The sequence below is a fragment of the Kitasatospora sp. NPDC049285 genome (assembly GCF_040678815.1).
In the GTDB taxonomy this organism is placed as follows: Bacteria; Actinomycetota; Actinomycetes; order Streptomycetales; family Streptomycetaceae; genus Kitasatospora.
The window spans coordinates 1-52,241 of record NZ_JBFAQR010000053.1 but is presented as its reverse complement, the minus strand read 5'-3'; the positions used below and the strand labels follow the sequence as shown (position 1 = coordinate 52,241).

Sequence of the window (52,241 nt, the reverse complement as noted above, 5' to 3'; positions counted from 1 at the left end):
GCGAGGACCCTGATCAACTCGATTCCGTCCGCCGAACGCAGTGACTCCATGAGGCGGAGTAGGTCAGACTGGGACAAGGCCATCGCGCACCTCTCACTCAACGAGCCTTCCTACTCGGAGAGTTACGCGATGGATCCTTCATGACCAGGGGTTACGCCAAGATCCCTGCTACACCACTCCACGGGACGCCATCGGTTCCCACCCGGGGCCTTCGTCGTTCCCGCGGCCCGGTCAGCCGAGTTCGGTGCGGTTGATCCAGGGCACGTCGCGTTCGTCGAGGAACCACTCGGCGGGGGTGAGCGGGCGGCTCCGGTTGAAGCTGCCGGTCGCCGGATCGTGCTTGATGAGGGCGGGATCGGCGCGCTGGTCGAGGAGTTGGGCGGTCACGGCGGCGGCCAGGTCGGGCGGCGACGAAGACGGTGGCGGGCCGGCCGCCGGACGTGCTCGCCGGGCACCACGTCGTTGACCAGCGCGCCGGAGAGCGGCCCGCCGGGGATCCGGCGGACGTGCAGCTCCAGGGTGTGGTCGGGGCGCGGCGCGCAGGCGATCGAGTACGGCCGCCAGACCTGGGCGTGCCGGTCGGAGCAGGCGGTCAGGTACTGGCCGGCGGTGAACGGGTACGGCCGGTCGGGCCGCAGGGTGAGCACCGCGAGGTCGGGGGCGGCCCGGCGGCGCTCCAGCACCTCGGCGTTCCACCAGCGCGGGGTGTCGGCGGGGACGGCCGCGGCGGCGTCGATCATCGCCTGGGAGATGACGGTGTACGCCTCCACCCAGGCCTTCTCGATCTCGGGTGACCAGTGGTGGCCGGAGAAGTGCTTGAGTGCGGCGATCAGGCTGGCGCCCACGGCGGGGTAGTGCTCGGGGTGAACAGGTGGGCGTAGAAGAACCTGGTCAGTTGATCGGCGGGGCGCTCGACGACGGCGAAGCTGTCGCGGACGACCGCGGGGTCGAAGGCCACCAGGGCAGCTCAGCCCGCGGCGGCTTCGGTCAGCGACCCGCTCATGACCTCGGTGATGACGCCGTAGAGGGCGGTCCAGGCGGCTTCGACCTCCGGGGTCCAGCTGTCGCCCGCGTAGTGCGCCAGGGTGGCGAGCAGGCTGCCGCCGACGGCCGGGAAGTGGTCGGGCAGTGCGCCGTACCCGGCGTGCCGGCGGCCCAGGCCCTGCAGCACGGCGACCACGGCGTCGGTGTCGTCGAGCGTGGTGACCAGGGTGCGGAGGGCGGCCCACAGCCGGTCCTGCTGCTCGTCGAGGTGGTCGGCGAAGAGCGGCCGGACAGCCGGATGGTGTTCGAACAGATGCCGGTAGAAGTAGGCGGTGACCTCGGTGCCGTGGGGCTCAACGGCGGCGAAGCCGGCCTTGACGAGAGCGGAATCAATCGTCACGCCCGCCGACTCTACTGATAAACGCACTAATTCGAACATGGCAGTCTGATGAACGGTCAAGAACCGTCAGGAGCTGCCCGGTTGATGCGTGTTTGAGTGAGTTGGCGGTGCATCGGGAGGGTATCCGGATACTGCCGGCGGAGTGGCCACCAATCGGGTGGTTCGGACGGAATGGCCAGGTGTCGCGGTATGACCGAAACCCGATCGTGATTCCCTTTTGTCGGATCGTCATGAATGCCAGGAATGACATCCCGACCGCGACGTGGCGGACGACACCGAGAGGAGAGCCGGATGTGCCGACAGTTCCCCCGCGGCAGCGCCGTACTGATCGCCACCGGCCTGCTGGTGGGCCTGAACACCCCGCTCGCGGGCGGGCAGCAGACCCCGGACGGCTGGTCCGCCGAGCGGCGCGCCGTGCTGCCCTCCGGGCTGGGCATCCAGCTGGACTTCGCCGCCGCACCCGGGGTCACCGCCACGACCGCGCCCGGGAAGCTCGCCGAACGCGCGGGCGGGGGCAGCGCCTACACGGACGGCATCCGCCCCGGCGACCCGGCGGAGACCTTCCTGGTCGCCGAGCGCCGCCCCGGCACCGACGGCTCCTGGCACACCCTCGGCACCCTCCAGCTCACCTTCACCCGCCCGGTGCGCAACCCCCGACTGCACGTCAGCGGCCTGGCGGGGCTGGCCACCGGCAAGGACGGCAGCACCGGCACCGCGACCCGACTGACCGTCACCGGCGGCAGCCCGTCCGCCCCCACCCTGGTCGGCCGCACCGGCTGGAACGGCTGGACGGTCGGCGCCGGCGAGCTCGCCCCCGTCGGCGACGGCACCCAGGACGGCTCCGCCGACGGCACCGGCACGCTGGAACTGGCCGGTACCTTCACCACCGTCTCCTTCCGGGTCGAGCAGCGCTCCACCGCCCGGAGCGGCTCGACCACCGCCCCCGCCGCACTGCGCCAGGCGTACACCGTCACCCTCGACGAGGGCCTGGGCACCGCACCGCAGGGCTACGGCAACGCCTCCCACCTGGTCTCCGACCTGTTCCTCGGCCAGGACGCCGTGCCCGCCGCCACCCGCAACCGGCCCGGCCTGACCCAGAGCGTCAGCCGGCCGCTGCTGCCCGGACCGCCCCCCGCCCCGGCGCCGCCCCCGCCGGACGCCGGACCGGTCGGCCCCAGCGTGGAACTCGACGGCGGGCAGAGCCGGCGCAGCCCCTGGTCCAACCCCGCCCCACCGCAGCTCCAGCCCGGCCGCACCGAGTACCAGGGCGCCGACCCCTCGCTGCGCTTCCCGACCGAAGCCGCCGTCGGCCGCTACTACCACCTGGACGTGCCGGTCAGCCCCGGCTCCGGTGCGGCCGTGCTGGCCGGCTGGATCGACTTCGACCACAACGGCCGCTTCGACGCGGCGGAACGGGTGCAGACCGACGTGCCCGCCGGCGCGAGCACCGCCGCGTTGGAGTGGCAGGTGCCGTCCGGCGCGGCCGGCGGCGAGACCTGGGCCCGGCTGCGGCTCGCCCGCGGCGGCGCCCAACTCGTCGGCTCCGGCGGCTTCGCCGACTCCGGACAGGTCGTCGACCAGAAGGTCTCCTTCTCGGTCGGCGCCGCCCAGCCGGAGATCTCGCTGCCGGTCCCCGGCACCGTCACCGCCGACAACCGGCCCGAGTTCCGGGGCGAGGGCGCCGTCCCCGGGGCGAGCGTCGCCGTCCGGGAGGGCGACGCCACCCTGTGCACCGCCCGGGCCGGCAACGACGGCACCTGGGCCTGCCGCCCCGACCACCCGCTCGGCGAGGGCGCGCACACCCTGGTCCCGGTGGAGACCACCCGCAGCGGCATGGTGCTGCGCGGCGATCCGATCCGACTGACCGTCAAGACCGCGCCGCCCACCGCCCCGCAGCTCACCCTGCCCGCGTACACCAACGACCCCGGGCTCCTGGTCACCGGCCTCGGCGAGCCCGGCTCCACCGTCACGGTCACCGTCACCTCGAGCACCCCCGGACGCGCTCCCGGCGAACTCTGCTCCACCGCGGTGGCCGCCGACGGCAGCTGGTCCTGCCTCCCCGTCGAGAACCTCCCCGACGGCCGCTACCAGCTCACCCCGATCGCGGTCGACGGCGCCGGCAACCGGGTGGACGGCAAGCCCGCCGGCCTCACCATCGACACCACCGCGCCCGACAAACCCACCCTCACCGCCCCCGCATCGGGCGAACTCCTGCACTCCGCGCGTCCCCGGCTCGCCGGCCGCGCCGAACCCGGCTCCACCGTCACCGTCACCGTCACCGCCGCCGCCAAGAACGACGCCGCCCGGTTCACGCTGTGCAGCGCGCTCACCGCCGCCGACGGCACCTGGAGCTGCACCGCCACCCGCGACCTCCCGCCCGGCGACCTCACGCTCCTCCCCACCGCCACCGACCCCGCCGGCAACGGCACCCCGGGCGACCCCGTCCCCGTCCGCGTCGCGGCTGCGCCGGGCACCCCGGCACCGACCGCGTCGCCGTCGCCGTCTGCGTCGGCGTCTGGGTCTGCGTCGGGGTCGAGTTCGGCTGCTGCCTCGCCGAGTGCGGTCGGGACGCCGAGCGGGTCGGCCTCGGCGAGCGCCGGTGGGGCGCTTCCGGGTACGCCGTCGGCTTCAGCTTCGGCCTCGGCCTCGGCTGCCGACGTGGCGTCAAGTAGCCCGTCCGCCACAGCGGTCTCGCCCATGCCCTCGGACTCGGCCCTGCCGTCCGGCTCGCCGTCGGGTGCTCCGGCGCCGTCGCCGTCCGGCTCGACGCTGCCGGTGTTCGACCCGCCGGTGCCGCTGCCACCGGGGCTCTTCCCGATCGTGGTGCCGCCGGTGTTCGGCCCGACTCCGGGTCAGAGCAGTGCTGCCGCAAGCCCGTCGGGCTCCGCCGCACCGTCGGCCCAGACCGCCCCGAGTGCCTCGGCCGCCGCACCGGCGGTACCGATCGCACCTCCGGGCGGGCCGGGTGCCAGCGCTCCGGCAGACGGTTCGCCGACCGGGAGCCCGAGCACGGCCGGTCAGGGCACCGGCGGGTCGGCGGGCGGCGCCGGTGTGGGTAGCTCCGGCGCGGGTGCCTCGCCGTCCGGAGGCCCGAGCACGGCCGGTCCGGGTGTCGGAGTGTCGGCAGGCGGCTCGGCCACGGGTGCTTCGCCATCCGGGAGTTCGAGCGCGGGCGCTGCCGCGTCGGGGGCCCCCGTGCCCGGCTCCTCGGCATCGGAGGCGTCCACGATGGCGGCTGCCTCCGCGCTCGCCGCCGGCAGGGCTCCGTCCGCTGGCGCTCCCTCCGCCGCCGGTCAGGTGCCGGTCGTGGGTGCGGCCTCGGCGTCGCCCGGTGCGCCCCGCTCCGCGCTCCCGTCAACGTCACCGTCAACGTCGCTGTCACCGGTCGCCGCCGGGTCTGTGGCCGCCTCTGCCTCGGCTTCTGTCGTTCCGTCAGGCCCGGGATCGCCGGTCGCCGCCGGGAAGATGCCGTCCGAGCCGAAGACCACCGCGACGGCGATGCCCGCCGATCCGGACCGGCAGTACCGGGATGCGGAGGCGGCGGACGAGGCGCGGTCGCGCACCCCGGCAGCGCCGCCGCCGGACACGGCGGTGGCGGCCCACCGGGAGGCGGCCACCGGCTGGCGGGGGGTGGCCTGCGGGGTGCTGCTGATGCTGGCGGCGATGGGGCTGTTGACCCGCCGGGTGTTCGGCCGGGGGAGTGGTACCCGGCGTCGCTGACGGGGCGTCGGATGAGCTCCGCGGCACCCTCGGCCCGCTCGTTCCCGCAGGTGGGAGTGGGCGGGCCGCGCCGTCGAGGTGGTAGTCGACGCATCGACACATCGCTGACCAAATGTCGCATTTGATGACTTATCAACCTAACCTGAGCGTGGCACTGCCCGTCAGATCCGGGCCGCCCGTTGCGCGCCACTCTGACCCTTAGGACCCGTGCATGGACGTCACCCGCGACTCGTCGTCGCGACCCAACTCCTGGCCTCCCGCCGCACCCGAGCTCCCCGCCGGTGCGACCCAACTGACCAAGGCGGTGGCGAAGGCGGTCACCAAGCCGCTGATCAGGACCGCCGCCCAGGCCGAGGACGAACTGGAAGCCGCCACGCAGCAGCTCCCCGTCACCTCGGCCGACAACGCCGTCCCCGACCTGGCACGCGCCGACCTGGCCCTCCCCGAGGCGGCCGTCCCCGCGAAGGCCTTCGCCGAGAAGCCGATCCCCGAGCCGGGGGTGAGCGGCGGCCTGCGCGCGGTCGGCCGGCGGGCGGAGCGCGGCGCCGGGGAGTCGGCGCATCCGACGGCGGGCGAGGCCGCCGCGCACCGGCGCCCGCCGCGGGCCGACCAGTCGCTGCGCGAGCGGCGCGCGTTCGCCCTACCCGGGTGGCTGCCGCTGCTGGTGCTGCTGCTCGGCGCGACCGGCGTGGTGCTGGTGCTGACCCGCGCGGGCGTCATCCCGAACCTGGCCGCCCTGCCGGACGTGCGCAGCGACACCGTCCGGGCGAGCGGGCAGATGGAGGTCACCGACCGGGTGATCACGGCGGTCAGCGCGATCGGCGCGGTGATGCTGGTGGCGCTGGCGGGCCTGCTGACCAACCCCGGCGGCGAGACCCGGGTGCTGACCCGCTGGGGCCGCTACCGGGGCACCGTCCGGCGGACCGGCCTGCTGTGGGTGAACCCGCTGCTGCGCCGTCGCCGGGTGGACGTGCGGCTGCGGCACTGGCGCAGCGAGCCGGTGCACGTCACCGACCGGGCCGGCACCCCGCTGGTGGTGCGGCTGCTGATCGTGTGGCGGGTGAAGGACACCGCGCGGGCCACCCTGGGGATCGCCGAGCACGAAACGTATCTGCGCGAGCAGGTGCAGGCCGTTCTCACCCGGACCGCCTCCGTTCTGCCCTGCGACTCCGACTCCGCGCCCGGCCCGGCCCTGCGCGACGGCCAGTGGTTCGCCGAGGAGCTGACCCGGGCGCTGGCCGCGGAGACCGCGCCGACCGGTATCGAGGTGTACTCGGTGCAGCCGCTGGCGCTGGACTACGCGCCGGAGGTCTCCGAGTCGATGCGCCGCCGCCGGCTCGCCGACCTGGACGCCGGTCTGCGGACCGTGCTGGTGGACGACGCGGTGGAGGCCGCCGCGCTCGCGGTGCGCCGCCTGGAGCGGGCCACCGCCCACGAGTTGGACGACAGCGCGCGCAGCGCCCTGATGGAGCAGCTGCTGGTCGCGTTCGTCGCCCCGGCCGGGGTCACCGCCTCGGTGCCCGCCCCGGCCGCCCGGCCGCACCGCAAGGAAGGGAAACCCGCGTGACGACCGCGCTCGCCTCGATATCCACCGACCCCGCCGACCTGCCGGACTGGTCCGACGCCCCGCTGCCGGCCTTCGCCGAGTCCGACGGCGCGTCAGCCTGCCGGTGCGCGTACTGCGCCCGTCCGGTGCGCCGGACCGCCGGGTCCGGCGCGACCGAACGGGCGGGCCGAATAGACCGCCTCGTCCGGTCGACCTGCCTGGCCACGACGGTGCTGGCGGGTGCGGGCATCGCCGGGCTCGGCCTCGGGGCGGGCACCGCGCACGCGATGCCCGCGCCGAGCGGCCCCGGCTGGGACGGCTCGGTGTACTGGTTCAAGAACGCCGCCGGGGAATGGCGCTACACCAAGTGGTACGACGTCTACCTCTCCCGCACCGGCCAGTCCGCCGCCCAGTCGAAGTCCGCGCCGCAGCCCGCCGCGCCGTCCTCCTCGTCCGGCGGGATCCGCCAGGGCTGGGACGGTTCGGTGTACTGGTTCAAGAACGCGGCCGGCGAGTGGCGCTACACCAGCCACTACGACGTCTACCTCCAGCGCACCGGCGACACGGGCGGCCGGACCCGGGCCCCCGCGGCGTCCAGCGGGTACGAGGCCGCGGTCTCCTACGCGCTGGCGCAGGTCGGCAAGCCGTACGTGTGGGGCGGCAACGGCCCGGACGGCTTCGACTGCTCGGGCCTGGTCCAGCAGGCGTACCGCCGGGCCGGGATCTCCACCCCGCGGGTCGCCGACGACCAGTACCGGGCCACCACCCCGATCAGCTCGGGGCAGCTCCAGCGCGGTGACCTGGTCTTCTGGTCGAACAACGGCCGGGCTTCCGGCATCCACCACGTCGCGATCTACCTCGGCGACGGGACGTACGTGGAGGCCCCGCGCCCCGGCAAGAACGTCCGGATCTCCCGCCTGAACAGCGGCTACTACCCGGACTTCTTCGGCCGCCCCTGACGGGCGGAGCCGACGGCGCCCTCCCGCTCGTGCGGGAGGGCGCCGTTTTGCGTTCCCGACGGAGCGTCAGGCGGACGCCTCGCTGAGCAGCTTCAGCTCCGACTCGGTCAGCACCAGACCGGCCGCGGCCAGCAGCGGCGGCAGCTGCTCGACGGTGCGGGCGCTGGCCAGCGGCGCGGCGACGGTCGGCTGCGCGGCCAGCCAGGCCAGCGCCACGGTGGCCACCTCGACGCCGTGCGCCAGCGCCACGGTGTCCAGCGCGGCGAGCACCCGCAGGCCGCGCGGATCGTCCAGGTGGCGGCCCGCGCCCTGCGCCCGGACGCTGTCCACCACCGCGCCCGGCCGGTACTTGCCGGTCAGGAAGCCGGAGGCGAGCGCGAAGTACGGGACGGCGGACAGCCCGTGCTCGGCCGCCACGTCCGCGAGCGCGCCCTCGTAGGTGTCGCGGGAGACCAGGTTGTAGTGCGGCTGCACCGCCACGTACCGGGCCAGGCCCTCGCGGGCGGCGAAGGCGAGCGAGGCGGCGAGCCGCTCCGGGCCGATGTTGGAGGCGGCGACCTCCCGCACCTTGCCCTCGCGGACCAGCTCGTCCAGCGCCGTGACGATCTCCTCGACGGGCGTGTCGAGGTCGTCCCGGTGGGTGTAGAAGAGGTCGATCCGCTCCACGCCGAGGCGGCGCAGCGACTGCTCGGCGCCGCGCTTGAGGGTCGCGGCCTTCAGGTCGTCCAGGCCGGCCAGCATGCCGACCTTGGTGGCGATCACCACCTGCTCGCGGTTGCCGCGGCTGCGCAGCCACTCGCCGATCACCGTCTCCGACTCGCCGCCGGAGTTGCCCGGCGCCCACGCGGAGTAGACGTCGGCGGTGTCGATGAAGTTGCCGCCGGCCGCGGTGTACGCGTCCAGCACGGCGAAGGACCGGTCCCGGTCGGCCGTCCAGCCGAACACGTTGCCGCCGAGGGCGAGCGGGGAGACCGCGAGGTCGGAGGGGCCGAGGGTCACCCGTGGGGCGTCACTGGTCGTCATGAGACGCCACAACCCGTTCGGGTCCGGCTTGATTCCGCCCGGGCGTGGCGTTCATCCCGCCGTCACCCGAGGTGAGGGCTCGGTGCAGACCCGGACGCGGACCGGGTCCGGGGTGTCGGCGGGCACCCCGGGTTGGCTAGAGTCCCGTCCATGGCTGACAACGACTACGACCCCGCCGGCTCGACCCAGATGTTCCGGGCGTTCGTCGACGAGGCCCCGGCCGCGCAGGCCCCGGGCACCGTCACCACCTACGGCAACTCGTCCCCGAACCGCACCCCGGTGATCGTCATCGGCGCCCTGGTCGCCCTGGCGGTCGTGGCCGCCGTGATCTGGCTGGCCGTCAAGTAACACCCGGCCCGCGCGGGACCGCCGGCCCACCCGGGCGGTCCCGCACCGTGGCGTGCCTACACTGGCCGGGACCGACCGCTCCCCGCGAGGAGGCCCCGTGACCGCGCCCTCCACCGAGACCGCCCGCAGTCTCGGCCTGGCCGCCGCCGCCAACGCCCGCGACCTCGGCGGCTACCGCACCGCCGACGGCCGCACCGTCCGCCCCGGCGCGCTGCTGCGCACCGAGGCGCTCAGCCGGCTCGGCGACCGCGACCGGGAGCTGCTCGGCGGCCTCGGCCTGCGGCACGTGGTCGACCTGCGCAGCCTCGACGAGGTCCGCCACCACGGCCCCGACCTGATACCCGGCCTCCCGGTCGCCGTGCTGCCCGTCGACGCCAACGCCGCCCTCACCGTCCCGGCCCTGGACGGGTTCGGGCCGACGCTGCATCACCTGCCGGTGTTCGCGGCGGACTTCGATCTGTACGTCACCCTGCGACGTGCCCTGGCGGGCGGCGACGAGCGGGCCAAGCAGGAGGCGCTCGGGGGTGGCCGGGCCACCGCGATGATGACCGCGATGTACCGCTGGTTCGTCACCGACGCCGGCGCCCGCAGCCGGTTCGCCGCGGTCCTGCGGCTGATCGCCGACGCGGACGGCGGCCCCGTCCTGTTCCACTGCACCGCCGGCAAGGACCGCACCGGCTGGACCGCCGCGCTCCTGCTCACCGCCCTCGGCGTCCCCCGCGAGGCCGTCCTGGCGGACTACCTCCTCACCAACGACCGCGCCGCGCACCTGATCGCCCGCACGGAGGCGGTCCTGCGACCGCTGGCCCGCGCGGAGGCCGCCTACCTCGACGCCGCCTTCGAGGAGCTCACGGCCGGTTGGCCCACCTTCGAGCACTTCTGGCACGACGGCCTGGGGCTCGACGAAGGCACCCTGTCCAAGCTCAGGGCCACTTGCACCATCTAGGGGCCCGGGGAACGGCGGGGGTTCGCGGCGGTCGGGTTCCGGGGCGCGGCGAGGCCCGGGCGCATGGAGGCCTCCCGGACGGACAGCCGTTCTAGCCCTCCGCGGTCAGGCCCTCCCTCAGTTGGGCCAGGGTCTTGGTCAGGAGCCGGGAGACGTGCATCTGGGAGATGCCGATCTCCTCGCCGATCTGGGACTGGGTCAGGTTGCCGAAGAAGCGGAGCATGATGATCCGGCGCTCGCGGGGCGGGAGCTTGGCGAGCAGGGGCTTGAGGGACTCGCGGTACTCGACGCCTTCGAGGGCGAGGTCCTCGTAGCCGAGGCGTTCGGCGAGCGGGCCGTCGCCGCCGTCGTCCTCGCTGGGGGTGGAGTCGAGGGAGCTCGCGGTGTAGGCGTTGCCGACCGCGAGGCCCTCGACCACGTCGTCCTCGGAGACGCCGAGGTAGACGGCGAGTTCGGGGACGGTGGGGGAGCGGTCGAGCCGCTGGGAGAGCTCGTCGCCGGCCTTGGTGAGGGCGAGGCGGAGTTCCTGCAGGCGGCGCGGGACCCGGACCGACCAGCTGGTGTCGCGGAAGAAGCGCTTGATCTCGCCGACCACGGTGGGCATGGCGAAGGTCGGGAACTCGACGCCGCGCTCGGGGTCGAAGCGGTCGATCGCCTTGATCAGGCCGATCGTGCCGACCTGGACGATGTCCTCCATCGGCTCGTTGCGGCTGCGGAAGCGCGCGGAGGCGTACCGGACCAGCGGCAGGTTGAGCTCGATCAGGGTGTCGCGGACGTAGGCGTGCTCCGCGCTGCCGGCGTCGAGCGCGGCGAGTCTGCGGAACAGGGCGCGGGAGAGCGTCCGTGTGTCCAGGGCCCGGTCCGGGACCTCGACGGGTCCGGCCTGGGCCGGGATTTGTACGACGACGGCCTCGACGACCGCACTGCCCGGTTCTGCGGACACGCGCCCACCCCCTCGTGACTGTCCGTCCAACGGTCACCACCGCACGGTGGTTCCCGACTGGCGCTGTCTGAAAGGTCAATACCGGCACACCGGCCCCGGCAAACCCGAACGTCGCGAGTCGTCACGAGGCGGTAACGCGCCGCGACGCGGGCCGGGGTCACTCCTCCCAGGAGTTGCCGGTGCGCAGCCGGGTGAGGATGCGGGAGAGCAGCCGGGAGACGTGCATCTGGGACATGCCGAGCTCGGTGGAGATCTGCGACTGCGTCAGGTTGGCGAAGAACCGGAGCATGATGATCCGCCGCTCCCGCTCGGGGAGCTGGACCAGCAGGTGGCGGACCATGTCGCGGTGCTCGACGTCGGTGAGGGCGGAGTCCTCGTAGCCGAGCCGGTCGAGCAGGGCGAGGCCGCCCTCGTGCTCCTGGGCGGCCTCCAGGGAGGCGGCGTTGTAGGCGCGGCCGGCGTCCAGGCAGGCCCGGACGTCCTCCTCGGGGATGCGCAGGTTGGCGGCGATCTCGGGGACCTTGGGGACCCGGCCGTGAGTGACCGTCAGCTCCTCCATGGCGCCGCTGACCTGGACCCAGAGCTCCTGCAGGCGGCGCGGGACGTGCATGGTGCGGACGTTGTCGCGGAAGTAGCGCTTGATCTCGCCGAGGATGGTGGGCAGCGCGTAGGTGGGGAACTGGACGCCGCGGGTGGGGTCGAAGCGGTCGATGGCGTTGATCAGGCCGATGGTGCCGACCTGGACGATGTCCTCCATCGGTTCGCTGCGGCTGCGGAAGCGGGTCGCGGCGTAGCGCACCAGCGGGATGTTGATCTCGATCAGCGCGGAGCGGACCCGGGCCCGTTCCGGGGCGTCGGGCGGGAGTTCGGCGAGCCGCTCGAAGAGCACCCGGGTCAGGGTGCGGACGTCCATCGCGCCCCGCCCGCCGGAGCGGCGCGCGGCCAGCTCGGCGGGGTCCGGCACGTCCTCGAGCCGGTCCTCCGGCGCACTGTCCTGCGTCCGCACGGACACGTCACCCCTCCCTCGTCGAATCACCTCGCCAAAATTTCCGGCAAAACCGGTCATAGCATCACAAGTCGCTCCACTACCGGGCAAGCACCGGGCGGAGGCGTGTTGACGGGGCGTCCAGCATTCGGCGCAGTGCGTGACGACCCCCGGCCTCGCGCGGAGGCCGGGGGTCGTCGGGGTCGTGCGTGTGCGATGTGTGCTCAGACCTCGATGTCCGCGATCACCCAGGTGGCGAACTCGCGCCACTGCCCGGCGGCGGCCTGGTGCGCCGGGTGGCCCAGGTACGCGGCCAGCGCGTCGCGGTCCTCGACCAGGCTGTTGATCGCGAAGTCGTAGGCGATGTCACGGTCGGTGGTGTTCCAGCCGCACTCCCACTCGCGCAGCTCGGGGATCAGCGCGCCGAGCCCGGCGAACGCCTCCGCGCCGGCGACCGCCCGCGGGTCGTCCTGGGCGACGCCGGAGTTGAGCTTGAACAGGACCAGGTGCCGGATCACGATGCCGCTCCTCGCGGGTGAGGGAGGCACGTCCCGTCGGGAGGGCGCCCCCGAAGGACGAACCCCGCCACGGTACTAGCGGACCAGTCCGGTCATGAAAGCGCCGACCGCCTTCGCCGCGTCCGAGATCCCGATGAAGCCCTGCTGCACCAGCTCGGCCGCGCGGACCGGCGAGGTGATGATCGTGTAGATGACGAAGATGACCAGGACCCACATGGCCACCTTCTTCGCCTGAGCCATCGAACGGGCCGCCTCCCTGATGTGGGCCGCCGCCTTCTCCCCGAGCGGCCCTGCCACCCGGCAGCTTATCCACCGGACGGCGCAAGGGGTGAGGGCCTTGTTCACCCGGCGGGACGAAGGTCCCCCGCCCACAGGGCTTTCTCCGGATGTGGCCACCCCCCTGGCGCGGCAGGATGGTTGATGTACCGAGGATCTGGCAGGAATCTCCGGTACGGCGATCCGGAGGTCCCCGCTGTGGGACCGGGCGCCGCGGCTTCCCCCCGAACGCGGCACCGGTTGTGGGACCTCCGATCGGGGCAGCAGCTCGTCCCCCGGAGCTGCTGCCCCCACCACGGACCGCGAGGTTCGAGACGGCCCCGCACTCCCCGGCGACGGTGGTAACCGCCCGGGAGTGCGGGGCCGTTCGCCGTTCCCCGGCCGCCCGACCGCTCAGTGCGGCAGCGCCGGCGGCTCCCCGGCGGGCCGGACCAGGTCCAGCAGCCGCTCCGCCTCGGCCGCCGCGAGCGGGACCCGCTCCGCCCCGGCCCGCGCCGCCAGCAGCACCGCCGTCGCCGCGTCCGGCCGCCCGAACGCCAGCCCGCGCAGCGCCGCCACCCGCACCTCCGGACTCTCGTCCTCCACCGACCGCCAGCGCAGCAGCTCCACCACCGCGTCCCGCTCCGGCGCCCCGACCAGCCCGCGCAGCGCCACCCGGCGCGGCAGCGGGTCCGGATCGGCGGTGGCCCGCTCGCGCAGCAGCGCCCAGGCACCGGGACCGGCACCCCGCCGGCGCGACAGCGCGTGCAGCGCGATCGCCCGGATCGGCGCCGAACGGTCGCCCACCGCGCGCTCCCGCAGCAGCTCCCACACCGCCGGATCCTCCGACCGGTGCGCCAGCAGCGCCCGCAGCACCGCCAACCGCACGTCCGCCTCGCGCAGCCCCGCCGCCCGCTCCAGCAGCAGCGCGGCGGCCCGCGGCTCCCCGTCGAAGCACCGCACCACCGCGCTGAGCGCGAGGTCGCGGGTGTACGCGTCGGGGTCGGCGACGGCCCGGTCCAGGAACAGCGAACGGGCCGCCGCGCCCGGGTCCTGACGGTTCGACAGGGCGGTGAGCACCGCGCCGCGCACCACCGGGTCGGGGGAGTGCTCGGCCTGCTCGCGGACGAACGCGTCCAGCTCCGGATCGGCGCCGAAGTGCGCCGCCAGCTCGCGGGTGGCCAGCGCCCGGCCGGGCCCGTCCCCGGCGGCCCGCTCGAACAGGAACAGCGCCACCCGCGGATCGCCCGCCCAGCCCTGGCTGAGCAGCGCCAGCGCGAACGCCCGCACGTCCGGCACCCGGTCCGCCGCGGCGAAGCCCTGCAGGTGCTCGGCGACCTGCGGGTCGCCCGCCCAGCGCCGGGCCAGCACCGACAGCGTCCGGCGGCGCACGATCGGGTCGGGGTCCGCGGCGACCTGGCGGCACAGGTACGCCGCCACCTGCGCGTCGCCCGCCCAGCCGTGGGCCAGCCCGCCGAGCGCCGCCGCCCGCACCTGCGGGTCCTTGTCCGACTCGGCCAGCTCGCGCAGGAACGGCGCGTTGCGCGGGTCCTCGGCGGGCTGCAGGCAGATCGCCCCCAGCGCCATCACCCGCACCGTGTGGTCCGGGTCGGCGCGCACCCGCTCGCGCAGGAACTCCGCCAACTCGGTGCCGATCCGGCCGTTCACGGTGAGCGCCAACACCGCCAACCCGCGGATCTCCGCCTGCGGCTCGGCCGCCGCGATCTCCCGCAACAGCTCCTGGGCCGGCGCCTCGTCCGTCCAGCCCTTGCCGAGCGCCAGCATCTCGCTCAGCCGGTTCCGGCCGCGCACCGCGGCGACCCGCTCGTGCAGGAACGCCGCGCTCTCCGCGTCGCCCGCCCAGCCCTCGGCGAGCGCGTCGATCGCGGCCTCCCGGGTCAGCTGGTCCGGGTCCTGCTCGATCCGCAGCCGGACGAACGCCGCGGTGTCCGGGTCGCCCGCCCAGCCCTCCGCCAGCGCGCCGAACGCGGCCGCCCGCAGCGCCACCGACCAGCCGTGCTCGGCCCAGGCACGCAGCACCAGCGGGCCGCGCGGATCGTTCAGCTGCAGCGCGCAGGCCAGCCGCGCAGCGAGCGAGCCGACCTCCGCCAGGGTCGGCGACTCCAACTGCGCGTGGTGCCCGTACACCAGGTACCAGCGCAGGAACCGCTCCCGGCCCACCCAGTGCGGGCCGAGTCCCGCCAGCACCGGCCGCAGCCCGTCCAGCGCCTCCACCGTGTCGCCCAGCAGGTAGGTCGAGCCCTCCGCCGCGTACGACTCGAACAGTGCCACCAGGGCGTCCACCACCGCGATGCTCTGCGCCGCCACCAGGCCGAGCTTGCGCACCTCGCCGAGGCAGCGCACCGCCAGCACCAGCCAGTCCGGCGCCTCGCCGAGCGCGCTGGGCAGCGCCGGGGCGGCGGCCAGCAGCCGGGAGACCGCCTCGCCGACGAAGCGCTCGTCCAGCTCCCCGGCCAGCAGGAGCAGCACCTCGCGCCAGGCCGGGTCCCGCCAGCGCCGGGCGAACACCCCGTCCAGCAGCTGGGCCTCCGTCAGCGAGCGCTCCCGGTTGAACCGGTAGGCGATGTCCGCGGCCGCCAGGTACTCCAGGAACGCCCGGTGCACGAAGCCGTACACCTCGCCGCCGAACCGGCTGAGGATGAAGTTGCGCTCCCGGAACTGCTGCAGCATCGCCCGGGCCACCGGCGCGGCCCGGTCCGCGGGCAGCTCGTAGCGCTCGCGCAGGTACTGCTCGAAGGAGGCCAGCAGCTCCGCGCCCGGGATGTGGTTGGCCGCGATGCCGTCACCGCCCTCCTGCATCCGCCGGGCCACCAGCCGCAGCAGCTCCAGCCGGTCCTCCGAGGCGAGGTACGGCATCCCGCCGTCCACCCGGCGGTCCTGCAGGTACTTCGACGGGTCCCAGTGCTCCACCAGCACCGCCACCGCGTGCTCGTACACGGTGCGCCGGTCCCGCGGCAGCTCCCGGCGGCGGCCGATGATCGCCAGGATGGTCAGGATCAGCGGGTTGCCCGCCAGCTCCCGCACCGGCGCCGACGCCTGGATCGCCGCCATCGCCCGGCGGCGCAGCCGGGCCGCCTCCGCGGGGTCGTTCGGGCAGGCGTTGCCGTACCAGCGGGCCGCGAACTCCTCGATCTGGCCGAGGTCCAGGTCCTCCAGCATGTAGTGGCCGAAGCCCGCCCCGTCCAGCGGCTCCCGCCGGTAGCCGATCACCCGCGAGGTCACCACCACCCGCAGCTGCGGGTAGCGGGCCGCGAACGCGGCGATCCGGCGGCTCGCGGTCTCCCGTACCTGCGGGTCGAACAGCTCGTCCAGGCCGTCGAAGAGCACCAGGGTGCGGGCCGCGTCCTCCTCCAGCTGACGGTGCAGCAGCTCCGCGGGCAGGCCCAGGCCCTCGGTGTCGTACAGGTGGACCAGGAAGTCCTCGAAGGTGCGACCGCGCCACTCCGCGTCCGCGTACCGGCGCAGCTCCACGATCAGCGGCAGCCGCCCGGCCAGCGCCGCGACCTCCTCCGGGACGGGCGCCCCCGGGCGGATCAGCGGCTCGGTGAGCGCCAGGCACAGGAACCGCGCCAGCGTCGACTTCCCCGAACCCGGGTCGCCCAGCAGCACCGCCCGGTGCCCGTCCGGGCCGGCCAGCAGCGGCAGCACCGGCACCGCGGGCCGCCGCCGGTACGCCTCCTGCACCCGGCGCACCGTCTCCCGCTCCACGCCGGGCGGCAGCTCCTGGCGGTCCAGCTCGCCCTCCGCGGCGAGCCGCCGCAGCAGCTCCCGGGGCAGCTCCACCGGCGGCGGGTCGGCCCGCACCAGCTGCGGCACGAACACCTCGCGCAGGTGCACCGCCGGGTGCTCGTCCTGCTCCGACAGCGGGGTCAGCACCTCCAGGTCGAGCCGCTGGTAGCGCTCGCGCAGGCGCAGCGCGTAGCCGCGGCGGGCCTGCTCCGGGTCGCCGGGCGGCGCCGCGGGCGGGCCGACGGTGATCTGCACGCGCTCCGCGTGCGCGATCTGCGTGACGTCGCCGCCGACCTGCGCGTGGTCCGCCGACTGCGTGGTCCGGCCGGCCTCCTCGGCGCCGAACAGCCGCCGCCACAGGCCCCCGCTCACGGCTGCTCGCCGAAGCGCACCGAGCCGTCCACGCCGTCCACCAGGTCGACGTCCCCGCCCGCGCGCACCCCGCGCACCGACTGCCCGTCACCACCGCCCTCGGCGGGCGGTACCGCCGCCTCCGGGACCGGGCCGCCCGCCGAGGGGCGGACGATCACCACGTCGCCCTTCACGTCCCGCACCAGGCGCACCGAGCCGCCCGCCGCCGTCCCGTCCGCGGACTGGCCGCCGCCGCGACCGCGCACGCCGCCGGTGACCGTCAGCGCCAGTCCCGCGACCCCCGCGAACAGCCCGAGCACGCCCGCCCACTGGTTGGCCCGCTCCAGCCCCTCGCTCCACAGGAACACCGCCAGCCCCGCCATCGAGACCACGGCCCCGCCCCACACCGCCACCCGCCAGCGCACACTCCCCATGCCCGCATCATCCCTCAACTGCCGCCCCGGCAATCCAGTTTGACGCCCCGTAGACCCCCACCCGCCGACCCCGTCGCCCGGAAACGCCGAAGGGCCCCGACTGATGCTCAGTCAGGGCCCTTCGATCGAGAGCGGTAGCGGTGGGATTCGAACCCACGGTGGAGTTGCCCCCACACACGCTTTCGAGGCGTGCTCCTTTGGCCGCTCGGACACGCTACCGAGGGGAACTCTACCGGATGGGCCTGGGCGGGACGAAATCCGTATCGGGGGGAGTTCGGGGCGCGGGGGTCAGCGCTGGGTGTCGAAGAAGGCGCGCAGCTGGGCGGTGCAGTCGTCGGCGAGTACGCCGGGGACCACCTCGGGGCGGTGGTTGAGGCGGTTGTCGCGGATGACGTCGAACAGCGACCCGGCCGCGCCGGCCTTCGGGTCGAGGGCGCCGTAGACGACGCGGTCCAGCCGGGAGAGGACGATCGCGCCGGCGCACATCGTGCACGGCTCCAGGGTGACCACCAGCGTGCAGCCGCTGAGGCGCCACTCCCCGACGGCGCGGGCGGCCTCGCGGATCGCCACCACCTCGGCGTGCCCGGTGGGGTCGCCCACCGCCTCGCGGACGTTGCGGCCCCGGCCGAGCAGCTCGCCGTCGGGACCCAGGACGAGCGCCCCGACCGGGACGTCACCGGTGGCGGTGGCCAGCGCGGCCTCCTCGATGGCGAGGCGCATCTGGCGGGTCCACCGGTCGCGGACCGGATCGGGGCGCTCGGGGGCGGGCAGCGGGGCGATCCGCGGCCGTTCGTCGACGATGAGGGGCGAGCTGGGGACGGGCTGCATGGACCCAGTGTCGGACACCGGGCCCGCCGCTACCGAACGGCCTCCAGGACTTCGCTGCAGCCCAGCGCCTCGGCGATCTCGCCCAGCGCGTCGCCCGGCGCCGCGCCCTCGCCGGCCAGGTCCAGCAGGTCCGCGGCGGCCATGCCGAACTCGGTCAGCAGCTCGGAGTCCCCGATCGGCCCGACCGGGGCGCCGCCCCGACCGCCCGCGGGCTCGTCGTCGTCCTCGTCCTCGGCCTCGGCGGCCGCCTCGTCGTCCTCGTCGAGCTCGGCGACCAGCCCGTCCAGGTCGTCGAAGTCGGCCTCCCCGTCCTGTTCGATCAGCTCGTCGGTGAGCACCGAGCCGTACGAACTGCGCGCCGCCGCCGCCGCGTCGGAGACGAAGATCCGCGGGTCGTCCTCACCGTCGATGCGCAGGACGGCGAACCAGGCGTCCTCCTGCTCGATGAAGACCAGCACGGTGTCGTCGTCGTCCGCCGCCTCGCGGGCCAGGTCGGTCAGGTCGGCCAGGGTCTCTACGTCGTCGAGTTCGGTCTCGCTCACGTTCCACCCGGCACCGGTGCGAGCAAGCACTGCAGCGAAGTACGCCACCAGGGACACTCCCAAGATTGGTCTCGGCTGTCGGCGATCTCGGGCGGGTGCGGTCCGGCCGCCCCCGCGCCAGCAGGCGGTCCGCTGTTCGGACCGCCCCCACGGCATCGTGACAGAAAGCCCGCCGCTGCGGGGGGTGTTCGGCAGCGCGTCTTCGCAGGTCGTGTCGGAATGGCCGGGTTGCGGCCGCCGCGCGCGTCGATCACGGCGCTCAAACCCGTTCGGGTGGGGGCGTTCGGGGGCTCACGGGGCGCAACTGCGGTGGGGGCGCGGGGCGTCCGGAGGCCGCGGCGCGCGGTCGGGGACGGCCCGCGGCGCGCGGTCGGGGACGGCGGCCGGGAGCGGGAGGATCAGATCCGGAAGGTGCGCATCCGCAGGGCCTCGCGCAGCCGGCGCTCCTTGGTCCGTCGTGGCTGCACCCGGGCGCGCAGCTCTCTGGCCTCGGCGAGCTCCCGCAGGAAGACGGCCCGGCGCTTGCGCCGTTCCGCGGCAGTCTCGGCGGCTGTCTGGGGCGTCGGACGGGCCTCGTCTGTCGAGCCGGACCCGCCCGCGCCGGCGGTGGTCGCCCGCGTCGGGTTGCTCTTCATAGGTTCCGACTTTCCCAGATGCGTCCGTCCAATACCACAGGAAAGCGCGCTCTTCGGTCATTCCTCCCGCCCGCCGAGCTGGCCGCGGCGGGTCGCGGCGCGACCGTGCGGAGTCGTACGCACGTGCCGACGGCCGTTATCGTCGTTCCCATGCGTCTCCACGTCGTCGACCACCCGCTGGTCGCCCACAAGCTGTCCACCCTGCGCGACGAGCGCACGGACTCGCCGACCTTCCGTCGGCTCACCGACGAGCTGGTCACCCTGCTCGCGTACGAGGCGACCAGGGACGTCCGCACCGAGACCGTCGAGATCACCACCCCGGTCGCCGTCACCATGGGCACCCGGCTCTCCTACCCGCGCCCGCTGGTCGTCCCGATCCTGCGGGCCGGCCTCGGCATGCTCGACGGCATGACCCGGCTGCTGCCCACCGCCGAGGTCGGCTTCCTCGGCATGGTCCGCAACGAGGAGACCCTCGAGGCCTCCACGTACGCGACCCGGATGCCGGACGACCTGTCCGGCCGGCAGGTCTACGTGCTCGACCCGATGCTCGCCACCGGCGGCACCCTGGTCGCCGCGATCCGGATGCTGCTGGAGCGCGGTGCCACCGACGTCACGGCGGTCGTGCTGCTGGCCGCGCCGGAGGGCGTCGCGCTGATGGAGCGCGAGCTCGCCGGCCAGCCGGTGACCGTGGTGACGGCGGCCCTCGACCAGCGCCTCAACGAGCACGGCTACATCGTCCCGGGCCTCGGCGACGCGGGCGACCGGCTGTACGGCACGGCCGGCTGACCGCGGGTGAACGAAGAACCGCCCGCGGAGAGGATTCCTCTCCGCGGGCGGTTCCTGCTGTCCGCGCCGGGACACCAGGGTCGGACGGGCCGGACGGCTCAGCAGTGGCCGGGCTCCGGGGTGGGCGACGGCTTGGTGAGTTCGGCGAGGGCGGCGGCGGCCTGGGTGGGGTCGGCGAGCGCGCTGAAGGTGTCGCCGATCACCAGGTCGACGCTGGCGTCGGCGCGGGTGTCCTCGGTGGAGGTGGCCGTGGCGACCTGGGAGACCAGCAGGGTGGCGGCGCCGAGTCCGCCGGGACCGCTGATCACCTGGGCGGTACCGGGGACCTTCTTGTCCAGCGCGGTGGGCGCGTTGCCGACCTTGCCGACGGTGAAGCCGCGCTTCTTGAGCTCGTCGGCGGTGTGGGCGGCCAGGCCCGCCTTGCCGGTGGCGTTGTAGACGTTCACGGTGACCGCCTGCGGCTGCGGGACGGCCGTGTTGCTGGCGGCCGGCGCCGGGGCGCCGGGCGAGGCCGGGGCGCTCGCGGCGGGCGAACCTGAGCCCGCCGGCGTCGGCGCGGCGAGCGGCTTGCCGGAGTTGCTGGGAGTGGCGCAGGCCTGCGCGGAGGCGTGCCTGCCGTGACCGGTGAAGACGTCGTACAGCTGGACGCCGCCGACCGAGACCAGGGCGAGGGTCAGGACGCCGCCGAGGCCGAGGGCGACCTTCCGGCCGCGGCGCGGCGGGCGCCCCAGCCGGGGATAGGCGTTTCCGGTGACCCGGTACTGCTTCCCCTTCAATCCCCGGGGAGTCAACATGCTCATGGTCTGTCTCCCCCTAGGTGCCAGGGTGGGGTGCCGGTGACCGCGGTGCGGCGCGAGCTGCGTGAACCGTCGTAGTCAGCAGATTAATCCGACAACGGCCCCGAAGGTACTGGATGATCATCATCCGGAGTACGACGGCACTCGAAAGGACGTACCGACACGGTCCGCCGGTTGCCGCCGGGCGGGTGACGGACCCTCAGTCCATCTCCAGCACGCGGGCGTGCAGCACCTGCCGTTGCTGGAGCGCGGCCCGCACCGCGCGGTGCAGTCCGTCCTCCAGGTACAGGTCGCCGTGCCACTTCACCACGTGGGCGAAGAGGTCGCCGTAGAACGTGGAGTCCTCGGCGAGGAGGGTCTCCAGGTCCAACTGGCCCTTGGTGGTCACCAACTGGTCGAGCCGCACCGGACGCGGCGCGACGTCCGCCCACTGGCGGGTGCTGGTCCGTCCGTGGTCGGGGTACGGCCGCCCGTTGCCGATGCGCTTGAAGATCACACGGAAAGCCTACCGTTTGGGGCGCGGCGGGCGCAGCAAGCCGGACAAGCGGTGCGTTGACCGGGCAAGCCGGGAGCTGGGCGTTTTGATGGGAAGAGCAGCCTTTTCCACCGATCCGTCCGGGGAGATCCGAGGACATGACCGCCGACACCAACTCCGCCGGGGCCGAATCCGCGACCGCCGCCGCCCCCGCCGGGGCCGCCGCCGAACTGCCCGCGCCGGTCGCCGAGATCGCCGCGGGCTACGCCTTCGACGGACCGGCACTGCGGCTCGGCGCGGTGCTGCAGGGCGCGACCGCCTACCGCGACGCCCAGGTGCGCATCCCGCTCGGGGTGCTCAACCGGCACGGGCTGGTCGCCGGGGCGACCGGCACCGGCAAGACCAAGACGCTGCAGCTGATCGCCGAACAACTCTCCGCGGCGGGCGTCCCGGTCTTCCTCGCCGACGTCAAGGGCGACGTCTCCGGGATCTCCGCCCCCGGTGAGGGCGGTGCGAAGCTCACCGCGCGGGCCGCCGAGGTCGGGCAGGAGTGGACCGCCGCGGGCTGCCCGGCCGAGTTCTACGCACTCGGCGGCCTCGGCACCGGCACCCCGATCCGAGCCACCGTCACCAGCTTCGGACCGCTGCTGCTGGCCAAGGTGCTGGAGCTGAACGAGACCCAGGAGGCCTCGCTCTCGCTGGTCTTCTCCTACGCCGACCGCAACGGCCTGGAGCTCTACGACCTCAAGGACCTCGGCGCGGTGATCGGCTTCCTCACCTCGCCCGAGGGCAAGGACGAGCTGAAGGGCATCGGCGGACTCTCCGCCGCCACCGCCGGGGTGATCCTGCGTTCCCTGACGGTGCTGGAGAACCAGGGCGCGGGCGCGTTCTTCGGCGAGCCGGAGTTCGACACCGCCGACCTGCTGCGCACCGCCGACGACGGGCGCGGGGTGGTGTCGGTGCTGGAGCTGCCCGCCGTGCAGGACCGGCCGCGGCTGTTCTCCACCTTCCTGATGTGGCTGCTGGCCGACCTCTACCAGCAGCTGCCGGAGGTCGGGGACCTCGACCGGCCGAAGCTGGTGTTCTTCTTCGACGAGGCGCACCTGCTGTTCAAGGGCGCCTCGAAGGCCTTCCTGGAGGCGATCACCCAGACCGTGCGGCTGATCCGCTCCAAGGGCGTCGGCATCTTCTTCGTCACCCAGACCCCGAAGGACGTCCCCGCCGACGTGCTGGCCCAGCTCGGCAACCGGGTGCAGCACGCGCTGCGGGCGTTCACCCCGGACGACGCGAAGGCGCTGAAGGCGACGGTGTCGACCTTCCCGAAGTCCTCGTACGACCTGGCCGAGGTGCTCACCGGGCTGGGGACCGGCGAGGCGGTGGTGACGGTGCTCTCCGAGAAGGGGGCGCCGACCCCGGTCGCGGCCACCCGGCTGCGGGCGCCGCAGTCGCTGATGGGTCCGGTGCCGGAGGGGGAGCTGGCGGCGGCGGTGGCCCGGTCGCCGCTGAACGGGAAGTACCGGGACGCGGTCGACCGGGAGTCGGCGTACGAGAAGCTCGCCGCGCGGGAGGCGCCCGCGGCGGAGCAGCCGGCCGGGCGGGAGCCGGAGCCGGTGCGGCGGGAGGAGGCGGAGCGGGACGAGGACGGGCTGCTGGGGTCGCTGCTGAACAGCTCCGCGCTGAAGTCCTTCGCCCGCTCGGCGGGGACGCAGCTGGGACGGGAGATCAGCCGGAGCCTGTTCGGGACGGCGAAGCGGCGGCGGTAGCCGGCGGTCAGCCCAGCGCCTTGCCGATGCGGTCCAGCGAGCTGAGGCGCATCAGGCCGTAGTTGTAGAACTCGACCTCGGGGACGCCGAGTTCGCGCAGGGTGGCGATCTTGGCGGCGAGGTTGGCGGGGCCGTCGCAGTCGGAGGCCATCGGGCGGAGGATGACGGCCATCGACTCGGGGCGGACGCCGTGCAGGGCGAACGCGGCGACCTTCTCGCGGACCGCTTCGGGGGTCTTCGCGTAGCCGAGGGTCTCGATCTGGTGGGCGGCGCCGGCCAGGGCGGGGAGGTCGATGCCGGAGAGCCAGCCGGTGCCGGGGCCGCCGCCGTCCATGAAGGTCAGGCGCATGCCGTGGGCGGCGGCGGTGGCGGCGAGTTCGGCGGTGAGGGTGGTGACGGTGCGGGCGGAGACGTCGACGTAGGCGGCGAGGGCGCCGTTGGCGATCCGGTCGAGCGGGGTGGCGGCGAGCGCGGCGTCCTCGTCGGCGAGACGCGCGCGCAGTTCGGTGCGGACGGCGTGGCGGACGTCCTCGGCGGGGACGCCGGCGGCGGTGGCGGCGGCCGTGCAGTGCGGGCAGAAGCAGAGCGAGAGGAGGGCCTCGGTGACCGGGCCGAGCTCCTCGAAGTAGCGCTCGTGGTGGTAGCCGTGGCGCAGGCCGTGGAAGTGCAGGGACTCGGCCCGGATCGCGTCGACGCCGTAGCGGGCGAGTTCCTCGACCAGGCCGTGGCAGTACTCCCGGACCTCGGGGTTGGCGGGGCACAGCTCGGTGAGGTGGCGGTCGCCGAAGGCGTTGGCCGGGGCGCAGTCGGGGTGGGCGAAGCCGAGCCGGTCGTTGTGGCAGAAGACCGTCCAGGCGTGCAGCTTGAGGCCGCGTCGGCGGGTCTCCTCGGCGGCCTCGGCGAACGGGTCGTGGCGGCCGATCGCGCTGGAGGGCAGCGGGGCGAGCCGGCGGCCGGCCCAGCGGGCCGGGTCGGGCCGGAAGTAGGCGGCGCCGGGTTCGAGGTAGCGGATCACCCGGTGCGGGTTGTGCGGGAAGACGTCCCTGGCCTCGTGGTAGACCGAGGCCAGCGTGACGCCGCCGACGCCGGCCCGGTCGGTAAGGTTGCCGAAGAAGGTGTCGGCCCCTTCGTCGAGCAGGTCGGTGGCGAAGGCGAGGACGGACGACTCCACGGGGCGACTCCGGAGCAGGAAGTACGGGGAGTGACCACGCTAACCGCGGCCTCCTGTATTGGTCTATACCTGGTTGGGTGAGGGGAGCGGGCGCGATGGCGGTCTACCGGGGGTTCGACCAGCGGGAACTGGACCGCGAGTACTCGCCGAGCAGCCGGGTGGACGACTTCGGCGCCGAGCTGGCCGCGTACGCGCGGGGCAGCGAGCGGGCGTACGCGGAGCTGGCCGGGCGCCGCGAGCTGCGGTACGGGACGGCCGAGCCGGAGCTGATCGACTTCTTCCCGGCCGGGCCGGGCGCGCCGCTGCACGTGTTCGTGCACGGCGGCTACTGGCAGGAGCTGGGCAAGGAGGACTCGGTCTTCCCGGCGCCGGACTTCGTCCGACGGGGCATCGCGTACGCGGCGGTCGGGTACGGGCTGGCGCCGCGCTGGTCGCTGGAGGAGATCGTCGGGCAGGTGGTCGCGGCGGTGCGCTGGCTGGTGGAGCACGCCGGGGAGCTCGGGGTGGACGCCTCGCGGATCGTGCTGAGCGGCAGCTCGGCGGGCGCGCACCTGGCGGCGTGGGCGCTGCTGGACGAGCGGCTGCGCGGCCGGATCGCCGGGGCGGCGCTGCTCAGCGGCGTGTACGACCTGGAGCCGATCGCGCTGACCTACGTCAACGACCCGCTCGGGCTGGACGCGGAACGGGCGCGGGCGCTCAGCCCGCTGCACGCCGAACTGGCCGGGCTGCCCCCGCTGGTGGTCGCGCTCGGGGAGTTCGAGACCGGCGAGTTCGGCCGGCAGCAGGGCGAGTTCGCGGCGGCGGCGCGGGCCGCCGGAGTGCCGGTGCGCCAGTTGCTGGTCGGCGGGCGCAACCACTTCGACGTGGTCTTCGACCTGGGCCGCACCGACACCGCGCTCGGCGCGGCGGTGGCGTCCCTGGACGGGAGCTGACGCTCCGTAGACTGCCGCGGGTACCCCCGTTTCACCTTTGACGAGGACGGTGTCCGATGACCGCGCGCATCCCGCTGCCATACGACTTCCTGCCGCCGGTGCCGGCGTTCGAGCTGACCAGCACCGACCTGGTGGACGGCGCGACCATGCCGGACGCACACGTGCACAGCGGCGGGAACCTCTCGCCGCAGCTCGCCTGGTCCGGCTTCCCCGCGGGGACCCGGAGCTTCGCGGTGACCTGCTACGACCCGGACGCGCCGACCGCGGCCGGCTGGTGGCACTGGCTGGCCGTCGACCTGCCCGCCGACACCGTGGAACTGCCGCGCGGCGCGGGCTCCGCCGACGACGCGCTGCCCGGCGGCGCGTTCCACGTCCGCAACGACTTCCCCGGCCACCGCTACGACGGCGCGGCCCCGCCGCCCGGGCCGGCCCACCGCTACGTCTTCGTGGTGCACGCGCTGGACGTGCCGAGCCTGGGCGTGGTGCGCGACACCCCCGCCGCGCAGGTCGGCTTCCACCTCACCGCGCACGCGCTCGGGCGGGCGCTGCTGACCGTGGAGTACCGGTCCGCCCCGTGACGGAGTGTCAGGGCCGCCGGGGGCGTCAGCCCTTGGCGGCCTTCGCGGCGGCCTTGGCCTCCTGCTTGGTGGCGCGCACCTTCAGCAGCGACTCCGGGCCGGTGATGTCGGCGACCGAGCGGTAGCAGCCCTCCTCGCCGTACGCGCCGGCCGCCTCCCGCCAGCCCTCCGGCCGCACCCCGTACTGCTTGCCGAGCAGGGCCAGGAAGATCTGCGCCTTCTGCACGCCGTAGCCGGGCAGTGCCTTGAGCCGGCTCAGCAGCTCCTTCCCGGTGGCGGCGTCGCGCCAGACCGCCTCGGCGTCGCCGTCGTAGCGCTCGACCAGGTAGGCGCAGAGCTGCTGGACCCGCTTGGCCATCGAGCCGGGGTAGCGGTGCACGGCGGGCTTCTCGGCGAACAGCGCGGCGAAGGCCTCCGGGTCCTGCGCGGCGATGGCGTGCGCGTCGAGGTCGTCGGCGCCCATCCGCTGGGCGATCACCAGCGGTCCGGCGAACGCCTTCTCCATGGGCACCTGCTGGTCCAGCAGCATCCCGGTGAGCGCGGCCAGCGGGCTGCGGCCGAGCAGTTCGTCGGCGTCGTCCTGCTGGGCGAGGTGGACGGTGACAGCCATGGCGGCCTCCGGAACGGGGTCGGGGCTTCCATCCTGTCAGCCGCGCGGCGGCCGTGCGGACGCAACACGCGCGCGCCGGGGGCGGGGCGGCGGGGGGGTGGACGGGCCACACTGGGGGGATGACCGAACACCGGCGGTTGATCGTGCTGCGGCACGCCAAGTCCGATTGGCCGGACGTCCCCGACGAACTGCGCCCGCTCGCCGAACGCGGCCGGGCCGACGCGGCGGCGGCCGGACGCTGGCTGCACGCGCACGGCTTGGCGCCGGACCGGGTGCTGTGCTCGACGGCGGTCCGCACCCGGCAGACCTGGGAGCTGGCCGAACCCGAGCTCGACGGCGCCCCCGACCTGGTCCTGGAGCCCCGGGCGTACCGCGCCGACGCCGATGAACTCGTGCAGCTGCTAAGGGAGTTGCCGTCGCCGGTGCGGACCGTGCTGCTGGTCGGGCACCGTCCGGAGGTGCAGGAGCTGGTGCTGCTGCTGGCCCGGGACGAGGGGAGCGAGCCGCTGGAGCGGGTCCGGGAGAAGTTCTCCACCGCCGCCGTCGCGGTCCTGGAGGTGCCCGGCGAGTGGCGACAACTCGCACCCGGAAGTGCCGAGTTGACCGCCTACGCGGTACCGCGCGGGTGACCTGCCGGGAGCGGACGGGCACGTGATAGGGATGGGGCATGCGCTTCGACTCCGTCCCCATGCCGCCGACCGTGGACGCCCGCCCGCGTGACGAGCGCGGCTACCCGGTGCCCGCGATCACCCCGTGGGAGGACGGCCGGCCGCAGTTCGCGCTCACCGACTACGAGCGCAGCGCGACCTGCGCCCGGGAGCGGCTCTGCTCGGTCTGCAACACCCTGATGCCGCGCGGCCCGGTGTGGCGGGTGGTCGGCGCCACCGAGAGCGCGGCGATCGCCGAGGCGCTGGCCTCCGGCCGCCCGTACCGCAACATGGCGCCGACCCTCGAGGGCCCCGGCCACCGGGCGTGCATGCTGTACGCCTCGATGGTCTGCCCGTACCTGGCCCGGCCGAACGCCCGCCGCCGGGTGACGGCCGATCAGAGCGAAGCCCCGGACGACCTCACCGGACACGTGGTCCGGGGGGTCGCCCGGGGCGAGCTGGGCGCCGTGGTCGGCTTCGCCGACTACGAGTTCGGGATCACGCCCGACCGGGTGCTGTTCCGATTCGTCGACCTGGTGGAGTACCTGCCGCACGACACGGCGGACAGTCAGCTGCCGGAGCTGCAGGCCGAGTTGGCGCGGCTGTCGGAGCGGTGACGGTTCAGCGGTAGGCGGGCAGGCCGGCGGTGTCCGAGACCTTGACGATCTTGCCGCCCGCGAGCGGGACGGTGTAGACGCCGTCCTGGCCGCGGAAGGCGACGGTCTTGCCGTCCTTGGAGACGGCCGGCTCGGTGTAGTCGGTGGCCGCGTCCGGGGTGAGGTCGCGCTCGACCTTCTTCTGCTCGCGCAGCGAGGACTCGAAGATGTGGTCGTGGCCGCCGACGGATCGGACGAAGACCACGTCCTGCTCGTCGGGGCCGAGGGCCGGCTGGGAGCCCTTGGTCACCGCGCCGCCCTGCTGGCGCAGGTAGTCGTCGCGGATGTACACCTGGCCGTCGGCCTGGTTGGCGTACACCGCGGTGCCGGCGTGGCCGCCCACGTTCGGCCACAGGTTGCCGGTCTGCGGGAGCGGCTTGGTGTTCTCGTCGTCGAAGTACGGGTTCAGCGAGAGGACCGCCGGGACGCCGCCGGCCTGCGCCGGGGCGCTGAGCAGGGTCAGGGTGCCGTGGTCGTCCGCGGTGAAGAGCAGGTTGTTGCGGGCCTTGATGTAGCCGTTCTCGCCGGCACCGTTGACCTGCCAGGTCGGGTGCGACCAGGTGACGCCGGACGGGGCCTTGGCGACCATCACCCGGTTGCTGCCGTCGGGGGCGGACATCTCCAGGTTGCCCTCGCCGTCGACGAAGGCGGCGTGCTTGCCGTCCGGGGACCAGGCCAGGTCACGCACCACGGTGCCGAAGTCCACGACGGTGCCGTTCATCACGACGTAGCGGGTCCCGTTGCTGATCGTCAGGCCGTTGCCCGCGGTGCCGTTCAGCGCCGCCTTGGTAGGGGTCGCGCTCGGCATGGCCGGGGCGGAGGTGGCCGGGGCGGCGGAGGACGGGGCCGCGGTGGAGGCGGTGGCGCTCGGGGCGGTCGAGGCGCTCGCGGAGGCGGAGGCCGAGGCGGCGGGGGAGCCGCTCTTCGAGGCCGTGGCGCTGGGCTTGGCCGGGGCGCCGGTCTGGGTCTCGGGGTCGCAGGCGGTCAGCGCGAGGGCGGAGCCGGCGGTGACGGCGGCGACGAAGGCAACGGCGGCGGAACGGCGGAGGCGGGCGCGCGCGGACATGGATGGTTCCCCCCAGGGACGTGGTCGGTGGTGCTTCTCGGTGTTCTTCGCCCTGCGGCTTCCCGGCCGTTCTTCCGGCCGTCCGTTCGGGCGATGTCTAAAGATTGACAGTCCAAGGTCCGTGCTCTGTGCGCTGACTGTCACCGCTGGGCAACAGCGGTTCGTACAGGTGCTGGCGTGCCGCCGGGCGGGTGTCGGCAGCAGCCGATAGCGTGTCAGAAACCGGCTGTATCAACCGTTTTCGGTTTCCTGTCGAACGGCGGAGGGAGTCACAGATGGCTGCGCGACCCGAGGGCACCCCGTGTTGGGCGGACGCGATGTTCGCCGACCTGGAGGGCGCCAAGAGCTTCTACGGTGAGGTGCTCGGTTGGACCTTCGGCGAGGCCTCGTCGGAGTTCGGGGACTACACGCAGGCCTACAAGGACGGCAAGGCGGTGGCCGCCGTCGTCCCGCCGATGCCCGGGCAGGAGGGCCACTCCGCGTGGGTGCTCTACCTGGCCTCGCCGGACGCCGCGGCCACCGCGGAGAAGGTCCGCGCGGCCGGCGGCAAGGTGCTGATGGAGCCGATGCAGGTCGGTAGCTTCGGCACCATGGCGATCGCCGGCGACCCGGCCGGCGTGGTCTTCGGCATCTGGCAGGGCGGCGACCACGAGGGCTTCGAGCTGCGCGACGTGCCCGGCAGCTACGGCTGGGCCGAGGTCTTCACCCGGGACACCGCCGCGGCCAACGCCTTCTTCCCGAAGGTGTTCCCGTACGTCGTCCAGCGGATGCAGGACGACAACGTCGACTACAGCGTCTACAGCCTCGGCGGCGAGCCGGTGCTCGGCTCGATGGGCATGGGGCCGGAGGTGCCCGCCCAGGTGCCGTCCTTCGTCAGCGTCTACTTCATCGTCGAGGACACCGACGCCGCCCTCGCCCGGGTCGCCAAGGCCGGCGGGGAGCTGGTGTTCGGCCCGATGACCACGCCGTTCGGGCGGTTCGCCTCCTTCGTCGACCCGCAGGGCGCCGCGTTCTCGGTGATCGACCCGGCCGCCGCGGAGGGCGAGCCGCCCAGCCTGGTCCAGGCGGGCTGATCCGGTGGCCGCCACCGACGCCGCCGCGCCGACCGGCGAACGGGCCGACCTGCTCGCCGCGCTGGACAAGCACCGCGGCTTCCTGCGGTACACCGTGCGGGACCTGACGGACGACCAGGCCCGGGAGCGCACCACCGCCAGCGAACTGTGCCTCGGCGGGCTGATCAAGCACGTCGCCGGCGTCGAGCAGCGCTGGCTGAGGTTCGCGGTCGGTGGGGCCGAGGCGATGCGCGCCGACGGCAGCCCGCAGGACTCCGCCTGGGGCGACCAGTTCCGGATGCTGGAGGACGAGACGCTGCCCGGCCTGCTCGAGCGCTACCGGCAGGTCTCCGACCACACCGACCAGCTGGTCGCCACCACGCTCGACCTCGACCAGCTGCAGGAGCTGCCCCGCTCGCCCTGGTTCGAACCCGGCGCCACCTGGAGCGTGCGCCGCGTCCTGCTGCACGTCATCGCCGAGACCGCCCAGCACGCGGGCCACGCCGACATCATCCGCGAGTCGCTGGACGGCCAGAAGACCATGGGCTGACGGTCCGTCACCACGGGCCCGTTCCGCCGAACCCGGCGGAACGGGCCCCGCGCGTTCAGGCGGGGGTGCCGAACCAGCGGGTGAGGTGGGCGGCGAGCTCGGCCTGCTCGTGGCCGGCCCAGGCGATGTGGCCGTCCGGGCGGAGCAGGACCGCGGGGGCCGGCAACTCCGGGCCGGTGCCGGTGAGGTGGTCGACCCGGTCGGCCCAGCCGGCCGCCGAGAGCTTGCCGGTGCCGTCGAGGAGCAGCCCCCGGGCGGTGTGCATCCGCTCGTACAGCCGGCCGCGCTCCAGCGGGATGTCGGGCATCCGGCTGCCGAGCAGCTCGTGGCCCGGACCGAAGTCGTAGCGGACGTCCAGGCCGGTGATCATCGCGGTGAGGTGGCGGTTGACGTCCGGGTAGTCCAGCAGCCGGGTGAACAGGGCGCGCAGCGCGGTCGGTCCGGGGTCGGTGCCGGTCAGGGTGATCTGGGCGCGGGTGTTCTCCAGCACCCGGGCGCCCACCGGGTGGCGCTCGGCGTGGTAGCTGTCCAGCAGCTCGTCCGGGGCCCAGCCGTCGACGGCGGCGGCGAGCTTCCAGCCCAGGTTGAAGGCGTCCTGCAGGCCGAGGCCCAGGCCCTGGCCGCCGATCGGCGGGTGGATGTGCGCCGCGTCGCCGGCCAGCAGCACCCGGCCCACCCGGTAGCGCTCGGCCTGCCGGGTGGCGTCGCCGAACCGGGACAGCGAGCGCGGCGCGTGCGCCCCGAAGTCGGTGCCGGCCACCGCCCGCAGCTGCTCCCGGAACTCCTCCAGCGTCGGCTCGACCCTGCCCTCCGTGACCCCCGCCGCCGGGACCACCACCCGGAACAGCCCGTCCCCGAGCGGGCCGATCCCGAACCGCAGCTGGGTCTTGCGCACCTCGGTCATCACGGCGTCGATCTCCGCCTGATCCGCCGTCAGCGCCAGTTCCCCGATCAGCGTCTCCACCGTGGCCGGCTCGCCCGGGAAGTCCACGCCCAGCAGCTTGCGCACCGTGCTCCGGCCGCCGTCGCACCCCGCGAGGTAGCGGCCGCGCAGGCGTCCGCCGTCCGCCAGCTCGACGCTCACCCCGTCCGCGTCCTGCACCAGCCCGACCAGTTCGGTGCCGCGCCGGATCTCCGTCCCGAGCTCCAGCGCCCGCTCGTGCAGCAGCCGCTCGGTCACCGGCTGCGGGGTCGCCAGCCCGTACGGGTGCGCGGTGTCCAGTCCCTCGGGCCACGTGGTCCGGATCCCGCCGAACATCCCGCCCGCCTGGAAGGTCTCACTGACCGCCAGGAACCGCTCCAGCAGCCCGCGTTGGTCCAGCACCTCCACGCTGCGCGCGTGCATCCCGAGCCCCCGGGTCTGCCCGGTCGGCTCCGCCAGCCGCTCCAGCACCACCACCCGCACCCCGTGCAGCCGCAACTCGCACGCCAACATCAGCCCGGTCGGGCCGCCACCGGCCACGACGACGTCGAACTCCTCGGTCACTGGGGAACTCCCTCGTGCGCATCGGACGGAGTGGGCGAGACCTCGTCGAGGACGCTGCGGTAGTAGTCGAGCTTGGCGCGCAGGTGGTCGCGTTGGCGTTGCAGCAGGGCGATCTGGGTGGCGACGGCGGTGTCGTGCTGTTCGAGCAGGGCGATGCGGCGGGCGAGGCTCTCGGGGCCCTCGGTGCGGGCGAGTTCGGCGTAGCGGCGCATCTCGGCGATGGGCATGCCGGTGTCGCGCAGGCAGCGCAGGATGGTGAGCCAGGCGAGGTCGTCGGGGGCGAAGCGGCGGTGGCCGCTGGTGGCGCGGGTGATGGCGGTGAGCAGGCCGATGCGCTCGTAGTAGCGCAGGGTGTCGAGGCTGAAGCCGGATCGTTCGGCGGCCTCGGCGGGGGTGAGCAGCGTCTGGGGGGTCACTCGTCCGATTGTGCCGGGGAGTGGGGGCCGCGGTCGGAGAGCCGGTCGAGGGAGTCGACGTACTTGAGCATCAGCCGGGCGAACTCGACGCGGTCGTGGTCGGACCAGTCGGCCGTGATGTGGTCGTACGCCTCGCGCTGGTGGCGGCGCAGTCGGGCCATCAGGTCGCGGCCGGCGTCGGTGAGGTGCAGGACGGTGCGGCGGCCGTCCTCCTGGGACGCGGCGCGCAGCAGGTAGCCGGCCTTGATGTTGTCGGTGACCATCCGGCTGGCGACGGAGGGGTCGATGCCGAGCAGCTCGGCGATGGCGCCGACGGTGACCTCGCGGGCGGCGTCGCGGGAGCACTGGTGGACCAGGTTGAGCACCAGGGTGCGGCTGAGGTCCTTGGCGGAGATCGGGTTCGCGACCTCCAGCAGGGCGGTGCGGCGCAGCTTGGAGAAGGCCGGGCCGACCGCGTTGAGCAGCTCCTCCGTGTCCGGGTCGGCGCTGTGCCCCTGGTTGTTCGTCATGCGCCCATCCTAGGAGGTCCATGCGGGGCGGCAAATATATGTTGACGAGAATATGTGTGCATGTGAGCATGCATATGTACACGTGAAGACGACTTCCAGGGGGACCCCCATGACCGTTCTCATCACCGGCGCCCGCGGCCAGGTCGGCCGCGGCGTCCTCACCCGCCTGCACGCCGCCGGCCTGCCGGTGCGCGCCGCCAGCGCCCGCCCGGCCGAACTCGCCGCGCCGGACGGCGTCGAGCGCGTCGAGCTGGCCCTCGGCCGGCCGGAGACCTTCGCGCCCGCGCTGGACGGGGTGCGGCAGGTCTTCCTGTACCCCGAGCCCGCCGGGATCGCGGCGTTCACCGCCGCCGCCACGGCCGCCGGGGTGGAGCACGTGGTGCTGCTCTCCTCGTCCGCGGTGCTCGGCCCCGCCGCCGAGACCGACCCGATCGGCGCGCACAACCTGGCGGTGGAGCGCGCCCTGACCGCGTCCGGGCTGCCCGCCACCCTGCTGCGGCCGGACGCCTTCGCCTCCAACGCGTACGGCTGGGCGCACGCCATCGCCGCCGGCCTGCCCGTGCAGCTCGCCTACCCCGACGCGCAGACCGCGCCGATCCACCCGGACGACCTCGCCGACCTGGCCGCCGCCGCGCTGACCGGCGCCGCCTTCGCGGGCGGCGCGGTCTCCCTCACCGGCGCGCACTCGCTGACCTTCCGCGCGCAGCTCGCCCAGCTCGGCGAGGCGCTCGGCCGGCCGATCCCGGTCGAGACCGTCAGCCGCGCCGAGGCGGAGCGCCAGCTCGGCCGCCACCTGCCGCCCGCCTACGCCGGCGCGCTGCTCGACCTGTGGGCCGCCGCGACCGCCGGGCCGGCCGCGATCCACGACACCACCGAGACGCTGCTCGGCGTCCCGGCCCGCACCTTCCGCGCCTGGGCCGCCGAGAACGCCCGGGCCTTCACGCCGCAGGACTGAGCGAGACGCCCGGGTGGCCCGCCCTACTCCCGGGTGCAGCGGGTGAACCGGTCACCCCAGGCGGCCAGCAGGGTACGGAGTTCGGGGGGCGAGCGGACCTCGAAGTCGGCCTCCAGGGAGCCGAGGGCCAGGGCGGGCCACTCCAGGGAGTCGGCGTTCACCCGGATCAGGCAGTTCCCGTCGGGGAGTTCGGTCACCTCGGCCCACCGGCCGATCCGCTGACGGACCGTCGAGGCGGGGGAGTGCACCACCGCCTCGACCCGGTGCGGGCCCGCCTGGCCGGTCAGGCCGGCCCGGACGAAGGCGGCGGCGTCCTCGGCGGGCAGCTCGCGCGGGCGGAACCGCGCGCCGGTGCCGTGCGGAGCGGTCAGCCGGTCGAGCCGAAAGGTGCGCCAGTCGTGCCGGGTCACGTCGTAGCCGACCAGGTACCAGCGGCGGTCCACCCGGACCAGGCGCAGCGGCTCCACCAGCCGCTCGCTCACGCGCCCGTCGGCGGCGGTGTAGCCGAAGCGCAGCTGCTCGGTGTCCCGGCAGGCCAGCGCGACGGCGGTGAGCGCGTCCGGATCGACCTGGGTCCCGCCGCGCTCGCCCCACGACGTCGGCACGGTCACCGCCCGCAGCGCCTCGACCCGGTGGCGCAGCCGGGCCGGCATCACCCGCACCACCTTGGCCAGCGCCCGCACCGACGCCTCCGCGATGCCCTCCACCGCACCGTCCGCCGCCGCCTGCAGGCCGATCGCCAGCGCGACCGCCTCCTCGTCGTCGATCACCAGCGGCGGCAGCGCCGCGCCGGCGGCCAGCTGGTAGCCGCCGTCCACGCCGCGCTGCGCCTCGACGGGGTAGCCGAGTTCGCGCAGCCGGTCGACGTCCCGGCGCAGGGTGCGGGCCGAGACGCCGAGCCGCCCGGCGAGCTCCTCGCCGGGCCAGAACCGGTGGGTCTGGAGCAGGGTGAGCAGCCGCAGGGTCCGGGAGCTGGTGTTCGCCATGCCCCGATCCTCTCGCGAATTGCGGACAGGAACTGGCCGCAATGCCCTCTAGCGTGGAACACGAAACGAGGCCCAGCCCCGAGGAGAGGCGACCACCATGTCGAGCACCCTGACCGAGACCCAGACCCCCGAGACCGCCGCCGCCCGCGCCACCGGCGAGCGCGCCGACCTGCTGGAGGCGCTCGGCAAGCAGCGCTACTTCCTGCGCTTCACCGCCCGCGACCTCACCGACGAGCAGGCCGCGCTGCGCTCCACCGTCAGCGAGCTGTGCGTGGGCGGGCTGATCAAGCACGTGGCGTCGGTCGAGCGGACCTGGGCGGCGTTCCTGGTGCACGGCCCGTCCGCGATGCCGGACTTCACCGCCATGACCGAGGCCGACTACGCCGCGCGGGCCGACGAGTTCCGCCTGCTGCCCGGCGAGACGCTCGCCGAGGTGCTCGCCGACTACGCGGACGCCGCCCGGGCCACCGACGAGCTGGTGGTCTCGCTGCCCGACCTGGACGCCGAGCACCCGCTGCCCGCCGCGCCCTGGTTCGAGCCGGGCGGCCGCTGGTCGGCCCGCCGGGTGCTGCTGCACATCGTCGCCGAGACCGCCCAGCACGCCGGGCACGCCGACATCGTCCGCGAGGGCCTGGACGGCGCGAAGAGCATGGGCTGACCCGGCCGGCCCCTTCCCGCTTCCCACGGACCCTCGGGGCCCGCACCCGCTGACGCACGGTCAGGGGTGAGGGCCCCGTCGTCGTGGGCGGTGCGCCCGCCGCCGCGACATTTCCGCGCGGAAATCTCCGGACCGATGTCACACCCGGCCGCGGCTGGGACTCTCGGGGTGCAGACGCGAGAGGAGATGCCGTGAGGTCCGACAGTCCGCAGCCCGCCGGGGCCGACGCCGCGACGCAGGTGTTCACCGAGCATCGGGAACTGCTGTTCTCGATGGTCTACAACCTGCTCGGAACGGTCGCCGACACCGAGGACGTGCTGCAGGAGACCTGGCTGTCCTGGTCGACCCGGTACCGGGACCCGGATGCCCCGCCGATCGTCCATCCGCGCGCCTACCTGGTGCGCACCGCGGTCAACACGGCGCTCGCCCGGCGGACCGAGATCAGCCGCCGGCGGGAGAGCTACTTCGGGCCGTGGCTGCCCGAACCGCTGGTGGCCGGGGCCGGGTACGCCGACGGCCCGGAGGGCGAGCACGGCGAGGCGGTGTCGATGGCGCTGCTGGTGGTGCTGGAGACCCTCACCCCGCTGGAGCGGGCGGTCTTCGTGCTGCACGAGGTGTTCGGCTACAGCCACCCCGAGACCGCCGAGATCCTCGGCCGCAGCCCCGTCGCCGTCCGGCAGCTCGCCCACCGGGCCCGCGCCCACGTCCAGGCCCGCCGCCCGCGCTACCGGGCCGACCCCCGCCTGCGCCAGCAGGTCACCGAGCGGTTCGCGGCCGCCGTCGGCGGCGGCGACCTGGAGGAACTGCTGCGACTGCTGGCCCCCGAGGTGACGCTGTGGGCCGACGGCGGCGGCAAGGCGACCGCCGCCGGGCCGCGCCCGGTCCGCGGTCGCGGGCAGGTCGCCCGGCTGCTGGTCGGCGGTGCGGCGCGCGCCCCGCACGGCATCCGGGTGCGCTGGGCGACGGTCAACGGCGATCCGTCGGCGCTGCTGTTCGTCGGCGACGCGCCGTTCGCCGTCCTGGTCCTCGACCTGGCCGCGGACGGCGACCAGGTCACCGACATCTACTTCGTGACCAACCCCGACAAGCTCGGCCGGGTCGCCCCGGCCCGCACCTGACGCCACGTCACCTGATGAGACGACAGAGGAAAGAGGCACGACGATGAAACTGACCATACTCGCGGCCACCGGTGGCATCGGCCGGCAGCTGCTGGAGCAGGCGGTGGCCGAGGGCCACGAGGTGACCGCGGTGGTGCGCAACCCCGCCAAGCTGGCCGACCACCCGACCGTACGGGTGGTCCGCGCCGACCTCGCCGGCGCCGGGGCCGCGGAGCTGCGCCCCGCCGTCGAGGGTGCGGACGCGGTGCTCTCCGGGCTCGGCGCGGTCGGCAAGGCCGGGCTCGGGGTGGCCGAGCACGGGACCCGGGCCGCCGTCGAGGCGATGCGGCAGGCCGGGGTGCGGCGGATCGTGGTGGTCAGCGCCGCCCCGATCGGCACCGTCGCCAGCCCGGCCCGTCCGCACCCGCCGCGGCACGACCCCGGCGACGGCTTCGTGATGCGGCACGTGCTCAGCCCGGTGGTGAAGGCCGTGCTGCGCGGCCACTACGCCGACCTGGCCCGGATGGAGGACGTCCTGCACGCCAGCGGCCTGGACTGGACGGTGATCCGACCCCCGCAGCTCACCGACAAGCCGCTCGGCCGGGACTACCGCATCGCCTACGGCCGGAACATCCGCGGCGGCCGGACCGCCTCCCGGGCGGACGTGGCGCACTGCATGCTGCGCAGCCTGCGCGAGCCCGAGATGGTCGGCCGGACGGTCGGCATCGCGGACTAGCGCGCCTCCCCGATCCCGGCTTCAGCAGGCTCGGTGGGCTCAGCGGCTCGGCAGGGCGAGGCCGGTGAGGCGTTCCGAGGCGGCCCACAGGGCGCGGGCGGCGTCGTCGTCGGCGCCCGGGCCGGTGAACGGCTCGGGGCGGATCCGCGGGTGGGCCTTGGGACCGGTCGGGCCGTAGACGGTGGCGGGGGAGGCGTCCGGGGCGGTGGCGGCGTAGAGGATCGGGGCGGCGGCGTGCTCGGGCTCGCGGCCGATCAGCGCGGCGACGGTCCTGGTGAGCGCCCGCACCACGGGGGAGGGGTAGGTGTCGTGCAGCGGGGTGCGGGCCATGCCCGGGTGGGCGGCGAAGCTGCGGACCGGGGAGCCGGACGCGTGCAGGCGGCGCTGGAGTTCCCGGGCGAACAGCACGTTGGCCAGCTTCGAGCGGATGTAGGCGCGGCCGGGGGAGTAACCCGCGGTCGCGCCGAGCCGCTCCAACTCCAGGGTGCCGCGCGGGTACAGGGCCGAGACCACGGACACCACCCGCGGGTCGCGGCCGCGCTCCAGCAGCTCCGACAGCCGTCCGGTGAGCGCGAAGTGGCCCAGGTGGTTGGTGGCGAACTGCACCTCCACCCCCTCGGCGCTCAGCCGCGCCGGCTGGTTGCTCGCCGCGGCGTTCGCCACCAGCAGGTCCAGCGACGGGAGTCGGTCGTGCAGCGCGTCGGCGAAGCGGTGCACCGAGGCCAGGTCGAAGAGGTCCAGCTCCAGCACCAGGGCCTGCCCGGCGCCGCGCGGCAGCCGGGCCCGGACCCGCTCCGCCTTCGCGGTGTCGCGGGCCGCCAGCACCACCAGGGCACCGCGGGCGGCCAGCTCGCGGGTGACGGCGAGACCGAGGCCGCTCGCGGCGCCGGTCACCACGGCGGTCCGGCCGGCCAGGTCGGGGATGTCGGCAACGGTCCAGTTCAGGGCGGGAGTTCGAGAGGAACGAGGGCTCATGCCGAGGACGCTAGACTCTGACACCGGTGTCAAGGTCAAGCCGGTGAGCGGAGGCGGACAGCGGTGCGGATCGGCGAACTCAGCCGGGTGACCGGGGCCAGCGCCCGTTCGCTGCGCCACTACGAGCAGCAGGGCATCCTCGACTCCGTCCGGCTGCCCAACGGCTACCGCGACTACGGCCCCGACGCCGCCGAACAGGTCGAGCGGATCCGGGCCCTGCTCGCCCTCGGCCTCCCCACCGAGGCGATCCGCGACCTCCTCCCCTGCGAGGGCCCGGCCGGCCCCGAGGCCGACCGCTGCCCCGCCCTCGCCGACCGGATCCGCGACCTGCGCGACCGGATGGACCGTCAGGCCGCCGAACTCGCCCGCACCAGCGCCGCCCTCACCCGCTACCTGGACGCCAACCTGTGACCGGGCCCGAGGCGCAGGAGCCGGAAGCCCGGCACCAGCGCTAGCGTGAGGGGGTGTCAGCTCCCCGCCTGCGCCGCGTCGCCGTCCTGGTCCTCGAAGGCGCCAAGCCGCTGGACGTCGGCATCCCCGCGCAGGTCTTCACCACCCGGGCGAGCATGCCGTACGAGGTGCGGGTGTGCGGGGCCGCGCCCGGGCTGGTGACCGGCGGGGACGGGCTGTCGTACCACGTGGCGCACGGCCTGGAGGCGCTGGAGTGGGCCGAGTCGGTCTTCGTCCCCGGCTACCGCCACCCCGACCGGGAGGACCCGCCGCCCGCCGTTGTCGACGCGCTGGTCGCCGCGCACCGGCGCGGGGCGCGACTCGCGGCGATCTCCACGGGGGCGTTCGCGCTCGCCGCCACCGGGCTGCTGGACGGGCGGCGGGCCACCACGCACTGGCACTACACCCGGGCGCTGGCCGTCAAGTACCCGCTGGTGCAGGTGGACGAGAACGTGCTGTTCGTCGACGAGGGCAGCGTCCTCACCTCGGCCGGCGCCGCCTCCGGCATCGACCTGTGCCTGCACGTGCTGCGCCGCGACCTCGGCGTCGCCGCCTCCAACCACGCCGCCCGCCGCCTGGTCGCCGCGCCCTACCGCAGCGGCGGCCAGGCCCAGTACGTGCCGCGCAGCGTCCCCGAGGCGGTCGGCGAACGGTTCGCCGCCACCCGGGAGTGGGCGCTGCACCGGCTCGGCGAGCCGCTGACGGTGCACTCCATGGCCCGGCACGCCGCGGTCTCCGCGCGCACCTTCTCCCGGCGGTTCGTCGAGGACACCGGCTACACCCCGATGCAGTGGGTGCTGCGGGCCCGCGTCGACCGGGCCAGGGAGCTGCTGGAGCGCTCGGAACTGGGCGTCGAGCAGATCGCCGTCGAGACCGGCCTGGGCACCGGCGCCAACCTGCGGCTGCACTTCCAGCACATCCTCGGCACCAGCCCCAGCGAGTACCGGCGCACCTTCACCCGGGGCGAGTGACGCCCGTTCCGGCCGTGGCGCGATCCTTGCGAACCATGGCACGCGCGCCAATGCCAGGCGGCCGGGCCGAGTAGCAGAGTGGAGGTGTCCACCCACCGAAAGGACACCGCCCACCATGACCCGCATCGCCGTCAACGGATTCGGCCGCATCGGACGCAACGTGCTCCGCGCCCTGCTGGAGCGCGACAGCAAGCTGGAGGTCGTCGCCGTCAACGACCTCACCGAGCCCACCGCGCTGGCCCGGCTGCTCGCCTACGACACCACCTCGGGCCGGCTCGGCCGCCCGGTGACCGTCGAGGGCGACACCCTGGTGGTCGACGGCCGCCGGATCAAGGTCCTCGCCGAGCGCGACCCCGCCCAGCTGCCCTGGGCCGAACTCGGCGTCGACATCGTGCTGGAGTCCACCGGCCGCTTCACCTCGGCCGAGGCCGCCCGCGCGCACCTGGCCGCGGGTGCGAAGAAGGTGCTGGTCAGCGCCCCGTCCGACGGCGCCGACGTGACGCTGGCGTACGGTGTCAACACCGGCGCGTACGACCCGGAGCTGCACACCGTGGTCTCCAACGCCTCCTGCACCACCAACGCGCTGGCCCCGCTGGCCGCCGTACTGGACGACCTGGCGGGCATCGAGCACGGCTTCATGACCACCGTGCACGCCTACACCCAGGAGCAGAACCTCCAGGACGGCCCGCACCGCGACCCGCGCCGGGCCCGGGCGGCGGCCGTCAACATCGTCCCGACCACCACCGGCGCCGCCAAGGCGATCGGCCTGGTGCTGCCCCAGCTGGACGGCAAGCTCTCCGGCGACTCGATCCGGGTGCCCGTCCCGGTCGGCTCGATCGTCGAGCTCAACACCACCGTGGCCCGCGAGGTGACCCGCGACGAGGTGATCGCCGCCTACCGGGAGGCCGCCGCCGGGCCGCTGGCCGGCATCCTCGAGTACTCCGAGGACCCGCTGGTCTCCTCGGACATCACCGGCAACCCCGCGTCCTCGATCTTCGACTCGGCGCTCACCCGGGTCGACGGCCGCCACGTCAAGGTGGTCGCCTGGTACGACAACGAGTGGGGCTTCTCGCACCGCGTCGTGGACACCCTGGAGCTGCTGGCCGGCTGACCGACCCCGGCCCGACCCGAGGCCCGGAGCGCAACAGCGCTCCGGGCCTCGGTCATTGACGCACCATCAGCACCTCGTACGTCACATGCGCCCCATCCGTCACGTTCCGGGGGGAGGCCGCCTGTCCTGACACCCCGCACGCCTAGCCTGGTCCGCGGACAGCCCGCGCACCCTCCGATCCCGCGACCGGGAGGCTTCAGCATGAGTCGAACAGGCACCTGTCCCAGGGTCGTGGTGGTCGGAGCCGGCCTGGCCGGCACCGCCACCGCGATCAGAATGCTCCGCTTCGCCCGCCGCCCGGTGGAGATCGTCCTGCTGGAGCGGCGCACCGACTACCGCTCCGCCGGGGTCGCCTACCACCGCGACGGCAACCCCTGGGACCACGTCTTCAACATCCAGGCCGGCCGGATGTCGGTCTTCCGCGAGGACGTCCTCGACTTCGTCCACTGGGCGAACCGGGAAGCCGACCGCGGCGGTTGGCCGTCCCAGTGGATCGACCACGAGTTCACCGAGCAGGGCCCGGCGCCCCGGCGGATCTTCCAGGACTACCTGGAGCAGCGCCTCGCCGAGGCCGCCCGCGACGCCTACCCCGGCGTCCTGCTCACCGAGACCGACGGCGAGGCCCTCGACCTCGCCCCCACCGCCACCGGCTACGACCTGACGATCGGTCAGGACGGCGCCCGGTCCTTACTGCCCGCCGCGCACGTCGTCCTCGCCACCGGCCTGGAACTCAAGGACCTGCCCTTCGCCACCGAGGTCCTCGAACACCCGCGCTTCGTCCGCCACCCCTACTCCGCCGACGGCATCCGCCAGTTGGAGGCGCTGCCCCCCGAGGCGAACGTGGTGATCGTCGGTTCGGTGCTCAGCGCCTACGACTCGGCCGGCCTGCTGCTGCGCCGCGGCCACACCGGCGACATCCGGCTGATCTCCCGCACCGGCACCATGTTCCGCGCCTACCCCGGTGCCCACGAGCACGGTGTCCTGCAACTCCCGTGCCCGGCCGCCCTGCTGGAGCCGTACCGGAACCGCGAGGAGTTCCTGGAACGGGTCCGCGCCGAATGGGAGGCCGCCTGCGCCATCGTCTCCCGCGAGTTCCCCGACGTCGCCCCCCAGGTGGTCGCCGAGCGGGTCTCCAAGGCCTGGGAGCCGCACCTGCCGGCCGCCCTCGAACGCATACCCTCACCCGAACTGCGGGCCCTGCTCGACGAGTTCGGCACCGCGATCGCCGCCATCCGGGTCGGCGCGGTGCAGTACACCATCGAGATCATCGAACGCTCCATGCAGCCCGGCCCGGTCGGCCTGCTGGTCGGCGCCGTCCAGGCGATCACCCCGGTGGCCGCCGACCGGCTGGAGGTGACCGTCGCCACCGCCGACGAGAAGCACACCGTCCAAGCCGACCTGGTGGTCTCCAACTTCGGCCGGGAGACCGACTACCGGCGGGTCGAGCGTCCGCTCTGGCGCAACCTGCTGCGACGCGGCCTCGCCGTCCCGCACGACCGCACCGGACGGGGCCTGGAGGTCGACCACCGCGGCGTCCTGCTCGACCCGGCCGGTCGCCCCGCCGGTCCGCTCACCGCCGTCGGCCCGCTGCGTGAGGGCGACGAGATCGTCCGCAACGGCCGCACCGGTGCCTTCGCCTTCAACCTCGCCGCGATCAAGAACCACTCCATCGCGGTCGCCGCCCACGTCATCGAGCAACTGGAACTGTCGCCCGCTACTTACGAGTTGGCCGAATCCGACACCCCCGACGGCACGTTCGAGGAAGCGGCCGGGCCCTCCTTCGAGCACGCTGTGAAGCTGGAGGTGAGGAGGCTGGCCGCCCGCGACCGCGTGGAACGGGAAGGACTCGACGCCCGCGTGGACGCCCTGATCGGCCCCCTCGCCACCCCGGACGACACCGGGCACCGCCACCGCCGACTGCGGGCCGCGGTCAACCGGTCCGCCGTCCGGCGACTCACCGACGTCTCCGTGACGCCGCGTCAACTGCGGCGGCAACTGGGGATCGCGAGCACCGCGGACGCCGACGAGGACATGGAGGAGTAGTTGAACGGGCGACGGATCCAGGGCTCCCTGCTCACCGGTGCGAACCGGGCCATCCTGCGCGGCACCTGCAACCGCACCAGAGATCCGCAGGCGGGTTCCATCCTGATCGCCCCCAACCTGGAGGCCGGTCTGTACGACGCGATCATCGCGGCCAGCGCCGTCATCTGCGGCGAAGGCGGACAGACCGGCCACATGCAGTCGCTGTGCCGCGGCCGCGGCATCCCGGTGCTCCGGGTCGACGAGGCCGACCTCGCCGCGCTGGTCGGCGAGGTCACCCTCGACCTGGAGAACGCCGCGATCCTGCTCGACCCCGACCCGGCCGCCGAGGCCGCCCCCGTGCCGGAGGCCGCCGCGCCGACCGCCGAGGACCTCGGTGCCGCCTGCGCGGTGATCGCCGACTTCCAGGACATCCGCACCGTCAACTCCTCCGGCCCGAACGCCAAGCGCGTCGACTCCTTCTTCATCCGCGAGGAGTTCCTCTGCCTCGCCGCCGGGCTCAGCCCGCTCGACGCCCTCGACGGCGGGCCCGAGGACACCGCCCGCTACGGCCGGGCGATCGCCGAACGCCTGGTCGCCTTCGTCGAGGAACTCCTCCCCGACCAGCGGCTCATCCTGCGCCTGCTCGACCTGCGGTCCGACCACGCCGCCAGTGTCACCGAACAGGCCCCCGTCGCCGTCGAGCCCAACCCCGAACTCGGCCTGCACGGCGCCCGCTGGCTGCTCGGCTCCACGCCCTACCGGGACGCCCTGCACAGCCTGCTCGACACCCTGCGCACCCGGCTCGGCGACCAGGCGCGGCGGATCCACCTCTCGGTCCCGTTCATCAACGACGCCGACGAGTACACCCAGCTCCGGGCCCACCTCGAACTCCCGGCCGGGACGGCGCTCTCCGTCTTCATCGAGACGCCCGCCGCCGTCCACGCCACCCCGCAGCTGTGCGCCGCCGGCGCCAGCGAGCTCTTCATCGGGGTCAAGGACCTGGTGCAGTTCTACCTGGCCGCCGACCGCGGCAACCACCTGGTCGCCGAGTCCTACCAGACCCGCCACCCGTCCGTCCTCGACGGTGTCCGCCGGGTCGTCGAAGCCGCCCACACCGCCGGCACCGCCGTCCGGGTCTTCTCGCTCGGCGCCGACCTCACCCACTACCTGGCCCAACTCCCCACCCCCGACGGCTACATGATGTGCACCGCCGAACTCGTCGAGGTCCTGCAGCCGCAACCCGCCGATCTCGTGGGCCGCCGCTGACAACCTTTCACCCCCGCCGCGGCGTGTGGCGGGTGTGAGACGACGAACCGAGGACGACGCGTACGCGGCCTTCGTGGAGGCCGCGTGGCACCGGCACCTGCGCACCGCGACGCTGATCACCGGCGACCGGCACCGCGCCGAGGAACTGCTGCAGGACTGCCTGGTGAAGCTGTACCTGCGCTGGCGGCGGGTCGGCACCGACGACCCGCACGCCTACCTGCGGCGGATGCTGGTCAACGGGAACATCAGCTGGTGGCGGCGTCGGCGGCGGGAACTCCTCACCGCCGACCTGCCGGACGGCGAGGCCCGCTCCGGCCTGCCCTACGACGAGGCCGACGAACTGCAGCGCGCGCTGCGGGCCCTGCCCGCCCGGCAGCGCGCCGTCGTCGTGCTCCGGCACATCGAGGACCTCAGCGAGGCGGACACCGCCGCCGTGCTCGGCTGCTCCGTCGGCACCGTCAAGAGCCAGAACTCCCGGGCGATGGCCCGGCTGCGCGGCGCGCTGCTCGCGAACCAGGAGGCTGTCACCGCATGACCACCGACGACGAACGACTCCCCCGGGCCCTACGGGACCTGGCGGACCGTCACCCCGGCGGCGGGCCCGCCCCGGTGGCCGAACTGCTCAGCCGCGGCCGCCGCGCCCGCCGCCTGCGCACCCTCACCGCCACCGCGACGGCGAGCTGCGCGGTCGCGGTGCTCGCCGCCACCACGCTGGTGCTCGCCCCGTCCGGTCCCGCCGCCGCGCCCGTGGCCCCGTCGACCGGCTCCGCGAGCGCCTCGGCGAGCAGTGGCTCGCCCACGCCGTCACCGTCCCCCACGCCGACGGCGCTGACCGCCGCACAGCTGCTGGAGATGCTGCGGGCCAAGCTCCCCCCGAGCCTGCGGCTCAGCGAGCCCTGGACCCACGGGCCGGGCCCGAACGGGCTCGGCGCGTCCACCGGCCCCACCGCGATCAGCGTGGCGGCCGCGTTCACCGTCACCGACGGCGCCCACACCGGGACCGCCGAGATCGAGATCTCCCACGTCGCCCCCGGCAACCGGCCCGACACCTGCGACATCGCCTTCTGCACCGTCACCCCGCAGCCCGGCGGCGGCTCGCTGACCGTCTACCTGCCCGACTACCCCGGCGTCCCGCAGGTCTGGCGCGCCACCCTGCGCCGCCCCGACGGCACCCTGATCACCGCCAGCGCGGGCAACGTCCCCGGCGCAGTCTCCGCCAGCATGGAGCTCTACCCCAACCCCCCGCTCCTCGACGGTCCCCAGCTCACCGCCCTCGCCCTCGACCCCGCCTGGCTCGCCGCCGCCACCGGGCTACCCGCCCTCTAGGGCACCACGGCGCGAGGCGGTGCGTGGTCACGGCTTGTTCTTGAATGGTCGCTCATGTATGTTTCCCGCATGCCCAGGCCTCGCGAGTTCGAACCCGACACCGTGCTGAACCAGGCCATGCTGCGGTTCTGGGAGCGCGGCTACCGGGCCACCTCGATCGAGGACCTGGTGAAGGCCACCGGGGTGAAGCCCGGGAGCATCTACAGCGCGTTCCCCGGGGGCAAGCGCGCGCTGTTCCTGAAGTCGCTGGAGCGCTACTCCACGCTGGTCGTGCCGCAGAAGCTCGGCGAACTGGAGGCGCCGGGCGCCTCGCTGGCGGAGCTCCGCGGCTACTTCGACGGGCTGGTGCGCGACCTGCTCAGCCCCGAGGGCCGGCAGGGCTGCCTCCTGGTCAACACGGCGATCGAGAATGCCGCCGAGGACGACGAGGCGGCCGCCGTGGTCCGCGGCCACCTGGCCCGGCTGGAGCGCTGCATGACCGCGGCCCTGGCCAACGCGCGCGACCTGGGCCAGGTGCGGGACTCCGTGGACCCGGGCGGCAGCGCCAAACTGCTGGTCGCGACCTGCCAGGGCCTGATGGTGGTCGGCAAGGCGAACCCCGACGAGACGGTGCTGCGCGCCATCGTCGGCAACGCCTTCGCCGCCCTCGCCTGACCCGTAGCCGCACTGTCCCTCCTCTGAGCCACCCGCGCGGTGGCTCTCTTTCGCGCCCAATATTTGAACCAGTATTCAAGAATGGAGCCCGATCATGAAGGCCATCGTCATCTCCGCGTACGGCGGTCCCGAGGTGCTCACCGTCGCCGAGCTGCCCGATCCGGTGCCGGCCGACGGCGAAGTCCTGGTCCGGGTCAAGGCGTTCGGCCTCAACCACGCCGAGGCGTACATGCGCGCCGGAGCCTGGGGCGAGGTCGCCGCGGTCACCGGGATCGAGTGCGCCGGGGTGGTCGAGTCCGACCCGTCCGGCCGACTCGCCGCCGGGACCGTCGTGGTGGCGATCCTCGGCGGCATGGGGCGTACCCGCAACGGCAGTTACGCGGAACTGGTGACCGTCCCCGCGGCCAACGTCGTCGCGGTGCGCTCCTCGCTCGGGTGGGCGGAGCTGGCCGCCGTCCCCGAGGTGTACGCGACGGCGTGGAGCGGTCTGTTCGGCAACCTGGACCTGCGCGCGGGCGAGACGCTGCTGGTCCGCGGCGCCACCTCCGCGCTCGGCCAGGCCGCCGTCAACCTCGCCGTCGACCACGGCGCCCGGGTCCTCGCCTGCACCCGCAACCCCGCCCACGCGGCCCTGCTCGAGGGCCTCGGAGCCGACGAGGTCCTGATCGACGACGGCCGGCTCGCCGCCCAGGTCGCGGAGCGGGACCTCGCCGTCGACGCCGTCCTGGACATCGTCGGCAACAGCGTCCTGCGCGACTCGCTGGCCGCCGTCCGGCCCCGTGGCCGGGTCTGCCAGATCGGGTTCCTCGGAGGCTTCGAGCCCGTACCGGACTTCGACCCGATCGCCGACCTCCCCACCGGAGTCCAACTCAGCTTCTTCGCCAGCGCGTTCGTCCTCGGCAGCCCGGCCTTCCCGCTCGCCGACATCCCGCTGGACCGGATCTACGCCAAGGTCGAGGCCGGCACCCTTCGGGCCCGCCCGGTCCGGGTCTTCCCGTTCTCCGACATCGTCGAGGCCCACCGCGTCCTGGAGTCCGGCCGGGCGCTCGGCAAGATGGCCGTCACCGTCGGCTGACCTCTCGTCAGAGTGCGGAAGGGCGAAGGCCCGGACCGTCGGGCGGTCCGGGCCTTCGTCGTCGGGCGGGGATCAGGGGATCAGCAGCGGAAGGTGCCGCTGTAGAGGGCGTGGCCGTAGGACGAGCTGCCCGAGCCGAAGCCGTAGATGCCGTCGTCCGACCAGACCGCCTCGCGGAAGCCGTTGACGCAGGTGGAGGTCGGCGCGAGGGCGAAGCCCTCCAGGTTGTCGACCGGCATGACGGCCGGGTTGCCGTAGGTCACGTCCGGGACGAGCGCGCCACTGGTGTTGACCTTCATGAAGGTGTGGGTCTCGCCGCAGGTGTTGTCACAGGTCGCGACGATGCGCTGGGTCCCGGCGTCGAACATCACGTCCATCACGCCGGCCTTGCCGGTCGCGACGGTGCCGAAGGTGGTGAAGCTGCCGTCGGAGTTCAGGCCGTAGACGTGCAGCGAGCCGTCCCACTCCAGGCCGGCGAAGAACAGGCCCGCGCCGTGCAGCGGGTAGTTCGCCGGGTCGTACGCGGCGCCGGTCAGCGGGTCGACCCAGCCGTTCGCGGTCAGCCAGCTGTCCGGCACGTAGCCGACGCCCTCGAAGCCCAGGTTGGCGTCGTCCTTGCTGCCGGTGTTCAGCTGCGGGAACTGCGCGGTCATGTCCCACTGGTGAAGCGGCGTCAGGGTGCTGCCGGTCGCGGCCGGGTCGAACTCCAGGACGGTGTCCTTCGGGACCGTGTTGTTGGTGTTGTCGCGCTCGGAGGTCACGTAGACGTGGCCGTTGGCGCCGACCGTCAGACCCTCGGAGTCCGGCTGGCCGGAGCCGCCCGAGAAGCGGATCTGCTTGCCGGTCGCGCTCCAGGTCGCGTCCGGGACCCACTTGCCGTTGCTCTTGACCAGCTTGAACAGCCAGTTCTTGTTCTTGGCGGCCCACAGCACCGACGGGTTCGCCGGGTCGAAGGCCAGACCGCTCACGTCCCGGCCCTCGGGACCGGTGGACGTGGTGAACGCGCAGACGTTGTCCGCGATGGTGACGTCCAGCCCACCCGGCCAGGCCAGGGTGCCCGACGGGGTGGAACCCGTACCGCCGGGGGCCTCGGGGGTGCAGCCGCTGGTGAGCGCGCCGCCGCCACCCAGCAGCTGGCCCGTCTGGCCGCCGCCTCCGCCGCTGCCCGAGCAGGAGTTCGCGGCGCCGAACGTCGCGGTCGCGGCGGTCTGGAAGCCGGGGGTGCACCGCTCGTCCGACGGCGTGGCGCCGTTGGCCGCCCAGGTCACCGAGTCGATGGTGTTGCCGCTGCCGTCGATCAGGAACAGCGAGTCGTTGCCGCCCAGGCCGATGGTGGAGCTGAACGTGACGTAGCCGCCCGCGGGGATGCTGGTCGCGCTCGGCGAGGAGGACGAGATCGACGCCGCGGAGTGCGTGGTGTCGTTGTCGACGTACTTCCACGAACCGATGCTGACCGCGCTGGTCCCGCTGTTGTACAGCTCCACGGTGTCCGCGCCGTCCGAGCTGACCTCGTTGATCCGGACCTTGCTCGCCGCCGGCACCGACGGGCAGCCGGAGGCGTTCGCGGAGCCGAACGTGGTCGCCGTGGTCACGGTCACCCACGTCCCGATGCCGTCGCCGCCGCACCGGGCCATCGCCGGCTTCGCCTTGCCGCTCGCCCACTCCACGCGGTCGACCACCGTGCCGTCGGCCGTGTAGATCACCAGCTTGTCGACGTCACCGAGGCCCTTGGGCGAGTTGAAGGTGACGAAACCGCCGGCCGCGATCGTGCTGGACGACGGGCTGAACGACTGCGGCGAGAAGCTGTCGTCGGACATCTTCCAGCCGCTGATGCTCACCGCCGTGGAGCCGGCGTTGAACAGCTCCACCGTGTCGTTGTTCGAGGAGGTGACCTCGTTGATCCGAACGTTCTGGTAACCGGTCGGATCCGCGGCCGCCGCGGGCTGCGCGACCAGCAGCCCGGTGACAGCCAGTCCGGAAAACGTCAGAGCCGTGGCGCACGCAGAGGCGACGCCGACACGCGAGTGTGAGTTAGGCACGGGGCGGAACTCTCGTGATCCGACGTGGAAACGGCGTGTACTCCGGCTGAATGCCGTCCGCTGACCTCCGGAACGCCAGGCGCACCGCCTCCCGCCCCGGCCCACGACGACACATCCGTCACCTGCGTTGACTCCTGTCCGCGGTGAGGTCACACCGTGACGGCCGAACCTCACGCCTACGGGGTGACCGCTTCGAGAGACCGGAGGTCATCATGACGACCACACGTGAGGTGGAGTCCGAGACCCGCCCCGCCGCCGACACCGCCGTCCGCGAACTGGCCGGGGACTTCGTCACGTTCCTGGAGTCCGGGACGCCGCCGGCCGGGCTGTTCGCTCGCGACGTCTTCTGCGACTTCACGATGCCGCAGTGGCGGCTGCAGGCGAGGGGCGTCGACGACGTGGTCGCGCTGCGCCTGGCCGGGCACCCGGGGCCGGGGCGGGTGCCCCGGACGCGGTTCGACGCGACCGCCACGGGCTTCGTGCTGGAGGTCGAGGAGCGCTGGGAGCAGGACGGGGAGTCCTGGTACTGCCGGGAGCTGTTCCGCGCCGACGTCGCCGACGGGTCGATCCGCGAGCTGTCGGTCTACTGCACCGGCGACTGGGACCGCGCCCGCGTCACCGCCCACGCGCAGGCCGTCCGCCTCCTGCGCGCCTGACCGCCACCGGCGGCCCCCGACCGTACGATCGCCCGCATGGAGGCCGAGTCGGCGCCGGCCGCCGCCACCCGGCGCAGGCTGCTGGCGGCCTACGAGCGGGCGCGGGAGACGGGCGACGCCGAGCTGATGGCCGTGGCCGCGCTCGATCTGCCGTCCGCCCTGCGGTTCGGCGTCCACCCGGGACAGATCCCGGCGCTGATCCACCAGGCGTACGCGGCCGCCGTCACCCCGGTGAGCCGCTGCCGCCTGGCCGCCGCCCTGGCCCGGGCCTGGGTGTACGGCGGCGACGCCGCACGGGCGACGGCCTTCGCCCGGGAGGCGGTGGCCCTCGCGGACGAGCTGGGCGATCCCGACGTCCTCGCCGAGGCGCTGGACGCCGCACTGGTCGCGCACTGGGGACCCGACGACTTCGCCGAGCGCCGGGCCCTCGCCGAGCGCCTGGCCGACACGACGGCCCATCTCACCGACCCCGAACGCCGGTTGACCGGCCACCTGTGGCGGCTGACCACGGCCTGGGAGAGCCTGGACGTGGTCGCCGTGCAGCGCCAACTGCGCGCGCTCGACACGCTCGCCGAGGAGTCCGGCCGGGCACGCCACGCCTTCTTCGCCGCATCGCGCCGCGCCGCGTTCGCCCTGGTCAGCGGCGATGTCGCGGTGGCCGACCGACTCCTCGCCGCGGCCCGCGACTTCGGCGCCCGGGCCGCCGAACCCGACCTGGAGGCGGTGGTCCACGCCCTCACCGCCGCCCGGGCCCGCCGGCTCGGCGACATCGCGACGCTCCGTCAGGAGGCCGCTGCCTTCGAGGAGTTCGGCGACGTCGAGGCCGTGCCGTCGGTGTCCGCCGAGGCCGCCGTGCTCCGGCTGGCCGCCGGCGAGGCCGAGCGGGCGCTGCGCCTGCTCGACCGCCTCGCGGGCGCGGGATTCGCCACCGTGGCCCGCGACGTCGACTTCCTGCTCGTCGTCGCCTGCCTCACCGAGGTCGCGGCGGCCCTGCACCGCCGCGACCTCGCCGCCGAGGGCGCCCGGCTCCTGGCGCCCTTCGCCGGCCGAGCCGTGCTCAACGCCGGCGCGGTCACCTTCCACGGCGTGGTCGACGACTACCTGCACCGCGCGCAGGCGGCCCTCGGCCTGCCCGGCGCCGCCGACTCGCGCCGCGCCGCGGCCACCGCCTACCAGCGCATCGGTGCCACCTGGTGGCTGGACCGCCTCGCCGCGCCCGCCCCGCCCCCGGCGGCGCGCTCCCGCACCGTCCACCTGCACCCGTTCCACCGGGCCGACGGGCCCGGCTGGCTGGTCGGCGACGACGGCGCGGCGTTCGCGCTGCCCGACCTCAAGGGCCTGCACTACCTGCACGCGCTGCTCGGCAGCCCCGGGACCGACCTCGGCGCGCTCGACCTGTCCGCCGCGGCAGCCGGCCACTCCGGGGTCGCCGTCACCGAGTCCGACACCGCGGAGATCGCCGACCGGCAGGCCCTCGCCGCCTACCGCCGCCGCCTGCACGAGATCGACGCCGAACTCGACGCCGCCGCCTCCTGGTCCGACCAGGCCGGCCTCGACCGTCTCCGACCGGAACGCGAGGCACTCCTCGCCGAGATCCGCACCGCCACCGGCCTCGGCGGCCGACCGCGCCGCTTCGGCTCCACCGACGAACGCGCCAGAGTCGCCGTCCGCAAAGCCCTCGTCGCCGCCCTCGACCGCATCGCGAGCCACGACCCCACCCTGGCCAGACTCCTCCGCGACACCGTCCACACGGGCAGCACCTGCCGCTACGACCCGGACCCCGCCCGCCCGGTGACCTGGCTGCTCACCGCGCCGAAGGCCGACGGGTAGCCGGCCGCACCTCGCGCGCGCGGCTGACCCGCCGTCAGGGGGCTGCGCACGGACGTGTACAGAGGTAGTTTGGCCGCCCATGACGGCCTTTCGAATCGGTGTGATGTACGACCGCTCCTGGGACCCGGCCGGGTTGCCCGCCTTCGCGCGGGAAGTCGAGGCGCTCGGGGCGGACGACCTCTGGGTCGTCGAGGACCTGGGCTGGAACGGCGGGATCTCGGCGGCGGCGGTGGCCCTCGCGGCGACCGGGCGGCTGCGGGTCGGCATCGGCATCGCGCCCGCCCCGCTGCGCAGCCCCGCGCTGCTGGCGATGGAGGTGGCCACCCTCGCCCGGGTCTTCCCGGGCCGGCTGGTGGCCGGGATCGGCCATGGCGTCCGCGAGTGGATGCGGCAGGTCGGCGTCGCCCCGCGCTCGCCGCTGTCCCTGCTGGAGGAGACCCTGACGGCGGTGCGCGGGCTGCTGCGCGGCGAGCGCGTCACCGTGGACGGGCGTGAACTGCACATCGACGGCGTCGAGTTGGTCCACCCGCCGGAGAAGGACGCGGTGCCCCCGGTGATCGCCGGCGTGGTCTCGCCCAAGTCCCTGGAACTGGCCGGCCGCGCCGCCCAGGGCACCCTGGTGGCCGAGGGCCACGGCCCGGACGACCTCCGCACGGTCCGCGCCGCCGCGGGGGGCGGGGGGGGGGGCGCCGGGGGCCCCCACACAGATGGGGAGAGCACACCTGTGTAATACATTCACCCCCACAAACATATTGTTTTGCGGATTTTGGTTG

At 74.2% G+C, this 52,241-nt stretch carries 53 protein-coding genes, 1 tRNA gene and 1 pseudogene; 29 read left to right on the top strand and 26 right to left on the bottom strand.

What is annotated here, in order from left to right:
• Positions 1-231 precede the first annotated feature (231 nt).
• Genes AB0K51_RS27025 through AB0K51_RS27010 form a run of 4 tightly spaced genes read right to left on the bottom strand, consistent with a single transcriptional unit; the run spans position 232 to position 1,384 of the window.
• Positions 232-387: a hypothetical protein gene (locus AB0K51_RS27025; RefSeq protein ID WP_363459748.1), complete on the bottom strand. Its 156-nt coding sequence runs from the start codon at positions 385-387 to the stop codon at positions 232-234.
• Positions 384-845 (bottom strand): FAD-binding oxidoreductase, encoded by a 462-nt coding sequence (locus tag AB0K51_RS27020; RefSeq protein WP_363459747.1) that lies wholly within the window; start codon positions 843-845, stop codon positions 384-386. Before AB0K51_RS27020 ends, AB0K51_RS27025 begins: the two co-directional genes overlap by 4 nt.
• Positions 830-958 carry a hypothetical protein gene (locus AB0K51_RS27015; protein ID WP_363459746.1) on the bottom strand — a complete coding sequence of 43 codons (129 nt, stop codon included), beginning with the start codon at positions 956-958 and terminating at the stop codon, positions 830-832. Before AB0K51_RS27015 ends, AB0K51_RS27020 begins: the two co-directional genes overlap by 16 nt.
• 9 nt (positions 959-967) lie before the next feature.
• Positions 968-1,384, bottom strand: a complete 417-nt coding sequence (locus AB0K51_RS27010; protein WP_363459745.1) for a globin family protein — start codon at positions 1,382-1,384, stop codon at positions 968-970.
• 291 nt (positions 1,385-1,675) lie between these two features.
• Between AB0K51_RS27010 and AB0K51_RS27005 the strand changes: the two genes are divergently transcribed.
• The 3 genes from AB0K51_RS27005 (at position 1,676) to AB0K51_RS26995 (ending at position 7,609) form a co-directional block, all read left to right on the top strand.
• On the top strand, positions 1,676-5,104 hold the full coding sequence (locus AB0K51_RS27005) for an Ig-like domain-containing protein (RefSeq protein ID WP_363459744.1): 3,429 nt from the start codon (positions 1,676-1,678) through the stop codon (positions 5,102-5,104).
• Between the two features lie 211 nt (positions 5,105-5,315).
• The gene (locus AB0K51_RS27000) at positions 5,316-6,671 is read left to right on the top strand and encodes an SPFH domain-containing protein (protein WP_363459743.1); all 1,356 of its coding nucleotides are present in this window, start codon (positions 5,316-5,318) and stop codon (positions 6,669-6,671) included.
• Complete coding sequence (locus AB0K51_RS26995; RefSeq protein ID WP_363459742.1) at positions 6,668-7,609, top strand: C40 family peptidase; 942 nt, start codon at positions 6,668-6,670, stop codon at positions 7,607-7,609. The genes AB0K51_RS27000 and AB0K51_RS26995 overlap by 4 nt, the downstream gene beginning before the upstream one ends.
• A 66-nt stretch (positions 7,610-7,675) precedes the next feature.
• Here the strand turns inward: AB0K51_RS26995 and AB0K51_RS26990 are convergent, their stop codons facing one another.
• A complete protein-coding gene (locus AB0K51_RS26990; protein WP_363459741.1) occupies positions 7,676-8,632 on the bottom strand; it encodes an aldo/keto reductase in 957 nt (318 codons plus the stop codon).
• Between the two features lie 150 nt (positions 8,633-8,782).
• Here AB0K51_RS26990 and AB0K51_RS26985 point away from each other — a divergent pair, with 150 nt between their 5' ends.
• Complete coding sequence (locus AB0K51_RS26985) at positions 8,783-8,980, top strand: hypothetical protein (RefSeq protein WP_363459740.1); 198 nt, start codon at positions 8,783-8,785, stop codon at positions 8,978-8,980.
• Positions 8,981-9,077: 97 nt separating this feature from the next.
• The gene (locus AB0K51_RS26980) at positions 9,078-9,926 is read left to right on the top strand and encodes a tyrosine-protein phosphatase (RefSeq protein WP_363459739.1); all 849 of its coding nucleotides are present in this window, start codon (positions 9,078-9,080) and stop codon (positions 9,924-9,926) included.
• Positions 9,927-10,017: 91 nt separating this feature from the next.
• Here the strand turns inward: AB0K51_RS26980 and AB0K51_RS26975 are convergent, their stop codons facing one another.
• The 10 genes from AB0K51_RS26975 to AB0K51_RS26930 form a co-directional block, all read right to left on the bottom strand.
• Positions 10,018-10,821 carry an RNA polymerase sigma factor SigF gene (locus tag AB0K51_RS26975; RefSeq protein ID WP_363459751.1) on the bottom strand — a complete coding sequence of 268 codons (804 nt, stop codon included), beginning with the start codon at positions 10,819-10,821 and terminating at the stop codon, positions 10,018-10,020.
• A gap of 205 nt (positions 10,822-11,026) precedes the next feature.
• Positions 11,027-11,833 (bottom strand): RNA polymerase sigma factor SigF, encoded by an 807-nt coding sequence (locus AB0K51_RS26970; protein ID WP_363459750.1) that lies wholly within the window; start codon positions 11,831-11,833, stop codon positions 11,027-11,029.
• Positions 11,834-12,078: 245 nt separating this feature from the next.
• Positions 12,079-12,372: a Dabb family protein gene (locus AB0K51_RS26965; protein WP_363459738.1), complete on the bottom strand. Its 294-nt coding sequence runs from the start codon at positions 12,370-12,372 to the stop codon at positions 12,079-12,081.
• A 75-nt stretch (positions 12,373-12,447) separates the two neighbouring features.
• Entirely contained in the window at positions 12,448-12,612 is a 165-nt protein-coding gene (locus tag AB0K51_RS26960) for a hypothetical protein (RefSeq protein ID WP_363459737.1), read from the bottom strand.
• Positions 12,613-13,041: 429 nt separating this feature from the next.
• The gene (locus tag AB0K51_RS26955) at positions 13,042-16,749 is read right to left on the bottom strand and encodes a HEAT repeat domain-containing protein (protein WP_363459736.1); all 3,708 of its coding nucleotides are present in this window, start codon (positions 16,747-16,749) and stop codon (positions 13,042-13,044) included.
• A complete protein-coding gene (locus tag AB0K51_RS26950; protein WP_363459735.1) occupies positions 16,746-17,162 on the bottom strand; it encodes a hypothetical protein in 417 nt (138 codons plus the stop codon). The genes AB0K51_RS26955 and AB0K51_RS26950 overlap by 4 nt, the downstream gene beginning before the upstream one ends.
• A 132-nt stretch (positions 17,163-17,294) precedes the next feature.
• Positions 17,295-17,381: transfer RNA gene (locus tag AB0K51_RS26945), tRNA-Ser, on the bottom strand.
• 69 nt (positions 17,382-17,450) lie between these two features.
• Positions 17,451-17,882 carry a nucleoside deaminase gene (locus AB0K51_RS26940; RefSeq protein WP_363459749.1) on the bottom strand — a complete coding sequence of 144 codons (432 nt, stop codon included), beginning with the start codon at positions 17,880-17,882 and terminating at the stop codon, positions 17,451-17,453.
• Positions 17,883-18,019: 137 nt separating this feature from the next.
• Positions 18,020-18,580, bottom strand: coding sequence for a hypothetical protein (locus AB0K51_RS26935; RefSeq protein ID WP_363459734.1), 561 nt, complete (start codon positions 18,578-18,580; stop codon positions 18,020-18,022).
• Between the two features lie 350 nt (positions 18,581-18,930).
• Positions 18,931-19,167: a hypothetical protein gene (locus AB0K51_RS26930; protein WP_363459733.1), complete on the bottom strand. Its 237-nt coding sequence runs from the start codon at positions 19,165-19,167 to the stop codon at positions 18,931-18,933.
• Positions 19,168-19,317: 150 nt separating this feature from the next.
• On the opposite strand from AB0K51_RS26930, the gene upp reads away from it, so the two are divergent.
• Positions 19,318-19,953 carry a uracil phosphoribosyltransferase gene (upp, locus tag AB0K51_RS26925; RefSeq protein ID WP_363459732.1) on the top strand — a complete coding sequence of 212 codons (636 nt, stop codon included), beginning with the start codon at positions 19,318-19,320 and terminating at the stop codon, positions 19,951-19,953.
• A 98-nt stretch (positions 19,954-20,051) separates the two neighbouring features.
• Here upp and AB0K51_RS26920 read toward each other — a convergent pair whose 3' ends face one another.
• Together AB0K51_RS26920 and AB0K51_RS26915 are read right to left on the bottom strand one after the other, a co-directional pair.
• On the bottom strand, positions 20,052-20,753 hold the full coding sequence (locus AB0K51_RS26920) for a LytR C-terminal domain-containing protein (protein WP_363459731.1): 702 nt from the start codon (positions 20,751-20,753) through the stop codon (positions 20,052-20,054).
• A 196-nt stretch (positions 20,754-20,949) separates the two neighbouring features.
• Complete coding sequence (locus AB0K51_RS26915) at positions 20,950-21,246, bottom strand: type II toxin-antitoxin system VapB family antitoxin (RefSeq protein ID WP_030273186.1); 297 nt, start codon at positions 21,244-21,246, stop codon at positions 20,950-20,952.
• A 137-nt stretch (positions 21,247-21,383) separates the two neighbouring features.
• On the opposite strand from AB0K51_RS26915, the gene AB0K51_RS26910 reads away from it, so the two are divergent.
• A complete protein-coding gene (locus tag AB0K51_RS26910) occupies positions 21,384-22,988 on the top strand; it encodes a helicase HerA-like domain-containing protein (protein ID WP_363459730.1) in 1,605 nt (534 codons plus the stop codon).
• 7 nt (positions 22,989-22,995) lie between these two features.
• On the opposite strand, the gene AB0K51_RS26905 is transcribed toward AB0K51_RS26910, so the two are convergent.
• Positions 22,996-24,159, bottom strand: coding sequence for a hypothetical protein (locus AB0K51_RS26905; protein ID WP_363459729.1), 1,164 nt, complete (start codon positions 24,157-24,159; stop codon positions 22,996-22,998).
• 95 nt (positions 24,160-24,254) lie between these two features.
• Between AB0K51_RS26905 and AB0K51_RS26900 the strand changes: the two genes are divergently transcribed.
• Together AB0K51_RS26900 and AB0K51_RS26895 are read left to right on the top strand one after the other, a co-directional pair.
• Positions 24,255-25,091 (top strand): alpha/beta hydrolase, encoded by an 837-nt coding sequence (locus AB0K51_RS26900; RefSeq protein ID WP_363459728.1) that lies wholly within the window; start codon positions 24,255-24,257, stop codon positions 25,089-25,091.
• A gap of 56 nt (positions 25,092-25,147) precedes the next feature.
• Positions 25,148-25,669 (top strand): YbhB/YbcL family Raf kinase inhibitor-like protein, encoded by a 522-nt coding sequence (locus AB0K51_RS26895; protein WP_363459727.1) that lies wholly within the window; start codon positions 25,148-25,150, stop codon positions 25,667-25,669.
• A 25-nt stretch (positions 25,670-25,694) separates the two neighbouring features.
• On the opposite strand, the gene AB0K51_RS26890 is transcribed toward AB0K51_RS26895, so the two are convergent.
• Positions 25,695-26,279, bottom strand: coding sequence for an HhH-GPD-type base excision DNA repair protein (locus tag AB0K51_RS26890; RefSeq protein ID WP_363459726.1), 585 nt, complete (start codon positions 26,277-26,279; stop codon positions 25,695-25,697).
• 119 nt (positions 26,280-26,398) lie between these two features.
• Between AB0K51_RS26890 and AB0K51_RS26885 the strand changes: the two genes are divergently transcribed.
• Positions 26,399-26,908 (top strand): histidine phosphatase family protein, encoded by a 510-nt coding sequence (locus AB0K51_RS26885; protein ID WP_363459725.1) that lies wholly within the window; start codon positions 26,399-26,401, stop codon positions 26,906-26,908.
• Positions 26,909-26,946: 38 nt separating this feature from the next.
• Positions 26,947-27,543, top strand: coding sequence for a hypothetical protein (locus AB0K51_RS26880; RefSeq protein ID WP_363459724.1), 597 nt, complete (start codon positions 26,947-26,949; stop codon positions 27,541-27,543).
• A gap of 4 nt (positions 27,544-27,547) precedes the next feature.
• Here the strand turns inward: AB0K51_RS26880 and AB0K51_RS26875 are convergent, their stop codons facing one another.
• Positions 27,548-28,648, bottom strand: a complete 1,101-nt coding sequence (locus AB0K51_RS26875; protein ID WP_363459723.1) for a hypothetical protein — start codon at positions 28,646-28,648, stop codon at positions 27,548-27,550.
• Positions 28,649-28,923: 275 nt separating this feature from the next.
• Between AB0K51_RS26875 and AB0K51_RS26870 the strand changes: the two genes are divergently transcribed.
• Both AB0K51_RS26870 and AB0K51_RS26865 read left to right on the top strand, forming a co-directional pair.
• The gene (locus AB0K51_RS26870) at positions 28,924-29,721 is read left to right on the top strand and encodes a VOC family protein (RefSeq protein ID WP_363459722.1); all 798 of its coding nucleotides are present in this window, start codon (positions 28,924-28,926) and stop codon (positions 29,719-29,721) included.
• Positions 29,722-29,725: 4 nt separating this feature from the next.
• Positions 29,726-30,250: a DinB family protein gene (locus tag AB0K51_RS26865; RefSeq protein ID WP_363459721.1), complete on the top strand. Its 525-nt coding sequence runs from the start codon at positions 29,726-29,728 to the stop codon at positions 30,248-30,250.
• Between the two features lie 55 nt (positions 30,251-30,305).
• On the opposite strand, the gene AB0K51_RS26860 is transcribed toward AB0K51_RS26865, so the two are convergent.
• From AB0K51_RS26860 to AB0K51_RS26850, 3 genes are read right to left on the bottom strand one after another with little or no spacing between them, the layout of a single operon-like run.
• On the bottom strand, positions 30,306-31,736 hold the full coding sequence (locus AB0K51_RS26860) for an FAD-dependent monooxygenase (RefSeq protein WP_363459720.1): 1,431 nt from the start codon (positions 31,734-31,736) through the stop codon (positions 30,306-30,308).
• Positions 31,733-32,152 (bottom strand): MerR family transcriptional regulator, encoded by a 420-nt coding sequence (locus AB0K51_RS26855; protein WP_363459719.1) that lies wholly within the window; start codon positions 32,150-32,152, stop codon positions 31,733-31,735. Before AB0K51_RS26855 ends, AB0K51_RS26860 begins: the two co-directional genes overlap by 4 nt.
• Positions 32,149-32,661, bottom strand: a complete 513-nt coding sequence (locus AB0K51_RS26850) for a MarR family transcriptional regulator (protein ID WP_363459718.1) — start codon at positions 32,659-32,661, stop codon at positions 32,149-32,151. Before AB0K51_RS26850 ends, AB0K51_RS26855 begins: the two co-directional genes overlap by 4 nt.
• A 109-nt stretch (positions 32,662-32,770) precedes the next feature.
• Here AB0K51_RS26850 and AB0K51_RS26845 point away from each other — a divergent pair, with 109 nt between their 5' ends.
• Positions 32,771-33,616 (top strand): NAD(P)H-binding protein, encoded by an 846-nt coding sequence (locus AB0K51_RS26845; protein WP_363459717.1) that lies wholly within the window; start codon positions 32,771-32,773, stop codon positions 33,614-33,616.
• A 23-nt stretch (positions 33,617-33,639) separates the two neighbouring features.
• On the opposite strand, the gene AB0K51_RS26840 is transcribed toward AB0K51_RS26845, so the two are convergent.
• Entirely contained in the window at positions 33,640-34,602 is a 963-nt protein-coding gene (locus AB0K51_RS26840) for a YafY family protein (protein ID WP_363459716.1), read from the bottom strand.
• A 97-nt stretch (positions 34,603-34,699) separates the two neighbouring features.
• Between AB0K51_RS26840 and AB0K51_RS26835 the strand changes: the two genes are divergently transcribed.
• From AB0K51_RS26835 to AB0K51_RS26825, 3 genes are all read left to right on the top strand, one after another.
• Complete coding sequence (locus AB0K51_RS26835; protein ID WP_363459715.1) at positions 34,700-35,260, top strand: DinB family protein; 561 nt, start codon at positions 34,700-34,702, stop codon at positions 35,258-35,260.
• Between the two features lie 191 nt (positions 35,261-35,451).
• Positions 35,452-36,378, top strand: a complete 927-nt coding sequence (locus tag AB0K51_RS26830; RefSeq protein WP_363459714.1) for a sigma-70 family RNA polymerase sigma factor — start codon at positions 35,452-35,454, stop codon at positions 36,376-36,378.
• Positions 36,379-36,421: 43 nt separating this feature from the next.
• Positions 36,422-37,093, top strand: a complete 672-nt coding sequence (locus tag AB0K51_RS26825; RefSeq protein ID WP_363459713.1) for an NAD(P)H-binding protein — start codon at positions 36,422-36,424, stop codon at positions 37,091-37,093.
• Positions 37,094-37,132: 39 nt separating this feature from the next.
• Here AB0K51_RS26825 and AB0K51_RS26820 read toward each other — a convergent pair whose 3' ends face one another.
• The gene (locus AB0K51_RS26820; protein ID WP_363459712.1) at positions 37,133-38,068 is read right to left on the bottom strand and encodes an SDR family NAD(P)-dependent oxidoreductase; all 936 of its coding nucleotides are present in this window, start codon (positions 38,066-38,068) and stop codon (positions 37,133-37,135) included.
• A 63-nt stretch (positions 38,069-38,131) separates the two neighbouring features.
• On the opposite strand from AB0K51_RS26820, the gene AB0K51_RS26815 reads away from it, so the two are divergent.
• The 9 genes from AB0K51_RS26815 to AB0K51_RS26775 all read left to right on the top strand — a co-directional run bounded on the left by AB0K51_RS26815 (position 38,132) and on the right by AB0K51_RS26775 (position 46,943).
• On the top strand, positions 38,132-38,479 hold the full coding sequence (locus AB0K51_RS26815; protein WP_363459711.1) for a MerR family transcriptional regulator: 348 nt from the start codon (positions 38,132-38,134) through the stop codon (positions 38,477-38,479).
• A gap of 53 nt (positions 38,480-38,532) precedes the next feature.
• Positions 38,533-39,489 carry a helix-turn-helix domain-containing protein gene (locus AB0K51_RS26810; protein ID WP_363459710.1) on the top strand — a complete coding sequence of 319 codons (957 nt, stop codon included), beginning with the start codon at positions 38,533-38,535 and terminating at the stop codon, positions 39,487-39,489.
• A gap of 115 nt (positions 39,490-39,604) precedes the next feature.
• On the top strand, positions 39,605-40,600 hold the full coding sequence (gene gap / locus AB0K51_RS26805; protein ID WP_363459709.1) for a type I glyceraldehyde-3-phosphate dehydrogenase: 996 nt from the start codon (positions 39,605-39,607) through the stop codon (positions 40,598-40,600).
• 201 nt (positions 40,601-40,801) lie between these two features.
• A complete protein-coding gene (locus AB0K51_RS26800) occupies positions 40,802-42,643 on the top strand; it encodes an FAD/NAD(P)-binding protein (RefSeq protein WP_363459708.1) in 1,842 nt (613 codons plus the stop codon).
• Positions 42,644-43,888: a putative PEP-binding protein gene (locus AB0K51_RS26795; protein WP_363459707.1), complete on the top strand. Its 1,245-nt coding sequence runs from the start codon at positions 42,644-42,646 to the stop codon at positions 43,886-43,888.
• 34 nt (positions 43,889-43,922) lie between these two features.
• Entirely contained in the window at positions 43,923-44,423 is a 501-nt protein-coding gene (locus AB0K51_RS26790) for a SigE family RNA polymerase sigma factor (RefSeq protein ID WP_363459706.1), read from the top strand.
• On the top strand, positions 44,420-45,214 hold the full coding sequence (locus AB0K51_RS26785) for a hypothetical protein (RefSeq protein WP_363459705.1): 795 nt from the start codon (positions 44,420-44,422) through the stop codon (positions 45,212-45,214). Before AB0K51_RS26790 ends, AB0K51_RS26785 begins: the two co-directional genes overlap by 4 nt.
• A 69-nt stretch (positions 45,215-45,283) precedes the next feature.
• Positions 45,284-45,868: a helix-turn-helix domain-containing protein gene (locus AB0K51_RS26780; protein ID WP_363459704.1), complete on the top strand. Its 585-nt coding sequence runs from the start codon at positions 45,284-45,286 to the stop codon at positions 45,866-45,868.
• Between the two features lie 94 nt (positions 45,869-45,962).
• Positions 45,963-46,943, top strand: coding sequence for a zinc-binding dehydrogenase (locus tag AB0K51_RS26775; protein ID WP_363459703.1), 981 nt, complete (start codon positions 45,963-45,965; stop codon positions 46,941-46,943).
• Positions 46,944-47,023: 80 nt separating this feature from the next.
• Here AB0K51_RS26775 and AB0K51_RS26770 read toward each other — a convergent pair whose 3' ends face one another.
• Positions 47,024-48,982, bottom strand: coding sequence for a lamin tail domain-containing protein (locus AB0K51_RS26770; protein WP_363459702.1), 1,959 nt, complete (start codon positions 48,980-48,982; stop codon positions 47,024-47,026).
• A 212-nt stretch (positions 48,983-49,194) separates the two neighbouring features.
• Here AB0K51_RS26770 and AB0K51_RS26765 point away from each other — a divergent pair, with 212 nt between their 5' ends.
• The 3 genes and pseudogenes from AB0K51_RS26765 to AB0K51_RS26755 form a co-directional block, all read left to right on the top strand.
• Entirely contained in the window at positions 49,195-49,638 is a 444-nt protein-coding gene (locus AB0K51_RS26765) for a hypothetical protein (RefSeq protein WP_363459701.1), read from the top strand.
• A gap of 36 nt (positions 49,639-49,674) precedes the next feature.
• Positions 49,675-51,468, top strand: a complete 1,794-nt coding sequence (locus AB0K51_RS26760) for a hypothetical protein (protein WP_363459700.1) — start codon at positions 49,675-49,677, stop codon at positions 51,466-51,468.
• Between the two features lie 79 nt (positions 51,469-51,547).
• Positions 51,548-52,129, top strand: a pseudogene (locus tag AB0K51_RS26755) (LLM class flavin-dependent oxidoreductase); the annotation flags it as partial.
• Positions 52,130-52,241: the final 112 nt, after the last annotated feature.

Coding starts and splice junctions, on each gene's coding strand:
- AB0K51_RS27005 (WP_363459744.1), top strand. CDS start 1,676: ATGTGCCGACAGTTCCCCCGCGGCAGCGCCGTACTGATCGCCACCGGC.
- AB0K51_RS27000 (WP_363459743.1), top strand. CDS start 5,316: ATGGACGTCACCCGCGACTCGTCGTCGCGACCCAACTCCTGGCCTCCC.
- AB0K51_RS26990 (WP_363459741.1), bottom strand. CDS start 8,632: ATGACGACCAGTGACGCCCCACGGGTGACCCTCGGCCCCTCCGACCTC.
- AB0K51_RS26985 (WP_363459740.1), top strand. CDS start 8,783: ATGGCTGACAACGACTACGACCCCGCCGGCTCGACCCAGATGTTCCGG.
- AB0K51_RS26960 (WP_363459737.1), bottom strand. CDS start 12,612: ATGGCTCAGGCGAAGAAGGTGGCCATGTGGGTCCTGGTCATCTTCGTC.
- AB0K51_RS26950 (WP_363459735.1), bottom strand. CDS start 17,162: ATGGGGAGTGTGCGCTGGCGGGTGGCGGTGTGGGGCGGGGCCGTGGTC.
- AB0K51_RS26940 (WP_363459749.1), bottom strand. CDS start 17,882: ATGCGCCTCGCCATCGAGGAGGCCGCGCTGGCCACCGCCACCGGTGAC.
- AB0K51_RS26930 (WP_363459733.1), bottom strand. CDS start 19,167: ATGAAGAGCAACCCGACGCGGGCGACCACCGCCGGCGCGGGCGGGTCC.
- upp (WP_363459732.1), top strand. CDS start 19,318: ATGCGTCTCCACGTCGTCGACCACCCGCTGGTCGCCCACAAGCTGTCC.
- AB0K51_RS26920 (WP_363459731.1), bottom strand. CDS start 20,753: ATGAGCATGTTGACTCCCCGGGGATTGAAGGGGAAGCAGTACCGGGTC.
- AB0K51_RS26910 (WP_363459730.1), top strand. CDS start 21,384: ATGACCGCCGACACCAACTCCGCCGGGGCCGAATCCGCGACCGCCGCC.
- AB0K51_RS26900 (WP_363459728.1), top strand. CDS start 24,255: ATGGCGGTCTACCGGGGGTTCGACCAGCGGGAACTGGACCGCGAGTAC.
- AB0K51_RS26895 (WP_363459727.1), top strand. CDS start 25,148: ATGACCGCGCGCATCCCGCTGCCATACGACTTCCTGCCGCCGGTGCCG.
- AB0K51_RS26890 (WP_363459726.1), bottom strand. CDS start 26,279: ATGGCTGTCACCGTCCACCTCGCCCAGCAGGACGACGCCGACGAACTG.
- AB0K51_RS26885 (WP_363459725.1), top strand. CDS start 26,399: ATGACCGAACACCGGCGGTTGATCGTGCTGCGGCACGCCAAGTCCGAT.
- AB0K51_RS26880 (WP_363459724.1), top strand. CDS start 26,947: ATGCGCTTCGACTCCGTCCCCATGCCGCCGACCGTGGACGCCCGCCCG.
- AB0K51_RS26875 (WP_363459723.1), bottom strand. CDS start 28,648: ATGTCCGCGCGCGCCCGCCTCCGCCGTTCCGCCGCCGTTGCCTTCGTC.
- AB0K51_RS26870 (WP_363459722.1), top strand. CDS start 28,924: ATGGCTGCGCGACCCGAGGGCACCCCGTGTTGGGCGGACGCGATGTTC.
- AB0K51_RS26850 (WP_363459718.1), bottom strand. CDS start 32,661: ATGACGAACAACCAGGGGCACAGCGCCGACCCGGACACGGAGGAGCTG.
- AB0K51_RS26845 (WP_363459717.1), top strand. CDS start 32,771: ATGACCGTTCTCATCACCGGCGCCCGCGGCCAGGTCGGCCGCGGCGTC.
- AB0K51_RS26840 (WP_363459716.1), bottom strand. CDS start 34,602: ATGGCGAACACCAGCTCCCGGACCCTGCGGCTGCTCACCCTGCTCCAG.
- AB0K51_RS26835 (WP_363459715.1), top strand. CDS start 34,700: ATGTCGAGCACCCTGACCGAGACCCAGACCCCCGAGACCGCCGCCGCC.
- AB0K51_RS26825 (WP_363459713.1), top strand. CDS start 36,422: ATGAAACTGACCATACTCGCGGCCACCGGTGGCATCGGCCGGCAGCTG.
- AB0K51_RS26820 (WP_363459712.1), bottom strand. CDS start 38,068: ATGAGCCCTCGTTCCTCTCGAACTCCCGCCCTGAACTGGACCGTTGCC.
- gap (WP_363459709.1), top strand. CDS start 39,605: ATGACCCGCATCGCCGTCAACGGATTCGGCCGCATCGGACGCAACGTG.
- AB0K51_RS26800 (WP_363459708.1), top strand. CDS start 40,802: ATGAGTCGAACAGGCACCTGTCCCAGGGTCGTGGTGGTCGGAGCCGGC.
- AB0K51_RS26785 (WP_363459705.1), top strand. CDS start 44,420: ATGACCACCGACGACGAACGACTCCCCCGGGCCCTACGGGACCTGGCG.
- AB0K51_RS26780 (WP_363459704.1), top strand. CDS start 45,284: ATGCCCAGGCCTCGCGAGTTCGAACCCGACACCGTGCTGAACCAGGCC.
- AB0K51_RS26775 (WP_363459703.1), top strand. CDS start 45,963: ATGAAGGCCATCGTCATCTCCGCGTACGGCGGTCCCGAGGTGCTCACC.
- AB0K51_RS26765 (WP_363459701.1), top strand. CDS start 49,195: ATGACGACCACACGTGAGGTGGAGTCCGAGACCCGCCCCGCCGCCGAC.
- AB0K51_RS26760 (WP_363459700.1), top strand. CDS start 49,675: ATGGAGGCCGAGTCGGCGCCGGCCGCCGCCACCCGGCGCAGGCTGCTG.